Origin of the sequence: Flavonifractor sp. An82 (assembly GCF_002159265.1) — a bacterium.
GTDB lineage: Bacteria > Bacillota > Clostridia > Oscillospirales > Oscillospiraceae > Flavonifractor.
In genome coordinates, this window is record NZ_NFHG01000012.1 from 1 (window position 1) to 56551 (window position 56551).

Annotated in this window: 53 protein-coding genes and 1 riboswitch (1 of these 54 cut by a window edge); of the genes, 17 read left to right on the top strand and 36 right to left on the bottom strand. The window is 61.0% G+C overall.

The features are described 5' to 3' along the window. The coding region (locus tag B5G34_RS11980; RefSeq protein WP_162609478.1) for a DEAD/DEAH box helicase at nucleotides 1-607 on the bottom strand (607 nt) is incomplete at its 3' end. Between the two features lie 337 nt (nucleotides 608-944). Here B5G34_RS11980 and B5G34_RS11985 point away from each other — a divergent pair. Both B5G34_RS11985 and B5G34_RS11990 read left to right on the top strand, forming a co-directional pair. Continuing rightward, complete coding sequence (locus tag B5G34_RS11985; RefSeq protein ID WP_087337682.1) at nucleotides 945-2885, top strand: aryl-sulfate sulfotransferase; 1941 nt, start codon at nucleotides 945-947, stop codon at nucleotides 2883-2885. 158 nt (nucleotides 2886-3043) lie between these two features. Next, nucleotides 3044-3931: a LysR family transcriptional regulator gene (locus tag B5G34_RS11990; RefSeq protein ID WP_087337685.1), complete on the top strand. Its 888-nt coding sequence runs from the start codon at nucleotides 3044-3046 to the stop codon at nucleotides 3929-3931. A 151-nt stretch (nucleotides 3932-4082) separates the two neighbouring features. Here the strand turns inward: B5G34_RS11990 and B5G34_RS11995 are convergent, their stop codons facing one another. Next, entirely contained in the window at nucleotides 4083-5345 is a 1263-nt protein-coding gene (locus B5G34_RS11995; RefSeq protein ID WP_087337688.1) for a helix-turn-helix domain-containing protein, read from the bottom strand. Nucleotides 5346-5616: 271 nt separating this feature from the next. Between B5G34_RS11995 and B5G34_RS12000 the strand changes: the two genes are divergently transcribed. Genes B5G34_RS12000 through B5G34_RS12030 form a run of 7 tightly spaced genes read left to right on the top strand, consistent with a single transcriptional unit; the run spans nucleotide 5617 to nucleotide 11652 of the window. Then, nucleotides 5617-6630, top strand: coding sequence for a uroporphyrinogen decarboxylase family protein (locus B5G34_RS12000; RefSeq protein WP_242957022.1), 1014 nt, complete (start codon nucleotides 5617-5619; stop codon nucleotides 6628-6630). A gap of 16 nt (nucleotides 6631-6646) precedes the next feature. Continuing rightward, entirely contained in the window at nucleotides 6647-7279 is a 633-nt protein-coding gene (locus B5G34_RS12005; protein ID WP_087337960.1) for a corrinoid protein, read from the top strand. Between the two features lie 56 nt (nucleotides 7280-7335). Beyond that, nucleotides 7336-8445 carry a uroporphyrinogen decarboxylase family protein gene (locus B5G34_RS12010; RefSeq protein WP_087337691.1) on the top strand — a complete coding sequence of 370 codons (1110 nt, stop codon included), beginning with the start codon at nucleotides 7336-7338 and terminating at the stop codon, nucleotides 8443-8445. Between the two features lie 20 nt (nucleotides 8446-8465). Continuing rightward, nucleotides 8466-10031: an ASKHA domain-containing protein gene (locus tag B5G34_RS12015; protein ID WP_087337694.1), complete on the top strand. Its 1566-nt coding sequence runs from the start codon at nucleotides 8466-8468 to the stop codon at nucleotides 10029-10031. Nucleotides 10032-10047: 16 nt separating this feature from the next. Continuing rightward, nucleotides 10048-10584 carry a DUF2284 domain-containing protein gene (locus tag B5G34_RS12020; protein ID WP_087337698.1) on the top strand — a complete coding sequence of 179 codons (537 nt, stop codon included), beginning with the start codon at nucleotides 10048-10050 and terminating at the stop codon, nucleotides 10582-10584. 16 nt (nucleotides 10585-10600) lie between these two features. Beyond that, entirely contained in the window at nucleotides 10601-11218 is a 618-nt protein-coding gene (locus B5G34_RS12025; RefSeq protein WP_162609479.1) for a GTP-binding protein, read from the top strand. Continuing rightward, nucleotides 11215-11652, top strand: a complete 438-nt coding sequence (locus B5G34_RS12030; protein WP_087337704.1) for a hypothetical protein — start codon at nucleotides 11215-11217, stop codon at nucleotides 11650-11652. The genes B5G34_RS12025 and B5G34_RS12030 overlap by 4 nt, the downstream gene beginning before the upstream one ends. Before the next feature lie 267 nt (nucleotides 11653-11919). On the opposite strand, the gene B5G34_RS12035 is transcribed toward B5G34_RS12030, so the two are convergent. From B5G34_RS12035 to B5G34_RS12045, 3 genes are all read right to left on the bottom strand, one after another. Then, nucleotides 11920-13287, bottom strand: a complete 1368-nt coding sequence (locus B5G34_RS12035; RefSeq protein WP_087337707.1) for an NAD(P)H-dependent oxidoreductase — start codon at nucleotides 13285-13287, stop codon at nucleotides 11920-11922. A 145-nt stretch (nucleotides 13288-13432) separates the two neighbouring features. Continuing rightward, a complete protein-coding gene (locus tag B5G34_RS12040; RefSeq protein ID WP_087337710.1) occupies nucleotides 13433-13882 on the bottom strand; it encodes a hypothetical protein in 450 nt (149 codons plus the stop codon). Nucleotides 13883-13913: 31 nt separating this feature from the next. Continuing rightward, the gene (locus B5G34_RS12045; protein ID WP_087337713.1) at nucleotides 13914-14717 is read right to left on the bottom strand and encodes a phloretin hydrolase; all 804 of its coding nucleotides are present in this window, start codon (nucleotides 14715-14717) and stop codon (nucleotides 13914-13916) included. Between the two features lie 276 nt (nucleotides 14718-14993). On the opposite strand from B5G34_RS12045, the gene B5G34_RS12050 reads away from it, so the two are divergent. After that, nucleotides 14994-15563, top strand: a complete 570-nt coding sequence (locus tag B5G34_RS12050; protein WP_162609480.1) for a TetR/AcrR family transcriptional regulator — start codon at nucleotides 14994-14996, stop codon at nucleotides 15561-15563. Between the two features lie 65 nt (nucleotides 15564-15628). On the opposite strand, the gene B5G34_RS12055 is transcribed toward B5G34_RS12050, so the two are convergent. The 12 genes from B5G34_RS12055 to B5G34_RS12105 form a co-directional block, all read right to left on the bottom strand. Beyond that, entirely contained in the window at nucleotides 15629-16957 is a 1329-nt protein-coding gene (locus B5G34_RS12055; RefSeq protein WP_162609481.1) for a S1C family serine protease, read from the bottom strand. 28 nt (nucleotides 16958-16985) lie between these two features. Then, nucleotides 16986-17756, bottom strand: coding sequence for an HAD family phosphatase (locus B5G34_RS18795; protein WP_162609482.1), 771 nt, complete (start codon nucleotides 17754-17756; stop codon nucleotides 16986-16988). Between the two features lie 2 nt (nucleotides 17757-17758). Next, nucleotides 17759-18823, bottom strand: a complete 1065-nt coding sequence (locus tag B5G34_RS12060; RefSeq protein WP_087337722.1) for a cysteine protease StiP family protein — start codon at nucleotides 18821-18823, stop codon at nucleotides 17759-17761. After that, nucleotides 18807-19955: a phosphoribosyltransferase domain-containing protein gene (locus B5G34_RS12065; protein WP_087337724.1), complete on the bottom strand. Its 1149-nt coding sequence runs from the start codon at nucleotides 19953-19955 to the stop codon at nucleotides 18807-18809. The genes B5G34_RS12060 and B5G34_RS12065 overlap by 17 nt, the downstream gene beginning before the upstream one ends. A 24-nt stretch (nucleotides 19956-19979) precedes the next feature. Beyond that, nucleotides 19980-20543: a rhomboid family intramembrane serine protease gene (locus B5G34_RS12070; protein WP_087337727.1), complete on the bottom strand. Its 564-nt coding sequence runs from the start codon at nucleotides 20541-20543 to the stop codon at nucleotides 19980-19982. A gap of 63 nt (nucleotides 20544-20606) precedes the next feature. Further along, complete coding sequence (locus tag B5G34_RS12075) at nucleotides 20607-23258, bottom strand: calcium-translocating P-type ATPase, PMCA-type (protein WP_087337730.1); 2652 nt, start codon at nucleotides 23256-23258, stop codon at nucleotides 20607-20609. Between the two features lie 105 nt (nucleotides 23259-23363). Next, nucleotides 23364-23969, bottom strand: coding sequence for a TerD family protein (locus tag B5G34_RS12080; RefSeq protein WP_087337733.1), 606 nt, complete (start codon nucleotides 23967-23969; stop codon nucleotides 23364-23366). 14 nt (nucleotides 23970-23983) lie between these two features. After that, complete coding sequence (locus tag B5G34_RS12085; RefSeq protein WP_087337736.1) at nucleotides 23984-24589, bottom strand: TerD family protein; 606 nt, start codon at nucleotides 24587-24589, stop codon at nucleotides 23984-23986. 14 nt (nucleotides 24590-24603) lie between these two features. Continuing rightward, complete coding sequence (locus B5G34_RS12090) at nucleotides 24604-25185, bottom strand: TerD family protein (RefSeq protein ID WP_087337739.1); 582 nt, start codon at nucleotides 25183-25185, stop codon at nucleotides 24604-24606. A 17-nt stretch (nucleotides 25186-25202) separates the two neighbouring features. Continuing rightward, entirely contained in the window at nucleotides 25203-25784 is a 582-nt protein-coding gene (locus B5G34_RS12095; protein WP_087337741.1) for a TerD family protein, read from the bottom strand. A gap of 30 nt (nucleotides 25785-25814) precedes the next feature. Further along, nucleotides 25815-26969, bottom strand: a complete 1155-nt coding sequence (locus tag B5G34_RS12100; protein WP_343286571.1) for a toxic anion resistance protein — start codon at nucleotides 26967-26969, stop codon at nucleotides 25815-25817. Nucleotides 26970-26971: 2 nt separating this feature from the next. Beyond that, nucleotides 26972-29242 carry a YceG family protein gene (locus tag B5G34_RS12105; RefSeq protein ID WP_087337749.1) on the bottom strand — a complete coding sequence of 757 codons (2271 nt, stop codon included), beginning with the start codon at nucleotides 29240-29242 and terminating at the stop codon, nucleotides 26972-26974. 228 nt (nucleotides 29243-29470) lie between these two features. On the opposite strand from B5G34_RS12105, the gene B5G34_RS12110 reads away from it, so the two are divergent. Further along, complete coding sequence (locus B5G34_RS12110) at nucleotides 29471-30436, top strand: HpcH/HpaI aldolase/citrate lyase family protein (protein ID WP_087337752.1); 966 nt, start codon at nucleotides 29471-29473, stop codon at nucleotides 30434-30436. A gap of 67 nt (nucleotides 30437-30503) precedes the next feature. Here B5G34_RS12110 and B5G34_RS12115 read toward each other — a convergent pair whose 3' ends face one another. From B5G34_RS12115 to B5G34_RS12150, 8 genes are all read right to left on the bottom strand, one after another. After that, entirely contained in the window at nucleotides 30504-31328 is an 825-nt protein-coding gene (locus B5G34_RS12115; RefSeq protein ID WP_087337962.1) for a QueG-associated DUF1730 domain-containing protein, read from the bottom strand. Continuing rightward, the gene (gene murE, locus B5G34_RS12120) at nucleotides 31318-32844 is read right to left on the bottom strand and encodes a UDP-N-acetylmuramyl-tripeptide synthetase (protein ID WP_087337755.1); all 1527 of its coding nucleotides are present in this window, start codon (nucleotides 32842-32844) and stop codon (nucleotides 31318-31320) included. Before murE ends, B5G34_RS12115 begins: the two co-directional genes overlap by 11 nt. Nucleotides 32845-32917: 73 nt before the next feature. Beyond that, complete coding sequence (locus tag B5G34_RS12125) at nucleotides 32918-33622, bottom strand: amino acid racemase (RefSeq protein WP_087337758.1); 705 nt, start codon at nucleotides 33620-33622, stop codon at nucleotides 32918-32920. Next, nucleotides 33619-34830, bottom strand: a complete 1212-nt coding sequence (locus B5G34_RS12130) for an ATP-grasp domain-containing protein (protein ID WP_087337761.1) — start codon at nucleotides 34828-34830, stop codon at nucleotides 33619-33621. The genes B5G34_RS12125 and B5G34_RS12130 overlap by 4 nt, the downstream gene beginning before the upstream one ends. Beyond that, nucleotides 34817-35026, bottom strand: a complete 210-nt coding sequence (locus B5G34_RS12135) for a hypothetical protein (protein ID WP_087337764.1) — start codon at nucleotides 35024-35026, stop codon at nucleotides 34817-34819. Before B5G34_RS12135 ends, B5G34_RS12130 begins: the two co-directional genes overlap by 14 nt. 58 nt (nucleotides 35027-35084) lie before the next feature. After that, nucleotides 35085-37316 carry a bifunctional (p)ppGpp synthetase/guanosine-3',5'-bis(diphosphate) 3'-pyrophosphohydrolase gene (locus B5G34_RS12140; protein ID WP_087337768.1) on the bottom strand — a complete coding sequence of 744 codons (2232 nt, stop codon included), beginning with the start codon at nucleotides 37314-37316 and terminating at the stop codon, nucleotides 35085-35087. A 40-nt stretch (nucleotides 37317-37356) separates the two neighbouring features. Further along, nucleotides 37357-39423, bottom strand: a complete 2067-nt coding sequence (gene recJ, locus B5G34_RS12145; RefSeq protein WP_087337771.1) for a single-stranded-DNA-specific exonuclease RecJ — start codon at nucleotides 39421-39423, stop codon at nucleotides 37357-37359. Nucleotides 39424-39540: 117 nt separating this feature from the next. After that, entirely contained in the window at nucleotides 39541-40581 is a 1041-nt protein-coding gene (locus tag B5G34_RS12150) for a M42 family metallopeptidase (protein ID WP_087337774.1), read from the bottom strand. A 67-nt stretch (nucleotides 40582-40648) separates the two neighbouring features. Here B5G34_RS12150 and ybaK point away from each other — a divergent pair, with 67 nt between their 5' ends. The 3 genes from ybaK (at nucleotide 40649) to B5G34_RS12165 (ending at nucleotide 42616) form a co-directional block, all read left to right on the top strand. After that, entirely contained in the window at nucleotides 40649-41125 is a 477-nt protein-coding gene (gene ybaK / locus B5G34_RS12155) for a Cys-tRNA(Pro) deacylase (RefSeq protein ID WP_087337779.1), read from the top strand. An 81-nt stretch (nucleotides 41126-41206) separates the two neighbouring features. Next, nucleotides 41207-42046: a DUF4358 domain-containing protein gene (locus B5G34_RS12160; RefSeq protein ID WP_087337782.1), complete on the top strand. Its 840-nt coding sequence runs from the start codon at nucleotides 41207-41209 to the stop codon at nucleotides 42044-42046. Nucleotides 42047-42145: 99 nt separating this feature from the next. Further along, entirely contained in the window at nucleotides 42146-42616 is a 471-nt protein-coding gene (locus B5G34_RS12165; protein ID WP_087337785.1) for a hypothetical protein, read from the top strand. Between the two features lie 50 nt (nucleotides 42617-42666). On the opposite strand, the gene htpG is transcribed toward B5G34_RS12165, so the two are convergent. The 7 genes from htpG to thyA form a co-directional block, all read right to left on the bottom strand. After that, on the bottom strand, nucleotides 42667-44589 hold the full coding sequence (htpG, locus tag B5G34_RS12170) for a molecular chaperone HtpG (RefSeq protein WP_087337788.1): 1923 nt from the start codon (nucleotides 44587-44589) through the stop codon (nucleotides 42667-42669). A gap of 121 nt (nucleotides 44590-44710) precedes the next feature. Then, on the bottom strand, nucleotides 44711-46141 hold the full coding sequence (locus tag B5G34_RS12175; protein ID WP_087337791.1) for a hypothetical protein: 1431 nt from the start codon (nucleotides 46139-46141) through the stop codon (nucleotides 44711-44713). 1 nt (nucleotide 46142) lies between these two features. Further along, entirely contained in the window at nucleotides 46143-47195 is a 1053-nt protein-coding gene (locus B5G34_RS12180) for a hypothetical protein (RefSeq protein WP_242957024.1), read from the bottom strand. A gap of 154 nt (nucleotides 47196-47349) precedes the next feature. After that, entirely contained in the window at nucleotides 47350-48720 is a 1371-nt protein-coding gene (mnmE, locus tag B5G34_RS12185) for a tRNA uridine-5-carboxymethylaminomethyl(34) synthesis GTPase MnmE (RefSeq protein WP_087337794.1), read from the bottom strand. Nucleotides 48721-49105: 385 nt separating this feature from the next. Beyond that, the gene (locus B5G34_RS12190; RefSeq protein ID WP_087337797.1) at nucleotides 49106-49678 is read right to left on the bottom strand and encodes an NUDIX hydrolase; all 573 of its coding nucleotides are present in this window, start codon (nucleotides 49676-49678) and stop codon (nucleotides 49106-49108) included. Next, on the bottom strand, nucleotides 49678-50157 hold the full coding sequence (locus B5G34_RS12195) for a dihydrofolate reductase (RefSeq protein ID WP_087337800.1): 480 nt from the start codon (nucleotides 50155-50157) through the stop codon (nucleotides 49678-49680). The genes B5G34_RS12190 and B5G34_RS12195 overlap by 1 nt, the downstream gene beginning before the upstream one ends. Before the next feature lie 12 nt (nucleotides 50158-50169). Next, a complete protein-coding gene (gene thyA, locus B5G34_RS12200) occupies nucleotides 50170-51000 on the bottom strand; it encodes a thymidylate synthase (protein WP_087337802.1) in 831 nt (276 codons plus the stop codon). A gap of 101 nt (nucleotides 51001-51101) precedes the next feature. On the opposite strand from thyA, the gene B5G34_RS12205 reads away from it, so the two are divergent. Beyond that, nucleotides 51102-51668, top strand: a complete 567-nt coding sequence (locus B5G34_RS12205) for an aromatic acid exporter family protein (RefSeq protein ID WP_087337805.1) — start codon at nucleotides 51102-51104, stop codon at nucleotides 51666-51668. A gap of 45 nt (nucleotides 51669-51713) precedes the next feature. Here B5G34_RS12205 and B5G34_RS12210 read toward each other — a convergent pair whose 3' ends face one another. Together B5G34_RS12210 and mtaB are read right to left on the bottom strand one after the other, a co-directional pair. Next, nucleotides 51714-53117: a S41 family peptidase gene (locus B5G34_RS12210; RefSeq protein ID WP_087337808.1), complete on the bottom strand. Its 1404-nt coding sequence runs from the start codon at nucleotides 53115-53117 to the stop codon at nucleotides 51714-51716. A gap of 1 nt (nucleotide 53118) precedes the next feature. After that, the gene (gene mtaB / locus B5G34_RS12215) at nucleotides 53119-54402 is read right to left on the bottom strand and encodes a tRNA (N(6)-L-threonylcarbamoyladenosine(37)-C(2))-methylthiotransferase MtaB (RefSeq protein WP_087337811.1); all 1284 of its coding nucleotides are present in this window, start codon (nucleotides 54400-54402) and stop codon (nucleotides 53119-53121) included. Nucleotides 54403-54537: 135 nt separating this feature from the next. Here mtaB and B5G34_RS12220 point away from each other — a divergent pair, with 135 nt between their 5' ends. Continuing rightward, nucleotides 54538-54777 (top strand): HPr family phosphocarrier protein, encoded by a 240-nt coding sequence (locus tag B5G34_RS12220; RefSeq protein ID WP_087337814.1) that lies wholly within the window; start codon nucleotides 54538-54540, stop codon nucleotides 54775-54777. A gap of 42 nt (nucleotides 54778-54819) precedes the next feature. On the opposite strand, the gene B5G34_RS12225 is transcribed toward B5G34_RS12220, so the two are convergent. Beyond that, on the bottom strand, nucleotides 54820-55437 hold the full coding sequence (locus tag B5G34_RS12225) for a TatD family nuclease-associated radical SAM protein (protein WP_087337817.1): 618 nt from the start codon (nucleotides 55435-55437) through the stop codon (nucleotides 54820-54822). A gap of 42 nt (nucleotides 55438-55479) precedes the next feature. Further along, a complete protein-coding gene (locus tag B5G34_RS12230) occupies nucleotides 55480-56247 on the bottom strand; it encodes a TatD family hydrolase (protein ID WP_087337820.1) in 768 nt (255 codons plus the stop codon). An 86-nt stretch (nucleotides 56248-56333) separates the two neighbouring features. Continuing rightward, nucleotides 56334-56406, top strand: a riboswitch (Fluoride riboswitch). Nucleotides 56407-56461: 55 nt separating this feature from the next. Between B5G34_RS12230 and B5G34_RS12235 the strand changes: the two genes are divergently transcribed. Continuing rightward, nucleotides 56462-56551, top strand: the start of a protein-coding gene (locus B5G34_RS12235; protein WP_087337823.1) for a cation:proton antiporter. The gene runs 1089 nt beyond the window's last position; only the first 90 of its 1179 coding nucleotides appear in the window; the start codon lies at nucleotides 56462-56464; its stop codon lies off the right edge, out of view.

The window sequence follows — 56551 nt, forward strand, 5'->3', positions numbered from 1 at the left end:
CATCCATGCCCAGAAGGGAGCATATTTTTGAGCGGTAGGCTTCCGGTGCTGTAGCCGTAAAGGCGGCAACCACTGGGCGCTTTTTCAGGGTGGAGATCCATTTGCCGATTTTCAGGTAACTGGAGCGGAAGGTATAGCCCCAGTCCAGCACACAGTGGGCTTCATCCACCACCACTAGGCTAGGAGGATTCTCATTGATGCTTTTTTGAAATGCTTCGGACTGCAGGCGTTCCGGGGTGATGTAGAGGAATGGAGCACTGAGGTCCAGCGCACATACAGGTCCGTCCGTGGTCACCGTGATATGGCCGAAGTCCATGGGATGGTTGCCCGAGATCTGGTTTGCACGGATCCCTTTTGCGTTGAGTGCCTGCACCTGATCCTCCATCAGGGACAGAGTGGGCTCAATAACCAGGGTCCAGGTATAGTGCTTCTGGTGCATGACCAGGGCAGGTACCTGGAAGATGGCAGACTTGCCTGAACCGGTAGGTGCGATGACCAAAGTATCCCGTCTGTCCAGGATGCTGTTGATGGGCTGGATCTGGTGCTTGCGTAAGGTCTTGAGCTGAAGCGCATCCATAGCTTCTCTTATGTCATAGTTTATTTTCATAAAAAATACCCCCAATATGATTTGAGCTGTTCTGTGCAGCCCTATAATCATGTTGGGGGTATTTCAATTTATAATGGCTTTTGGTGGACTGTTCTGCGGATTCACTCGTCTGATGGAACTTAGCAAAAACCGCATGCAGGGACACTTTATCCATATTATTAAGGAAAATATGTATTCTAATAGGTACTAAATAGGCCTTCATACAAGTGATTCTATGCATCTATAACATTAGGTTATCCATCCATAGCCAGATAATAGTTCTCTTTTCTCTGTTCATTTCTTATAATGGCCTCACCCTATTCCGGCGAAAATTAGGCAAAAAGGAGAGAAAAGAGAAATGAATCAGAAAGTGATATCCTTGGCTGCTGCGGCAGCACTGGCTGTTACCCTGTGTACAGGATGCCAGGGACAGCCTGCTCAGAATTCCCCCGCACCCGGAACCGAGGCTCCCCAGACCAGTACACACAATCAAGTCGCCAGCGTAGCAGAACTGAACTACTCCAACGTAAACTTTGACTTTGCCGATGAGATCGCTGCGCTGAAAGAGCAAGTCCCCCTGGTTCCTCAGGCTGCCGATATCCCTCTCAGCGTCAGCGAGGCCGGCGGCGCCTCTGGCATGGTGCTGGTCCCCTCTGTGCAAGACGGCCATGAGCAGGACTACTATCTTAACGCCTATGTAGCGGGAAGCGAACTCACCTTCATCGGCTCTCAGGCCATTCAGAGTGCAGAGAGCAGTGTAACCGGCATCCTGGATGTGACCGGTGACTCCTTTACACTGACTCCCGCTGCCATCCAGGCGGAGAAGCCTGCAGACGAGGTCATCACCGTGACCATGGAGGACGGCAATGTCTACCGCATCCATACCGTACATGAGCTGATGCCTATTCTTACTATTCCCACGGCTCAGGTATCCGAGAGCAACAAGGGCGTATATGATTTTGCCGTGGACAAGTTCTTCCTGCGGGTTTCCACGGAGGGTGAGCTGATCTATTATCGGAACATGAATTGTGTGGGCGAGTCCATGGCAGAAAACTTTGCGTCTCAGGTCACGGACGATGGCACCTTCTTCACCGGTTTTGTGGAACTGCGGGTGGAGCTGCGCAACGTAAATGGCGGTTATTCCAGCGGCCTATATCTGGTCATGGACGACCACTATACCGACGTTGACACGCTGACCCTGCTGCCCAATCAGGAGGCCAACCATACCCATGGTGAGGGCTACCTGGACCAGCACGAGTTCCTGGTACTGGGCGAGAATCATTACCTGACCCTGAGCTATACTCCCCTGGAGGTAAATAACCTGCCCGACACGGTGACCGGTGTGGACGGCACCTCCACCGCCTATGTGTGGGCCGGCATCTTCCAGGAGGTGAAGGACGGTGAGGTCGTGGCTGAGATCAACACCACCGACTATCCCCTGCTGTATGAGACCGCCATCGAGAAGCGCAACTACGCCGGCAGCACTGACCAGGGTATTGACACTACCACCGGCCAGGGTGACCCGGTGTTCTCTCTGGCGGAGGGCTGGCAGGACTATGTCCATCCCAACAGTCTGGACTATACCCTGAAGGCCGATGGTTCTGTTGACAAGCTGCTGGTCTCCATGCGGGACCAGTGCGCAGTCTATCAGTTCGACATGGCCAGCGGCGCCATTGAGTGGATCCTGGGCGGAAAAGCCAGCACCTTTACCGGATACGAGGACTTTACCTCTACCCGCAAGGATGAGGAGGGCACCGAGTTTACCGCTCTGACTTACGGCCAGCACTTTGCCCGATATACTAACAAGAATGCCGACCATACCCTGGACGGAAATCCGGTCATCAGCGTCTTTGATAACCAGACCGGCGACGCCCCCTTCCTGATGCAGCCCCCCGCACCCACCATGGCTCCCACGCTTACCCGTACTTTTGTGGCGGAACTGGACCCCGCTGCCGGAACCGCGCAGATCATCGATGTGATCAACGGCACGGATCTCAACCATCTTTCCGATGGATATCACATTGCCTCTCACTGCGGCAGCGTACAGTATGACGACGACACCGCCGTAGTCATCGGCTGGGGTCTGCACAGCGTGGTAGATACCATCGGCGCACAGGCACCCCAGGGAACCATCTCTGATACGGGTTACGAGGATCTGCGGCAGGGCAGCCGTCCCATTTTTACCGAGTACGACATGACCACGGGTGAGATCACCTTTGAGCTGTATGCCGACCGCAACCCCCTGATCCAGACTCACGAGGCACTGTTCTCTTACCGTACTTACAAGACCGCCGGCTAAGTACAATACAATATTTTGGGAGAGGTCTGCAAACAGACCTCTCCCAGTTTTATATCGGTCCTGATTGAAAAACAACAGCCTATATGCTACCATATCAGTTACTCAAATTTCGCTTAAGCAATATCGCAAAGAAAACCATCTGAAAGGCGGAGCAAAAAGTGAAACTGACCCAAATGGAGTACTTTCTGGCAGTAGCCCACCATTTGAATTACACCGCTGCCGCCCGCGCTCTTTACCTTTCCCAGCCGGCACTAAGCAAACAAATCTCCTTGCTGGAGGATGAACTGGGCATCCAACTGTTTGAGCGCAGCAGCCGCAATGTTCGCTTGACCCCTGCCGGCACTCAGCTTCAAACAGATCTGACCCGGCTGATGGAAGAACTGGAGCTGGCCAAGGCACGCGCCATTCAAACCGCCATGGAGCAGAAACTTCACCTGCGCATCGGCTGTTTTGACGGTGCGGTGGTAGATAATTTTCTTCCCCAGTTTTTTCACTGCCTCCGCAATTATGCTCCCAATGTCTGCACTACGCTCTCCTGCGGAAATTTTCAAAAAAACCGCGAGGCGCTGGAGCGCGGACAGATTGATCTGCTTTTTACTTTATCGGCAGAATATGTTCCATGTGAAGGGTTTCAGTCTCAAGATATGGTGAGCCGCAGAAGCGCGCTGGTCTATTCCGAAAGCTCAGAACTGGCGCAGATCCCCCATCCAAACAAAGATGATTTTTGCACATATCCTTATCTGACTGTGGAAAAGGGCAATGCTCCCCGGGTATATGAGTACAGCATGCACAGCCTTGCGTGGATGGGCATTGAGCCCAAAAAGATTCTTGAACTGTCCAATTTTTCCACACTTATGGCGCATCTGGAAATGGGCCACGGCTATGCCATACTTGGAGAAAATGTTACAAACGCCATGCGGGGCATGAAAAAAGTTCTGCTGCCAGAAGCTCTGGATATAAAAGTCGTTGCGGTATGGCCCCAGCGGCAGCAGCTGGTAAATTACATCATGACTTTATGCCGTGACCAATTTGATGCGGCGCAATAATAAACCAAAAGGGTCCGATCCCATTCTTCAAGCAAGACTGATCCATAATGCCGATCTATCCCGGTATGGATACCATGTTTTTCTTGATGGATGGTGATTGGACCCTTTTTATCCGGGGAAGTGGGCTGCAGCTCCAAAATCCCCTTCTCACTTATCCCCCGTACTCCAGCTGAGCATCAATGCGTCTGCTCTGCTTGCGGTACTTATCCGGGGTTACCCCAATCAATTTCTTAAACACTTTGCAGTGGTAGCTGGGGTCCTCAAAGCCGCAGCGCTCACAGATCTCGGAAATGGACAGATTGCTGGAGAGCAAAAGCACACGGCTGCGCTCCACCCGAAGCTGGTTAAGGTATGCCCGGAACCCACAGCCCATCTCCTCCTTAAACACCTTGGAGAAATGGGACGGAGAATAGCCCACATAGTCTGCCACCTCAGCCAGCGGCAATGCTCTGGCACAGTGGGCGGACATATAGCCGATCGCCTCTCGGATCACATTTTTATGCTTGGTGCCCAACAACTCAAACACCAGATCCGCAAAACGGGTCAATGCACGGTTCAGACAGCTCGCCACCTCTTCTTGGGCAGTTAAACTCTTAATTTCCTGCAAATAGCGGTGACTGATCTCCATAGCCTGCTCAACTGCCACACCACCATTGATCGCTGCCCGGGAAAGCAGCACCACAAGCTCTGTAACATAGGTCTGAACAGCAGTAGCATCCCTGGAAAGAAAGAAAATGTGCCCCAACAGTTCGTTGAGCAATGCGGAGGCAGTAGTACTGTCTCCCTGGGAAACTGCGGCAAGCATAGCTTGTTCCGTCTCGATCGGATAGGTCACATCTCCCTGAAGGCCCTTGGCCTGCTGCACATATTCGCCTATATCACACTGCTGCCGGTAGCCGCTGTGATTGAGAAAGAAGGCATAGCTGCTGTCCGAGATATAGACCGCTGCAGCAAAAAGCTGGTTGGACAGGTGCCGCAGGCGGTCCGTAGCAACCTGGGGAATGCTGCTCAGAAAAAGATACAGCGCCCGAACCCTCTGTGCAGGCAAGTCCCACTGGAGAATGATATCATCCATGCAGTCCTCAATGTCGCTGATGATAACCGGTCCTGCCACAAGTCCGCCTGCAAAAACACCTTCCGTTAAAATGGGAGAGGAGCAATAGGCAAAACCGGCGGCACAGGAGTAGATATAACGCCCGCCGAAGCGCTGTGCCTCATGGAGCCCGTGGGCATGTAAATCCCGGCATACCGGGGCCTGCCCCGGCAAAGAACGCAGGTACGTACATTCGTCGTCCGTCAGTCCTGCCTGGCTGAGGATGTTGCCTTGATCGTCCAGCAAACGGCACCCTAACCCACTGGCAGCAGCAAACGATTCCACCATTTCTTTGGCAATATTGAGATCAAATCCGGGCATGGCGAACCACTCCTTTTTCTGTTCTCTTTTATCATGATATCACTTGCCCGTTCCCTCTGTCAAAGCGCTCTTGTAAAAAACCGTCTTATTTTTGGTAATTTATTTTGATTGAATGGCTTTCAGTCTGATATTTAATGGGAACTGGTGGAGAAAAGAAGAAACTCCCAAAAATGAAAGCATACAAAAATCATAAAATTCGCACAAAGTTCAATTTACACCCCAGGCAAAGTTCGCTACAATAACCCCAAATTGAAATAGGAGTTGAAGTCCATTGAGTAAACAGAACATGCGCCAGTGGATTGCACAAGTCATGGAGGCCAAGCAGAAGCAAGCCGTCCCTGTGCTGTCGTTTCCCTGCATACAGCTGTTGGGCGTGACTGTGGGTGACTTGGTCAACGACAGCGAAAAGCAGGCAGAAGGTATGGTCCGTGTTGCTCAGCGCTGTCCTACTGGAGCTGCGGTTTCCATGATGGATCTTTCGGTGGAAGCGGAGGCTTTTGGCGCAAAAATTTTCCTGAGCGAAGATGAAGTACCCACTGTCGTGGGCACGCTCCTTGTGGAACCGGAGGATGCAGAGTCCCTGGCAGTTCCGGAGGTGGGCGCAGGACGGACAGGAATTTACATCGATGCCATTCAGAAGGTCTGCCAGCGCATCACCGACCGGCCCGTGATTGCCGGAGTAATCGGCCCCTTCTCCCTGGCCGGTAGACTGATGGGTATGACCGAGATCATGATCAACTGCTATGAAGAGCCGGAGATGGTGGAAACCACCCTGAAAAAAGCCACCCAATTCATCATCGCTTACATTCAGGGCTTCAAAGAGGCTGGTGCAAACGGTGTCTGCATTGCTGAACCTGCCGCCGGTCTTCTTTCTCCCGACCTGATGGAAGAATTTGCAATCCCCTATGTCAAGAAGATCATTGAAGCTGTCCAGGACGATCACTTTATGGTACTGCTGCACAACTGCGGCAACTCTGTGATCCGTGCCCTGCCCCAATGGTACGGCTGCGGCGCCATGGCTTATCACTATGGCAACGCCGTGGATATGAAAGCAGTTATGGAAGCGTCGCCGTCCGACGTGCTGGTGATGGGCAATGTAGACCCCGCCGGGGAATTTCGCGGCGGCACACCGGAGAGCATCCGTGCCAAAACACTGGAGGTCATGAATGCCTGCTGCGGGTATGAAAACTTCGTAATTTCCTCCGGCTGTGATATTCCTCCGGCATCCAGTTGGGAGAATATTGACGCATTTTTTGCAGCAGTAAATGAATTTTATCATCAATAAGAAGGAGCGTGTCAACATGAGTATTCTGGCTGAAATTTCTGAGGCGCTGCAAAAAGGCAAGCGCAAGCAGGTAACGGCTCTGGTGCAGCAGGCACTGGATGAGGGTATCCCCGCTCCTCAGATCCTGAACGAGGGTCTGCTGGCCGGCATGGATGTGATTGGTGTTCGCTTCCGCGACAACGAGATTTTTGTTCCCGAAGTACTGGTGGCCGCCCGCGCCATGAACGCCGGTGCGGAACTTCTGAAGCCCCACCTGGCTGAGGCGGGCGCCGTGTCCAAGGGCAAGATCGCGCTGGGTACGGTAAAAGGCGATCTGCACGACATCGGCAAGAATCTGGTCCGCATGATGTTTGAAGGCAAGGGCTTTGAGGTCATCGACCTTGGCGTGGACGTGGCTCCCGAGGCCTTTGTGAAGGCCGTGCAGGAGCAGGACTGTGGAATTGTGGCCTGCTCAGCCCTGCTGACCACCACCATGCCGGTTATGGGTGAGGTGGTAAAGGCACTGGAAGCCGCCGGTCTGCGGGATAAGGTAAAGGTCATGGTAGGCGGCGCCCCTGTGAACCAGGAATTTGCCGCCAGCATCGGCGCCGACGCCTACACCGACGACGCTGCCAGCGCGGCGGACAAAGCGGCAGAACTGATTGGCTGAGATACTGTCAAATACCTATGGGAGAGCAAATAAGCTCTGATGAAGGAGGACTCTGAATGAACTCTTTTGAAAAAGTACAGCATTGTATGGACGTACTTCCCATCAAAGACCGTCATGATATTCCTGTCTACCCCATGATGCTCATCTACCCCGGCAGAGTGGCCGGGTTTACCCAGCAGGATATCTGCGAGGATACCGACAAGTGGCTGGAGGCCCTGGAGATCACCTTCCAGAAGGTGGGCTATCCCGACCTGTGCCAGGGCAATGGGCCCCAGGACGTGATTTTCCTCCACGGGCTGGAGGCCATGCGCCCCGGCCACGAGGTGGGCCCCGACGAGTCCTTCCAGCTCCATGAGACCTGCCGCATGGAAGTGGAGGACTATGAGGATATTGCGAAGAACGGCCGGCTCCAGTGGTACAACCGCTACCTCTGCACCATCCAGCATCCCCCCATGACCCCGGAGCAGCTGGGACAGCGCTGGATGCAGGTGGGCATGAACTCCGCCAAGATCGGCCAGTACCTGGGCTCCCACGGCGTGGTCCCCATTCACGGCTCCGCCAGCGCGCCTGTGTTTGACGCCCTCTCCATGACTCGCTCTTTCCAGGAGTTTGTGTACGATCTCTATGACGAGCCCGATCTGGTCAAAGCCGCAATTAAGCGGGGCACCTCTGAAGTGATTGGCCAGGTTCTGGGCAATCTGGAGCACTCCCCCATTAAGCGGGCCAGTCTTTTTGCCATGCGTTCTGACGCCAACTCCATCTCTCCGGAGATTTTCGAGGAGTTCTCCTGGCCTGCTCTGAAGGAGATGATCGAGTCCTTCCATAAGGCAGGTGTTCAGACAGTTCTCCACGCGGACGGAAACTGGCTGCCCATGCTGCCCAAACTGCTGGAACTGCCCAAGGGCAGTACCCTTGTGGAGCTGGACGGTGTGACTGACATCCACAAAGCCTATGACATTCTCAAAGGCTGGCTTGCCATTCGCGGTGATGTGCCTGCCACTCTGATGGCCTTTAGCACCCCCGATGAGGTCAGTGCCTACTGTGAGGATTTGATTCAGATGGCACTGAACGGCAGCGGCGGACTGGTGCTGGGTTCCGGCTGTGAGATCCCGCTGAACTGCAAGCTGGAAAACCTCCAGGCTATGATGGATTCCGTTCGTAAATAATTAGTGAGGATGAACGCAATATGGCAACTCTAAGCATCGTACAGGGCGACATGCGCAAATATGTAACTGTTACGCCCGGCATTACCGTGCTGGAGGGGCTGCGGACAGGGGGCTTCCTACATGTGGAAGCCCCCTGCGGAGGTTCCGGACGCTGCGGGCGCTGTTTGGCAAAAATCACCGGAGAAGTGTCGTCTGTGTCTCCCCGGGAACGGGCACTGCTCACCCCTGGGGATGAACGCCGGCTTATGTGTCTGACCGTCATCCAGGGGGACTGTACCGTAGAACTTGGCCTGGATAGCCTGACGGCCGCAGAGGAAGGGTTATCCCGGTTTGTTTCCCAGGGCGGAGGAACCGGACTGGGCGCTGCTGTGGACATCGGCACCACCACCGTGGTACTTCACCTATGCAGCCGGGCCACTGGGGAGACTCTGGCTACTGTCAGCGCAGGCAACGCCCAGCGTTCCTTTGGTGCAGACGTCATCGCCCGGGTGCAGCATGCCATGGAGCATCCTGACGGCCTGGCCGCTCAGACCGCAGCCATCAGGACTCAGCTGACTGAGCTGCTCGCCCGCGCATGCGCACAGGCAGACCGAAGTCCCTCTGAGGTAGAGGAAGTATATGTAGCCGGCAACACCGTTATGGAACATCTCTTTGCCGGACTGTCCCCGGCTGGAATTGCCGTGGCTCCCTTTACCCCCGCCTCTCTCTTTGGCAACACCGTTCCGGCCGAGACCTTCGGCCTGGGAACCGCTCCGGATGCAACCCTTACACTGGCCCCCTGTGTGTCGGGCTATGTAGGAGGAGACATTACCGCAGGCCTGATGGCGGTGGACGCAGCCCATGCTGAGCAGCCCGTATTGTTTGTAGACGTGGGAACCAACGGAGAAATGGCTCTTGGCGACCAAAACGGTCTGCTGTGCTGCTCCACCGCAGCAGGTCCGGCCTTTGAAGGCGCGTGCATTTCCTGCGGCATGGCTGCAGTTCCTGGTGCAATCGATAAGGTATGGTTGGAAAACGATCAGATCTGCTGTTCCGTGTTGGGCCGCGGTCAAGCTCTGGGACTGTGCGGCTCAGGGCTATTGGATGCTCTGGCTGTCCTTCTGAAGTTGGAAATCGTGGATGAAACCGGCCGACTGCTTCCTGCCGATGAAGCTCCCGCACAATTCGCCGATCGTCTGGAGGGAGAGGGGCGCTTTGTGCGGTTTCATCTAACAGAACACGTGTGGGTCTCTGCAGAAGATGTACGCCGGCTTCAGCTGGCCAAGGCCGCTATCGCTGCGGGTATTGAAACATTGATGGAGGAAAAAGGACTGACTGCCGCCGATATTTCCGTCTTCTATCTGGCGGGAGGCTTCGGCAGTTTTCTGCGTCCGGAGAGCGCCGCCGCAATCGGCCTGTTTCCGTCCGACTTACTCCCCAAGCTGCATGTAGTAGGCAACAGTGCGGGAGCAGGCGCTCGCGCAGCACTGTTGTCCAAAGAGGCCCGGCATGCCTTGACTGCCACCCAAGGCCTTTGCGAATACCTGGAGCTGTCCGGTCTTGCCCAGTTCAATGATGCTTATCTGGACCACATGATCTTTGAGTAAGCAGGAGGAAGCTACCATGACCTTGGAAGAATTGTTGACACTGGCCGCTGAAGTAGGCTTTTCCCATGCCGGTCCGCTGAATACAGATGCACTGCGCTTCCTGCCGGAAGTGCGGGAGATGTGTGCATCGGGTCGCTGTCATAATTACGGAAAATGCTGGACCTGTCCGCCCTACTGCGGAACTCTGGAGGAAATTGCAGCTCAAGCTGCCCGCTACCAATGCGGAATTCTGCTGCAGTCCACCGGAGAGATGGAAGACGACTTTGACGTTGAGTGCATGATGGAAACTGAGCAGCTTCAAAAACAGCGTTTTCAGGCTTTTGTGACGCAGGTGCGGGCAATTTGTCCTGATTGCTTGCCCATGGCATCCGGCGGCTGCACCGTCTGCCCGAAATGTACTTGTCCCGACACACCCTGCCGGTTCCCGGATCTGGCTACCCCCTCCATGGAGGCCTATGGTCTGGTGGTCAGCGATGTATGCCGGGATTCTGGCCTGCCCTACTACTATGGGCCAAAAACGATTACCTACACCGCCTGTATGCTGGTGAATTAAAGGGAGGGCGTTCAAATTGGAGCTGTTGCTTTGCGGAGGATTTTTGGGGTCTGGCAAGACCACATTGATCAATAAGCTGCTCCACGGTATAACAGAGCAAGGTCTGACTGTCGCACTGATTGAAAATGAAGCATGCCAGGAAGGCATTGACGCCGCCTTGACCGGTCAGGAGGGCATCAAAGTTGTACCTCTGTTCGGCGGATGTGTGTGCTGCCAGCTCTCCGGAAGCCTGCTGGAAACCGTGCAGAAGCTGGAGGCTGAGTTATCACCGGACTGGGTTGTGGTAGAGCTGACCGGCCTTGCCATGATGGACAACATCCGGGAGGTCTTCCGTATGTATGCCCCAAAAGACCTGACAGCCCGCCTGCATACCCTTGCGGTAGCCGATATGGCGCGCTGGGACAAGCTGGTTCTCCGCATGGAGCCAGTGATCCGGCGGCAGCTGGCCGGTGCGGATACAGTTGTGATCAATAAGGTAGATCTCCAGCCTCCTTCTCCGCAGACATTGGCACAAATCGAAGCACTTTCACCAGGAGCCGTTATCCTCTCCATGAGTGCAGCTTCACTCAGCCCCGCCGAGGTCTGGACACAGGTTTCAAAAGCCTTTGTCTCCGGAAAGGAGTGCACAGAATGAGCCACCATGACCATCATCACCATACGCCCGAGGAGCAGCTGCTGGAAGATGCACTGGCATTCAGCTACAGCTGCGAGGGTACGCATCCTTACGAAATCTCATTGGAAGATCTGAAAGCCAGCATTGTCCAGGGACTGCAGCAAATTGCCGCCCGCCTGGCAGAAGACGGCGTGCTTTATGGTCATGTAAAGGCCCTTCTTTCCTGGAAAGACTGCACAAATCAGAACGGCCGCCTCGCATTTTCTGTCACTCGCTTAGGCGAAACAGATCAAACCATTTTGGGCACCTCGCCCACTCCGAATCAGCTTATATATTGGAAAATGACAGTAAACGTTATCTCATTATGGAACACCACGGCGCTTCAGGAAGATGATCTCGAAAAATTTTTTCCTAAATTTTGTTCCATCCTTCCGCGGAATACCTCAGTCATCTGATTTTATCAATTTTCCCTTGTATTTTCCCTTTTCCCTTTAAACCAAATAGAACCATAACGGTACAAAATAGAATATATACACCTAATGCCTCCTTAAGAAGCCTTGTTTTTTAAAAAAGCAATATCCCTCATTAAAGAACACACCAACTTCAAGTCCTGTATCGTCCACCAGAAAAAACCGCTGTTTTCTTACGAAAACAGCGGTTTTTTGTTGTTGAGGCAGGCCGCCGGGATACCGGCGGCCTGCTTTTCTTTTGACGGACGCTTCTTACTGCCCGCTGGCTTTTCTTTTCTCCCCGGCCTGCTCCACTACCTTCTGGTAGGGTCCGATGATGTACTGGTTCATCTGGCCCTTCATCTTCTTCTGCACCGACGGAATGGCAACGAGCGCCCCCACCAGCTTCATCTGCAAAATGCGCTTCTTCTGCTTCTGGGGGAAATCGTAGATGCCGTGGGCCTTGTAGAACCTGTGGTCGGCCTTCATCAGGCCCTGCATGACATAGATGAGGTCCCGGAAGATCTTCATGCCGCCTACGCCGTAGAAGTTGGCCGGGCGGGACAGCTTTTTCTTCAATGCAAAGACCAGGCTGTCCGCCAGCGCCTGGATGTCGGCGGCGGTATCCCCCTCATCGGTGGCCACACCGCACAGGTAGTTGCCTCCCACCTCGCTGCGGCCCTCCACGATCATGCGCAGGTTGCTCTCATACCGGTAGTCGCCGCTGATGAGGTAGGCGATGGGGGTACCGTGGGTGACGGTGCGGTGGCCGTTGCAGAACTGCCGGTCGTCAAAGCACTTGAAGCTGGAATGGGTGTAGTGATCCGCGATGGTAAAGGCATAGACAAAGGCGTCGGCGGTCTGAATGGTATTGCGCAGGAACTGGTCAAAGCCGTCCTGATAGACGCACTTCCCGGTGACGGCGCAGCCAAAGCACCCCAGACACCCCCCGGCAAAGGGGAAGTCCCGCAGATTGACCACCCGACTCTCAAAGGGCAGGGCCGCCTGGAAATCGGCAATCATGTTGTGCAGATTCTGGTCCTCCGGGGCACAGTTGGTGACGATGACCACATCTTTGTCTTTGGTCTTGGCAACGTCGGGCAGCACCGGCTGGTAGATCTCCTTCTCCCGCCGGGGCGCCGGGGCGGGGGGCGTGACAAACAGGCCGTGGGCGCAGGAGAACATCAGCTGATCGAAAAAGTTCCGGGCCTCCCGGCGGCCCTCTTCGGTGAGCAGGTCGTCCATATCGGCGGACAGTCCCCGCACAACCTTCATCCCCAGGTCAAAGCAGTTCTCCTCCACATAGCGGTGGGCGGTCACGTCGTAAAAGTGCTTGGAGGTGGTGATCTGGGAAGCAAACTTGCCGGACAAATCCACGCCGTCTGCCTTGATGAGCTCAATCAGCCGGTGGAGCTGATAGGGTGCGATAAAGGTGTACACCGGGTAGCAGAAGAGCACCAGCTCAGCCTCCTCCAGCTGGGCGCGCAGGGGGGCAAAGTCCTTCTCATAGCGTTTGATCTGCTGGCCCACCGGCACAACGGTAAAGGTGTGCTCCGGGTGGAGGGCCTGCAAATAGAGGGCGGTGTGAACAGTGGTGGAGTTTTTCCCCTTGGGGCTGGCGTTCAAAACAAGGATCTTCATGGCTTTTCCTCCCATTCATGCAGCAGCCGGAACAGAAATATTGTAAGGTATCTCACCGGCGCTGTCAAATCCGACTGCCTCCTGAAACCAGCAAAGGGCCGGGCTGTGAACCAAAGTTCACAGCCCGGCCCTTCTGGACAGAGGCTCAGTCCCGCACGCACAGGGCCTTGGCCCCATTGATGCACACAGGGAAGAAGATCAGCGCGGTGACATAGGCCACCAGGAAGATGGCAGGCACCTTGGTGATCCAGAAGCCAAAGAATCCGGCCCCCAGCAGGAAGCCCACCTCGCAGAACATGAGGATGAAGCTCATCAGCAGCACCAGCAGCAGCACGATGAAAAAGATGCGCACAAAGTAGGCGGGGAGGCTCTCCATCTTCAGGCCGAACTTCTTGACGAAGAAGTTACCGAAGGCGGGCAGGTCGATGATGGTCTCCAGGGTCAGGTTCAGGCAGAAACCGTAGATCATGCTCACCACCAGGGCGGGCACATTCAGGTTGTTGTTTACCGCCAGGTTGAAGATGGTCACAGCCAGGGTGATGAAAAACGCCAGGAACACGTTCATGACCACGGGGAAATCTTTCTTTTTACACATAATACTCCTTCTCCTTTTCGGTCTGCTCCGCTTACCAGCGGTCCTTTTCCTCGGCGTAGAGGGAGGGCAGGATGGCGGCCAGGTGGCCGAACTCCTTCAGGTTGTGGGCAAACAGGCCCATGGGCACCACCGGGGGCACGCTGACGCCGTCGGGCAGCAGCTTGACCACCTGGCCGTCCACCAGGCCGTAGCCGATCCAGAAGCGGCTGCGCAGCTCGATGCCGCCCTCGATCTCCCGCACCATGTGGGTCATGATGGCCGCCACACCCTCGCCGGGCTTGGGGCCGTGGCCGTTGGCGCACATCATGGTGGCGCAGGCGGGGGTACCCACCTTGGACTCGTCATAGCCCAGCTCGTGAGGATAGCGGAAGTTCAGGATGAGCTCGTCGGGACCGGCGCCGATGTCCTCCAGCACATGGTGGACGGTGCCCCAGGTCTTCTCCCGCATGGGCACGCTGGGGTCCAGCACCTTGTCCGGCATCTGCTGGCGGGCGTAGAAGTGGTCCTCCGGGTCCCAGATCCGGTAGCGCATGTCGTTCAGGCCGTGCCAGGCAAACCACCACTCGAACATCTCGGGGGTGACGCCGGGCATCTCGGTGCGGTTGGCCAGGTAGCCGGTGCCATTGGGCATGACGCAGTAGCCGATCTCACCGGGCAGATAGCCGGGCAGGAACAGGTCGTTGCGCCGCTCGATGGGCAGGGCGTCCTTGGGGTCCATGGGACCGCCCTCCAGGATGGCGATCTTCTCGGCGGGAATGGGGGTGATGGGCAGGTCGTAGTATTTGGCGTAGGACAGCGCCCGCTCCTGGGCGTTGAGGACAGGTCTCTGGCTCATAAAAGCTCCTCCTTGTCTGTTTGTTTTGCTGAGGTGAGCATAGCATGACGGGGCCGTTGTTGTACGCATCACACAAAAAGCAGCCGTACAGTTACTGCACAAAAGAGGGCAAAGTGTCCGAATGGGGCGGATTTTGCTTGCATTTCACCATCTGGTCAAATATAATAATTATTTAGTCAAAGGCCCCGCTTTTTTACAGCATTTCAGCCAGAATCCTTTGTTCCTGCCGTTTTACCGTATGAAAGCGAGTTGATGGAAATGTCCCCCCGGGGAGCCTTGAATCGCCAGCGCACCATTCAGGACATCGAGTCCGCCTTTCTGACCCTCTATCAGCGGGACGGCATCGACGGCGTCAGCATCTCGGGCATCTGCCAGACCTGCGGCATTGCCCGCTCCACCTTCTACCTCTATTTTGAGGATAAGTTCGCCGTGCTTCAGGAGGTGGAGGACCGGCTGCTCTCCGCCCTGTGGGAGATCTGCCGCAACCTGCCCGACGTGATGGACCACACCAGCGGCACCGAGACCGCCCTGCGCACCATCGCCCACATCCGGGAGAACCTGGGCTGGTACCGGGCCCTGCTGAGCAACCGGGGCGACCCCATGTTTGTTTACCGGTGGAAAAAGGACATCGTCAAAAGCCTGCGCCGTAAGCTGGAACAGCGCAACGTCAATGAGCTGGACGCCGAGATCCAGGGTGTCATGTTCTCCTCCGCCCTTATCGGGCTGTACACCCATGTGACCATGGAGTGCCCCGACATCCCCGACCGTACCCTGTGCCGCTACATGGACGATCTGCTGGCCCGCTCCCTCAGGCAGCCCATCACCCCGGCCCAGCCTGCGCCATAAAAAGACCGACCCCCCGAATATGCCGTCAGCCGGCATATCCGGGGGGTCGTTTTTCTTTTGAGCCGTCACAGCAGGCCCCGGGCAAAGTCCAGGATGGTCCCGGCGTCCACTGCCAGGTTCAGGTTCTGGCCGTCGTCAAAGCCCGCCGTCAGGATGCCGATGAGTTCCCCGTACAGGTTCAGCAGGGCGCCGCCGCTGCTGCCGTGGGAGGTGGGGGCGGTAAACTGGATCATGGAGCGCTCCCCCACCGTCCGAAAGCCGGAGATGATGCCGTCGGAGACGGTGTTGAACAGGCCCAGGGGGCTGCCGATGGCCACCACCTTCTGGCCCCTCACCAGCTCCCCGCCCCCCCGCCACACGGGGATGGGCGGTCTTTGCTTCTCCATGCGCAGGATGGCCAGGTCCAGGTCCTGGTTGTACTTGATAAGCTCGTCGGTGTAGCACACATCCTGCTCTCCCTCCAGGAGCACCCCGAAATACCGGCCTCCCGCCACCACGTGGAAGTTGGTCAGGATGTAGCCGGTCTGGTTGATGATGACCCCCGACCCGGTCTTGAAGCACTGCTGCTCCCCGTCGTACACCTCCAGCATGACCACGGAAGAGGCCAGCCTGGCCAGCTCCACATAGTCCAGCTCCCGCCGCTCCGCCGGAGCGGGGGCAGGGGCAGTCCGGTACTCCGGAGGGGGCGCCGCCGGGGCCTGGGGCGCGGGGCGGGCTGTACTGACCTGGGACTGCCGGGGCGGGGCCGAGGCAGGAATCTGTTCCCGGACCAGGACCGACAGCTGGAGCAGCTGGTCGTCCTGCACCTGCACGTCCTGTTCCCCGCTTACATAGAGCACGTCGCAGCCCATGCGGAAGAGCAGGCAGAGGAAGAGATACTCCGGCAGCTTGACGGTACCGCTGCACACAAACTTGGGGGAGGCTCCGATCCGCCCGGTGTCCACAAAGAGCTTGGGGAAGCACCGGTCGATCCAGAAGAGCAGCTTCACCCCGAAATTGCGGACGATGGACTCCTCCGCCCTGCCCCGGCTCCTGCGGAACTGGTCCAGGGTCTCCCGGTAGTGGGCCCGGAAGGCCTCCTCCAGAATGGGGTTTTCAAAGGAGAAGGGCAGGCGGTCCGTTCCTCCGTCGTAGCGCTCCAGGTAGTCCTTCAGCTCCCCCTGGTCGGGCTGCTTGGGGAAGGCGGGCAGAAAGAGCCGGCCGCACTTCCCCTCCCCCTGCCAGGCCTGGAGCCGCTGTACCAGAGCGGGATACCCCTCCCCGCACAGGCAGCGGGCAAAGAAGGTCTCCTTCCGGAAGTTGGAGTAGCGCCCGTCCAGAGAGAAGAAGGCCTCTGTCAGATTGGGCGTGGACGGGCGGAGCACCGCCTGGAAATATGCGCTGTAGTTTGCCATGGTTCCCCCTCCTCGGACAGCTGGGTACTCAGCAGGCGGTCTCTCCGTCCACCTCCCAGAGGACCTGCTGCAACACAAAGGTGTAAAAGCGGCCGGAGCCGTCCCACTCCCGGCGGGCGGGGCCGCCCTGCTCCGGCAAAATTCCTCTGGGCGCAATGGCCACATCGGCCCGGCCCAGCATGGGGCCGTCGATGGGGCTGTCCCCGGCGCAGAGCACCCGTTCGGCGTCGAAGCGGCTGCGCAGGCGGTCCAGGGCCGCCCCCTTGTTGATGGGCGGCGGGAAGAAGTAGACCTTCCTCCCCGTTACCCCCATGTCCAGTGGAAATGCGTCCCTCATGGCCTCAGCCAGAGCCTGGGCCTCCTCCGGGGTGTCGCAGGCGGCAAAGGTGAACATCCCGTCCACGATGCGGCACCGCTTGGGGGCGGGCCAGGCCTCCAGAGCCCCCAGGGCCTCTTCCAGACGGGGCCGCCAGGGGGCTACCAGCTCCTCCGACTCCCTCGCCCACTGGGGGTCCGGCTTGCCGTCCACCAGCAGGAAGGCCCCGTTGGTGGTAAGGGCATAGCGGGGCCGGCAGGTCTGGGGAAAGGAGATGCGCAGGTACTGCTCCATGGACCGGCTGGTGACGGGCACAAAGAGGGCCTTTTTCATGACCCGGGCCAGCAGCTCCGGGGTCTCCCCGGTGAGATAGCCCTGAGCCTTCCCCTCCAGATACTCCACGCACAGGTCGCCGGGCCGGGCGTGTTTATGGGAGAAGAGCAGGGTATTATCCAGATCACTGGCGAAAATGGTCTTTTCCATAGTCAGTTGTCAGCGATGGACTGAATGAGCCCGCACGCCCGGTAGTGCACCAGGGGGTACTCCATCAGGGTCACGCCTTTCTCCTTTGCAAGCTGATAGATATGGCCCAGATGGTCCTCGTCGGACAGGCTGCGGACCAGGATCTTCCACGGCATCCGCCGCAGCAGCACCCGGGTGGCCTCTCCGATGCTGGGCTTGACCAGATTGCGGTCGGCGATGGAGAAATTGCGGCAGATCTGGTCCACCTCCTCCAGGGCGGTGAAGGGCTCCGTCCCCTCCTCCGCCGACAAACAGAGCTTCGCCGTCCCCCGGGCGGGGAAGTGGGCCTCCACCGCCTCGATAAAGGGGTAGGTCAGGTCCTGCTCCCGCAGCTGGGGATAGCAGGCCGCGCCGTGGAAGTCCTCCGGCCCGATCAGGTCCGGGCGGTAGAAGGTCCGGCTCAGCAGCCCCGACACCGTGGAGTTAAGGCAGGAGCTGGCAATGAGGAAGTCGTCGTGGGTCCCGCACTTCTCGGCCAGCCGGGCCGGGTCGGAGAGCACCGCCAGCCCGGCGCTGACGCCGGGGTAGTCCTCCATGGCCTGTTTCAGCTCCCGCTGGATGGCTCCCTTCCCCGTCCAGCCGTCCACAAACTGGATGTGCTCCGGCTTGTGGCGGACCAGGATATACTTCATGGCGTTGCGGTCGATCCCCCTGCCCCGGATGATGGAGATGGTGTAGTGCTTCACATCCACCCCATATTCCCGGGCCAGATACCGCTTGATGAGCACACCGATGGAGGTACCCGCCCGGGCCAGGGAGACCAGCACGGCCTCCGCCCCCTTGTCCTGCCAGATCTGTTGGGCTGCTGAGGCCACCGCCTGGGCGGTCATGGGGGCGTAGCGGGTCAGGGCGTCGTGGTAGGCGGCCAGATAGGCCGGGGAGGGCTCGTATTCCAGGGGCAGCATCTCGGAGTAGTGCACGCCGCTTTGAATGCGCTTCTCCCGCTCCTTGGTGGGCAGGGGCTCCACCAGGCCGGTGATGTCCTTCAGCAGGATCTCTACATCTTGGGGCTTATAGGTACCAAACATGCTGTCCTCCTTGGAGATAAACGACCTTGCGGGCCGGATTAGGTGGGAAGGCCGACAGCAGGGCGCTCAGCGCCCCGGTCCCCGGCTCCGGCGTATCGGATACCACCACGATGCAGTCATAGTCCGCCAGATCATAGAGGTAGGTGGTCCGGCCCTCTTCATAGAAGCTGGGCAGCTTTCTGCCCGAGGTGATGGGGTAGCCCTCCGCGGCGCAGATGCCGATAGGGCTGCGGGTGGTGGCGTGGCAGAACACCTGTCTCCCCTCCCCCAGCTCTTCCAGCGCTTCTCCCAGCACCAGGGCAGGGTACATGCACTCCTCCGTACCCAGCACCAGGGTGCGGCTGTCCGGCGGGAAGGCCGCCCCATTCTGAGCCAGAAAGGCCTCCGCCAGGGCGGCGCAGCCCTGCCGCCACTCCCCCACCGCCAGACCCAGCCGGGGGTCTGCCAGGGCGGGCAGAATCTGCTCTCCCTGACGCAGGGGCCACGGGCGGGCTTCCGCCTCCTCCGCCTCATGGATCTCCAGGGGGGCCACCAGGGCGGTGTAGTCCTCCAGGGGCAGCTTGACCAGATACTCGCTGCGGATGCCCGCCCCCTCCAGAAGGGCCTCATTTTCCGGGGAGACCCGGTTCAGGAGGGAGGCCGCCACAATGCGCTTCTCCCCCAGCACGGGGCAGCGCTTTTTCAGCTCTCCCACCATGTTGCGCAGAGTCTTGCCGGTGGAGATCTCGTCGTCCACCAGGATCACGGTGTCGGTTTCGGGCAGCCAGCGCTCCAGGGCGTCGCCGCTGAGCTTCTGCTCCACCGCGTGGCTGTGCTCCTCCTGGAACTCGATCCACCCCTCCGCCGCCGGGAAGGACTCCCGGGTGGTGTGGAGGTAGATGCAGTCAGGGGAGATCCGCCGGGCCACCGCGGCCCCGATGGCGGTGGCGGTCTCGGCAAAACCGATGACCAGCCGGGCGGTGGGATACCGCCGGGCCAGCTTGTCCCCCAGGGCATCCATCATCTCCAGGGCCCGGGTGGGGGACACCGGGATGTGCTTGGCCTGCAGGGGGTTGACCAGCAGATAGGCCCGCTTGCGGTTGTGGAAGCGCTTGGCAATGCGCAGGGTGTTTTCACGGGTGTACTCAGGCATATGCTGTTTCCTCGCTGTTTGAAATCAGGTTCTGTGGTTCCTGCCGGCCAGGAACCCGAAGGCGGTGCCGCAGACGCCGCCCACAATGTGCATCAGGTTGGCCACGTTGTCCTTCACAAAGAGGATGGAGTAGACCTCCTGCCCCAGGTAGAGGACCCCCACCAGAAGGAGGGTTAGGGGAATGGCCCCTCCCCTCATGCCGGCCAGGGAGGAGAGCATGATAAGCATGAACACGATGCCGCTGGCCCCCAGCAGGGCGGTATGAGGGAAGAGCATGAATTGCAGCACGCCGGAGATGAGGGCGGTAAAGAAGATGGCCAGCAGCAGGGCACGGCTGCCGTATTTCTCCTCCAGAGGGGGCCCCACCACCAGAAGCAGCAGCATATTCCCCAGAAAGTGGCTGAAATCGGCGTGGCCCAGCACATGGCCCACAAAGCGGAACAGAGCCAGGGGGCTCAGGGGCGCCCTGTACACCGAGAAGAGGGCGGTGGTGGTCCAGCCGTTGGTGGCCCTGCCCAGCAGGAGGGCCGCCAGGGACAGGAAAAAGAAGCTGAGGATCACCGGCGAATTGTACTGCAATTTCTTCATGGCTCCCAATCTCCCATTCTTGCAAAAAGGGGCGCCCCCGGCGGGGGCACCCCTTTTGACCTCTTATTTCTTGGGGGTAACCGCCTTGCGCAGCATGTCCACCGGGATCATGGTCACAGCCAGGATGCCCACCACCACCCAGCCGATGGGGGCGAAGGGCACACAGCTGAACATGCTGCTGATCCAGCCGCACACCGCCACAGGCACCAGACCGGCGTTGACGATCAGCGCCTGGATGATGATGATGGCCAAAAACACCTTCATAAAGCCGGTGTTCTCATTCAGGCCCTTGAAGATGGCAAAGCCGTCGTCACGGACATTGAAGCCGTTGAACAGGGCGCTCCAGATGAAGAGCACAAAGTAGGCGGTAAGCTTCTGCTCCGTGGTGGCAAAGAACTGGTCGAAGAAGGGGGCCTTCAGGAACACGAAGCTCAGCACGGTGAGCCACAGGCCCATGGTAAGGATCTGGACCATCATCTCCCGGCTGACGAGGCTCTCGTCCCGGCGGCGGGGGTTCTCGCTCATGTACCGCTCCTGGGCGGGCTCGTTGCCCAGCATAATGGCGCCCAGGCCGTCCATCACCAGGTTGACGAAGAGCAGGTGGGTCACCTTCAGGGGCTCCTCCACCCCGAAGAAGGGGGAGATGGCGCTCACCACCACGGCGGCCACGTTGATCACCAGCTGGAATTTACAGAATTTCAGAATGTTGTGGTAGATGGTGCGGCCGTACCAGATGGCGTCCTTGATGGACTTGAAGTTATCGTCCAGAATGACGATCTTGCCCGCCTCCTTGGCGGCCTCGGTACCGCTGCCCATGGCGAAGCCCACGTCGGCCCGCTTCAGAGCCGGAGAATCGTTGACGCCGTCGCCGGTCATACCCACCACCAGGTTCATCTCCTGGCACAGACGCACCATGCGGGACTTGTCGGTGGGCAGAGCCCGGGCGATGACCCGGATACGGGGGATGATCTCCTTGACCTCCTCGTCGCTGAGCTCATTGAGCTGGCCGGAGGTGAGAGCCACGTCATCCTCGGTCTTGAGCAGGCCGGCGTCCCGGGCGATGGCCACAGCGGTCTCCAGCCGGTCGCCGGTGATCATGACCACCTGGATGCCCGCATGCTGCACCGCCGCGATGGCCTCCCGGGCTTCGGGGCGCACGTCGTCCCGGATGCCCACAAAGCCCACGATGACGGTGTCGTCGTTGATACGGTTCTCGGTCATCTCCTGATTGGAGTAGCCGAAGGCCAGCACACGCATGGACTTGCTGGCCAGCTCGTCGATCTTGGCGTTGATCACGTCCATGGAGAGGGGCCGCTCCTCCCCGCTCATGCTCAGATAGGTGCGGGCACAGGCCAGCAGCCGCTCGGGCGCGCCCTTGTAGAAGGTCTTGCCCAGCTCGCCCAGGTAGGCCTGGCTGAACTTGTTAGCGGAGTTGAAGCTCTGGGCCTTGGTCACGGTACAGGAGTTCTCCAGGCTGTGGAAGGTCTCCGCGCCCAGGAACTTCATCAGGGCCTGGTCGGTGGCGTTGCCGCCGATGACGCCGCCCTGGGCGTCAAACATGGACTGGGTGTTCTTGCCGATGGCCAGGTCCACCAGGCCCTTGATCTTGCCGTGCTGGTTGATCTCGGCCAGGGGGATGGTGATGCCGTCGGCGGTGAAGAACTCCACCACCTCCAGCCGGCCCTTGGTGATGGTGCCGGTCTTGTCGCTGAAGAGAATGTTGAGGGAACCGGCGGTCTCAATGCCCTCGGCCTTGCGGACCAGCACGTTGTGGTCCAGCATCTTGCTGGTGTTCTGCATCAGCACCAGGGAGATCATCAGGGGCAGGCCCTCGGGGACGGCGCACACGATAATGACCACCGCCAGGGACACCGCCTCCACCAGGTCCTTGATGACCTGGGTGGCGCCCAGGGCGAAGTAGGGGCCGATGCCGCCGGCGGACAGGATGTAATAGCCGAAGTAGAGAGCGGCAATGACGATGGCGCCGATGTAGCCGAAGCGGGAGATCATATTGGCCAGGTTGGCCAGCTTGACCTTCAGGGGGGAGTCGGGCTCGTCCTCCTGCATCTCCTCGGCCATTTTGCCCATCATGGTGGACAGGCCCACCTTCTGCACGTCCAGCACGCCCTCGCCGTCGAAGAGGACCGCCCCCCGGAACAGGGAGTGCTTGTCCACAAAGGTATCGCCGGTGATCTCATCGGAGAGCTTGTAGCTCTCGTCGGCGGCCACCTTGGGGCACTCCTCCGCCTCGCCGTTGAGGGCGGAGTTGTCCACCTTGATACTGCCCCACACCAGAATGCCGTCGGCGGGGATCTTGTCGCCCGACTGGAGGAGCACCTTGTCCCCCACCACCACGTCGTCCATGTCGATGACGGTGATGACGCCGTTGCGGTAGACCTTACACTGGTCCTTTTTGGTGCTGTCCTTCAGCTGGCGGTACTTGGTGTCGCTGGCCACGCCGGTCTTGGCGGACACGAAGGCCACGATCAGAATGGCCACGATGGTGCCGATGGGCTCATAGATGTCGGCATAGCCGAAGATACACATGACGATCATCAGCGCCGCGATGGCCAGCAGAATGCGGATCATGGGGTCCCCAAAGGTCTCCTTGAATTCCGCCCAGAAGGTGGTAGGTTCCGAATCCGGGATCAGGTTGCTGCCGTATTTCTGTCGGGATTCGAGAACTTCTTTGTCTGAAAGTCCGTTATAGTGCATATCTCTTTCTCCTATAGACACAGGAAAAGAGAAGCAATGCAATGATTCGCTTCTCTTTCCTGGTCATGCGTTTCGTTGTCCAGGGTGTTTGCCCCGGTCAGAGGCTCAGTAGTAGCGCTTACACAGCTCAGGCAGGCCGGGGTCGGTGGTGGCCTGTCCCACGGCGTTGAACTTCCACTCGCCGTTGTTGCGGTACACCTCGCCGAAAATCATGGCGGTCATGCCGTCATAGTTCTCGGACAGGTTGTAGCGGCACAGCTCCTGGCCGTTGCGGCCGTCCACGATGCGGATGAAGGCGTTCTGGATCATGCCGAAGTTCTGGTGCCGCTGCACCGCCTGATAGATGTTGACCACCATCACGATGCGGTTGTACTCGGCGGGCACCCGCTCCAGTTCGATCATGATCTGCTCGTCGTCGCCCTCGCCGGCGCCGGTCAGGTTGTCGCCCATATGCATGACAGAGCCCGAGCGGTGCTTCAGGTTGCCGAAGTAGACCACATCCTTGCCGTCCACCAGATGTCCGTCCTTCAGCATGAGGGCGGACGCGTCACAGTCGATGGCCTGGGGCTTGGCGGCAAACAGGCCGCCCAAGAGGCCGCCCTTGGAGCGCTGGGCCTCGTCCCAGCCCAGTCCCACGATCACTTTGTTCAGGCCCTCCCGGCCCTCCTTGGTCAGGCTGACCTTCTGGCCTTTCTGCAAGCTGACAGACATCGTCTTTTACCTCCTTATTTTCGTCCTGCCGTCCAGCGCAGTCCCCAGTGGAACGCCTGGTCCAGCGCCTGATGTCCCGGATAGAACTGCACGATCTTCTCTACACTGAAGGTCTCGTCGTTCTGGTTCTCCAGCAGCACCAGGCCGCACATGATCTGTTTGGAATCATAGCTGTCCATTTTTACAATCAGGTCCTCGGCGCCGGGATATTTGATGGTCACCGTGGCGTCTGCCTGCTGCCAGTTGGCCACACCCTCATAGATAAAGGTGTACACCAGGATACGCCTGATCTCGGCGATCCGGTTGCCGTCGATACGCAGGTTCTCGCCGGTGGTTACCGCCCCCGTCCGGTCATCCCCGTCCAGGGAAATGTAGGGTTCCCGCTGCAAAGACCCAAAGGCGTTTCCCAGAGCCTGGACCGTGCCCTTTCTGCCGTTTTTCAGCTCGTACAGGCAGCCCAGATCCAGGTCAATGCCCCCCTTAGGGCCCATGAGGCTGGCAAAAAACCCCTGCTTGGCCGGCTTGGTGTTCCAGTTCAGGTTCACCAGGATCTCTCCCAGACCGGCATTCTGCTTCTTCTGCAGATTGACCTTCCTGCCTTTCTCAAGACTGATTGCCATAGCAGCCTCCTTTTTTACTCCACGTCGATGCCGTAGTTGGCGCACAGGGCCGCCAGGCCGCCCTGGTAGCCGCTGCCGATGGCGTTGAACTTCCACTCGCCGTTGTTCTTGTAGAGCTCGCCGAAGACCGCCGCCGTCTCAATGGAGAAGTCCTCCCCCAGGTCGTAGCGCAGCAGCTCCTGGCCGTTGGTCTCGTCATAGATGCGGATGAAGGCGTTGTTCACCTGGCCGAAATTCTGACGGCGCTCCTCCGCCTCATAGATGGTGACGGTAAAGGCCACCCGGGAGACGTTGGCGGGCACCCGGGTCAGATCCACCTTGATCTGCTCGTCGTCGCCGTCGCCCACACCGGTCAGGTTGTCGCCCAGATGCTCCACCGCGCCGGAGGGGTCCTTCAGGTTGCCGTAGAACACAAAGTCCTCGCTGCGGCCGGCCTTGCCGTTGTCCCCCAGCAGGAAGGCGGCGGCGTCCAGATCGAAGGCTCCGCCGGTATCAAAGGCGTTGACGTCCCAGCCCAGGCCCACCACCACGCGGGAGAGACCGGGGTTATCCTTGGTAAGACTGACCTTCTGGCCCTTTTTCAGACTGACAGGCATAGTGTTTTCCTCCTTTTTTACGCCACTTCGATGCCATAGTGGCCGCACAGAGCCGCCAGGCCGCCCTGGAAGCCGCTGCCGATGGCGTTGAACTTCCACTCGCCGTTGTGGCGGTACAGCTCGCCCACCACGATGGCGGTCTCGATGGAGAAGTCCTCCCCCAGGTCGTAGCGGATCAGATCGGCGCCGCTGGCCATGTCCTGGATGTGGATGTAGGCGTTGGAGACCTGGCCGAAATTCTGGTTGCGCACGTCGGCGTCATAGATAGTCACCGTGAAGGCAATACGCTCCACATTGGCGGGCACCTTGGACAGGTCCACCACGATCTGCTCGTCGTCGCCGTCGCCCTCGCCGGTCAGGTTGTCGCCCATGTGCTTGACGGAGCCGCTGACGTGCTCCAGATTGCCGTAAAACACGAACTCCTTCTCGGTGGGGCACTTGCCGGCGGCGTTGGTCATGAACGCAGCGGCGTCCAGGTCGAAGGCAGCGCCGGAGTCATAGGCGTTGACGTCCCAGCCCAGGCCTACCACGATCTTGGTCAGTCCGGGATTCCCCTTGGTCAGGTCTACTTTTTGTCCCTTGGTCAGATTGATGGGCATAACTGTGAACCTCCTCTTTTTGAATGGTGGTTATTTGCGGTCGGGTACGCTGTATCTGGCATTGAAATCTGCCTTGATGGTCTCCAGGCGCTTCTGGTCCTCAACACGCTGCTTGCGGGCATTCTCCTGGATCTGGCGGGTCTCGTCGATGCCGGAGACGATGGTCTGCCAGGTCTTCTCCAGGGTCTCGATCTTGATGGAGCTGCCCGAGGCCAGCCGGGCGGTCATCTTGGACTGCTCGGCGGTGTTCTGGGCGTTGCGCAGCAGCATCTCGTTGGTGCGCTCGTCCAGGGCGGACATGGCCTCGGCCTGGATGCGCTGGCGCTTGAGCATGATGGCCTGGGTCAGGGCCTGCTTGAACACGGGCAGGGTGATGATAAAGGCGGAATTGATCTTGCGCACCAGGTTCATGTTGCTGAACTGCATGGTCTTGATCATGGGGATGGCCTGCATGGCCACGTTCTCCGCCGTCCGCAGGTCCTGGGTGCGCTGCTCCAGCATCATCAGGGCCTGGTTCAGGGTGGTGATCTCAAACTGGATGGAGTTGTCGCCGCTGGCCTCCATGTCGGCCTGGCGCTGGGCGATATAGGCCTCCAGCTCCCGGCAGCCCTGCTCGCCGGCCAGGATGTACTTCACCAGCTCGTGATAGTAGTTCACGTTGGCCCGGAACATCTCCTCCAGCTTCCGGTTGGACTGCTTGATCTCCGACTCGTACTGCTTGAGCTGGACGTAGATCTTGTCCACCTCCTCGCCCATGGTGTGGTACTTGGCCAGGATCTTGTCCAGCTGCTTGCGCAGGTTGCCGAAGAGCTTGCCGAAGAAGCCGGGGTTCTCCTTGATCTCCTCAATGTCGAACTTGTCCATGATCTTGGCCAGAGTAACCAGCATGGCGCTGGACTCGTCCAGCTGGGACATGTTCATGCTGTTGAGCACCACATCGGAGCACTTGGAGATCTCCTCCGCCGCACCGGCGCCGAAGGAGACAATGGACTCCAGGTTGTATACCTCGATCTGGCTGGCCAGCCGATCCACCTCCGGGGAATTGGTCAGGCTCTGGTTCATCTGCTGGCGGTCGGCCACAATGTCATACTGCTGGTAGTTCTCCTGCTCCGCGGGCAGGGAAGCGCCCTGCTGGCTCTGAACCGGGGCCGGGCTGGCGGCGGGTCGTGTAAAATCCAATCCCATCTTCATAAGCTCCTTCCGAATAGTTTTCTAATGGAACTCAAGCCACCTTCCTGGAGAGTACGGAAATCGGGCACCGACAGGTCGTACAGGTACTCTCCGGTCTGAAGCTCGTTGACGTATCCCTGGGGGAAATATTTCTCCACACACTGGTAGCCGGTGGGCACGAAAAAGACGATGTCAAAGCCCACCAGGTTGAGGAAAGCCACCAGGATGCTGTCCTCCAGCGAGAGGATCTTCTCCGTGGTGTTGATCAGGATCAGCTTGGGATTTTTCTTGGTGAAGTCAAACTTCTGGATGCTGCGCAGCAGGTCCTTGCTCAGGTTGAGCACCGTGGCCAGCACGGTGTACTCCGTGCCGTTCTCATAGGTGCCGGCAATGATCCGCTGGTCCAGCATCAGCTGGACCTTGTCCAGCAGGTGCTCCTGCATCTCGGGCCGCAGGATGCTGTATGGATAGGCCTTGTGGGCCTTGATCTTGTTCTTCAAAACCCGCCCGTGCTGCAAAAACTGGGTGACAAAGGGCTTGATGGGGTTGGCGTCCAGCCCGGTCAGCCAGGGCAGGCCCCGCACCACCGTGGTATCCGGGGTGATGAGCTTCTTCAGCTCCTGCCAGTAGGGGCCGGTCTGCCCGTCCTTCACGCCGCATACCTTGGCCAGCAGCACCGGGATGGTGACGGTATCGTTGAGCACCGTGAAGCTGGGGCGGTACTTGACCTCCTGGTCCCACAGCAGGGCGATCTCCTCATACATGGTGCGCAGGGTCACGGTCTCGGCCCGCTGATACTGCTGGTTGCGGAACATACCGCTGTCCTGGTACATGAGGGTATCCAGGTCCCGCTCGGCCTGGTAGGCGGCTGTGCTCACCCGCACCTGAGAGGGCTCCCCCGGGAAGCGCTCCATGGGTAGGGAGTCCCCAAACTCCAGGGTCAGCAGGGTGGGGTCACTGAGGGTGCAGCCCTCGTTCCGGTTGGGGATGAGGAGCACCACATCCACCGGAAGCCGGGCCAGAAACCGCAGGAACAGGGCCTCGTTAGCAGAGGCGCACTTGCCGAAGAGGAGGAAGACGGCCACCTCCGGCATCTTCCACCGGCCGAAGAGCTCCTTCTGGTAGCGTCTGAGCCACACCAGCAGGTACACCGCCCGGTTGGTCAGCCGGGAGAGGGAGCCCTCACAGTGTTTGGACTCCTCCAGGATCAGGTCCACAAAGGCCTTGACCATGAGCCGCTGGAGGTCGGCGCTCTCGGGATACTGGATGTTGGGGACCAGCCCCGCCGCCAGCTGGTCGGCGTTCTGGTAGTTCTGCCGCCGGATGGCGGAGATCTCCTCCGGCGTGGGGGCCGGGATGCCGCCGTTGAGCAGGCACACCCTTCGTCCCTCGCTCTTGAGCTGCTGGTAGAAGGTAAACAGGTCGTTGGAGAAGAGCAGCTTGTCCTCCACGCCGTGTTGGAAGAGAAAGGCATTACAGAAAAAGCGGCTGTCCGTTCCCCGATCCCGGAAGGGCGTGAGCACCTCCCCCAGCTGGGGCTTTTTCATCCAGGCGTTGGTGCAGTTGGTCACGGCGGGAGGCGTGCCGTAGAGCCGCTGTCGGTTGGCCTGCTTCATCAGCTCCTGCTGGAGCCATTTCAGATTGAACTGCTCGGGGAAGGGGGTCATATCGGGAGTCTGCCAGAGGGTGGTCCAGGCGGACTGGCTGTCCAGCTGCAGGTAGGGGCCGTCCCCCGCCCGCTCCAGCAGCACGATGTCCGCCCCGGCCCGGGAGAGCACCAGCAGCAGCTGTAATTCGTAGTGGCTCACCGAGCCGTCATAGAGGATCTTGGGCAGGGTCTCGCTGCCCAGCTGGTTCACAATGCGCTCAAACTTGTAGTAGAGCCAGCACATGTATTTGATATATGCGTTGCGCAGCATGTTCTCGTTCTTGCCGCTGCGCTGCATGTCCTGTAACGTAGAATAAATGGCGGACACCACCGTCTCCCGCTGTCCCTGGGACATCCGGGGCAGCCACTTGGCCAGACGCTGGTCCAGAAAAGCGGGGGCCATCTGGAACTGAGCGCCCATCATTTCAGAGAAGTAAGCCAGCTGATTGGTGTCCGGGTTGGGGATCCTGCCGTCGATGATGACGCCGTTGCGCCGGGCGGCCTCGTAATACTGCTTCACAAAGGCCTCCACCTCGGGGCTGTACCCCGCAATGCGGCAGAAATACACACCCTTTTCCCGGCGGCCGGACAGGGGAAGGAAGAAGTCATTCAGTTGTCCCGGCTCCACACGTTTCAGCATCACGGCAAACTTCCCCAACCATTTCTTAAAATATGTTATATTATAGCATCTTCCTGATATTTTTCAACAGGCATGCCCTAGGATTTCTGTCAGGATTTGGTGACAGAATCCAAACACAGAGGCAGGACTGTCCATTTCCTTCCGCCGCGGTTTGTGGTAGAATATATAAGCTTGCCTGTATCCCTGCCGCCGGCGGGGAGGATTACGCTGCACAAAAGAGGGATATCAATGGTTCCACCCATCAGTGGTTACGACGTGGGCGCCCTGCTGTACTGCCCGGCCAACGCCCACCAGAGCATTGCCGACGCCCTGCGGGATGAGCGCTACCCCAAGCCCTTCTCCCTGGCCTTCTGCCTGGAGGACACGGTGGCGGAGGGGGCGGTGGAGGAGGCCGAGGAGGCGCTCTTCCACACCCTGGAGCAGATCAGCCGCTACAAGGCCCGGCAGGAATTTTACCTTCCCCTGATTTTTATCCGGGTGCGCAGCCCCCAGCAGCTGAAAAAGCTGGCGGAGCGCTACAGCCCCTTTGCCTCCGTTCTGCGGGGCTTTATCCTGCCCAAATTCTTTGTGGACAACTGCGCTGACTACATCCAGGCCATCCGGGAGATCTCCCTCCGGTGGCCGGAGTACCGGTACATGCCCATTTTTGAGGCCGCCGCCATGATCGACCTGTCCACCCGCTATCAGAACCTGGCCCGGGTGAAGGAACAGCTGGAGACGGTGTCCGACCGCATCCTCAACATCCGGGTGGGGGGCAACGACCTGTCCCACGCCTTCGGCCTGCGCAGGTCGGTCCGCGACACCATCTACGACGTCAGGCCGGTGGCCCACCTGCTCATCGACATCGTCACCACCTTCGCCACAGAGTATGTGGTCTCCGGCCCGGTGTGGGAGTACTTCGCCGGGGAGGGCTGGGAGGCCGGCCTGCGGCGGGAGCTGGCCCAGGACCTGCTCAGCGGTTTTGTGGGAAAGACGGTGATCCACCCCAATCAGATCCCCGTGGTCAACGACATGCTGAAGGTATCCTGCCGGGATTATGAGGACGCCTGCCACATCCTGGGCTGGGACCGGGACGCCGGCCTGCTGGTCTCCGCCAGCCCTGACGCCACCCGCATGGACGAGTTCAAGACCCACTCCAACTGGGCCAACCGCATCCTCCACCTGGCCCGGGCCTACGGCGTTCGGGAAGAATAACTCTTTGCATATAAAAATGCCCGGCTCCCCATGGGAGCCGGGCATTTTCATGTTATGAGGCCGGGAATCACTCCCCCCGTGCCTCCAGGTTGCGCCGCAGGGGGGCGGGGCCCCGCCAGGCAAAGGCCCGGTCGCCGTACCTCTCCCGAAAGGTCCGGTTGGTGAGCCCTTCCAGGTCGGCCCCCTCCAGAGCGTCCACCAGCCCTTCCCGGAACTCGGGCAGGGGGGACAGGGCGGGGGCAGCGTTGTAGGGGCACACCTGCTGGCAGGTGTCGCACCCCCAGATCAGGGGGTGGTTCTTCAGCAGGGCTCCCTGATCCGCCGTCAGCTCCCCCTTCCGCTGGGTCAGCTCGGACAGGCAGCGGTCCAGGTCCACCCCCGCCTCCTCCAGGGCGCCCCCGGGGCAGGCGATCAGACACTTGCCGCAGCCCACACAGTGGGCAGATGGGGTACGGGAGGGCAGGTCCACCTCTACGTCGGTGAGGATGGTCCCCAGGAACACATAGGAGCCGTAGGGGGGCAAAATCACCAGCCCGTTCTTCCCCCGCAGGCCAATGCCGCACCGCCAGGCCGCCTGCCGCTCGGGCAGAGGAGAGTTGTCGGCGGCGGGCAAAAACGCCCCATTCTGGTATTTCTCTTTCAAAAAATTACAGATCGTATTCAATCTTCCGGTGACCACCTGGTGATAATCCCGCCCCCGGGCATAGAGGGACAGGTTGCCCGGCCGCTCCCCGGCGTAGTAGGGGAAGGCGGCCACCAGCACCGTGCGGGGGCTGGGGCACAGCTCCTCCACCTTTACAATAGCCGCTGGGGGCATATCTTCCGCCAGTTCCGAAAACGGCAAGCCGCCCCAGGCGGCGGCGCCTGCGGCGGCAAAAGCCTCATTGAGCATGGTCACGGTCGTACTTGTCCAGGGCCTGCCGGGCCAGCACCCCGTCTGGGATGCAGGGCTCGGGGCCGTTCTTCCGCTTCTGGGCGGTCTCGCAGCCCTTGCCCGCCAGCAGCACCACAGCGGGACGTTGGGCCTCCAGGATGGCGGTCTCCACCGCCCGCTCCCGGTCGGGAATGACAGTGTAGTCCTTGTTCCACCGCTTGAGGAAGACGCCGATATCGGCGCAGATGTCCTCCACCTCCTCGGGGCCGGGATCGTCCTCGGTGAGGATGATGCGGTGGGCCCACTCACCGGCGGCGTTGCCCATACCCTCCCGGCGGTCGATGCCCTTGCCGCCGGTGCAGCCGAAGAGCACCGTCAGCTGCCGGTCGGGGTACTCCGCCCGCACCGAGCGCAGGGCGTTCTGCAGGCTCATGCCGTTGTGGGAGTAGTCCACGATGACCGAGATCTGGCCGTCGGCACTGACATAGTGCTCCATGCGGCCGGGGACGAAAGCCTTTACCAGGCCCTCCTTCACCGCCTCCTGAGGGATGCCGTAGGCGCAGGCCACCGCCACGGCGGCCAGGGCGTTCTCCACGTTGAACAGGCCGGGGGTGGAGATGGCCAGGTCCCCCTCATAGTCGGGGGTGCGGACATGGAAGGCGATCTGGTTGCCCTCCTTGCGGACGTTGGTACCGTACACCGTGGCGGCGGGGTCCTTCTGGGAGAAGGTGATCACCCGCTCACACCGGGCGGCGGCAGAGGCCACCTCAGCGGCGTGGTCGCAGTCCATGGAAATACAGGCGGTTTTCGCCTGCCGGAAAATGAGCAGCTTGGATTGGAGATAGTCTTCCAGATCGGGGTGCTCCACCGGGGAGATGTGGTCCTCCCCGATGTTGAGGAAGACGGCGCAGGACAGATCCACTCCAATGACACGGCCATACTTCAGGGCCTGGGAGGATACCTCCATGGTGAGGTAGTCCGCCCCGGCGGTGACGGCGTTGGACAGGTGGCGCTGGAGGTCCAGAGGCTCCGGGGTGGTGAGCTTGGCGGGCTTGCGTTCCAGGCCGTCGTCGGTGACGATGGTGGACAGCAGAGCGCTCTCCCGGTGGCCCTGAGAAGCCAGCCAGGTATCCACGATGGATTTGATATAGTAGGCCGTGGTGGTCTTGCCCTTGGTGCCGGTGATGCCGGTGATGGTCAGCTTGCCGGAGGGGTGGCCGTAGCTGAGGTCGGCCAGCAGGCCCATGGCCTGCCGGATATCGGTGACCTGCAGGCAGGGCAGGGGCACGTTGGGATAGGGGGTCTCGCTGACGTACACGAAGGCGCCCTTGTCCATGGCCTGGCGCAGGTAGTCCTCCTTGAATTTGGCCCCCTTGCACACGAAGAGGGTGTGGGGGATGACCACCTGGGAATCACAGGACACCAGGGCCACCGGCGCACTCAGGTCGGCGGGGATGGGGCCCTTCTGGACCAGCAGGTCATGGCGCAGCAGCAGCTGCACATAGTCGCCCAGGGGGCGGCGCAGATCGGTCATTTCAGTTCACCACCATGTGAAAGTAAGTTTTGCGCAAAGCGGGCGGCTGTCAGCCGCCCGCCCTTTTGTTGCCTCATACCATCCGCAGCTTGTAGCCGCAGGCGGTGATACACCGCTGGGCCAGCACGTCCATGGCGTCCAGATAGTAGTCGGGCAGGCCGTGGTAGGTACGGTAGACACTCAGCTCGGTACAGGCCAGAATGGCGCTGTCGCACCCGGCCTCCCGGAGCCAGCGGTCAATGACGGCGAATTTCTCCCGGGAGCCCTTTTCCCCCCGCTTGATCTCGTCGTAGATGATGCTCATGACCAGCTTCTGGATCTGCTCCGGAGGGGAGACTCCCAGCAGGCCCTGGGCGGCGCACTCCTTCTGGTACACCCCGGTCTGGACGGTGCCGTCGGTACCCAGTATACCCACCTTGCGCTTGCCCTCCGCCGTCAGCACACCCACGGTCTCCCGGGGCATGTGGACCAGGGGGATGGAGATATCCTCCTGGAGCCGGTCGGCAAAGTAGTGGGAGGTGTTGCAGGGAATGGCCAGCACGGTGCAGCCGCCCCCCTCCAGCAGCCGGGCTCCCGAGAGCAGCCGCCGGTAACAGCCCTCCGCGTCGCCCCCCAGAATGGCGGTGGTGCGGTCGGGCATGGAGGTGTCGCTCCAGATCAGGGTGGGCAGGTGCTCCTGGTCGCAGGAGGCGTCGGTCTTGTCCAGAATGCGCTGATAAAAGTCCTGGGTGGCCTGGGGGCCCATGCCGCCCAGGATACCCAATCTCTGTTCACTCATCTAACTTTCTCCATACAAGAGGCATACCAGCCCACATAACGGCGCTGGCCCTTCATGATGCGCAGAGTACGTACCAGGCCGTTGTCCGGCTTATAGAACAGGGGGTTGACCACGGCGCCCCGGGACTCCAGGGTGCGCATCTCCTCGTGATACTTGGGATTGACGTAGTCGTAGGCCACCTTGGGGGGAATGACCCACCACAGGTGCCGGTTCTTGGCGATGGTCAGCTTGCCCTCACGGCCCAGCACCCGGTCCTCCACCAGGCACTTGGCCAGGTTGTAGCCCGCGCCGGTGACGTAATAGTTGGACCGGCCCTGGCGGCAGTTAATCTCAAAGGCCTTGAACTTGCCGTCCCGCTGGTCGTACTTGATGTCGAAGTTGGAGAAGCCGGTAAACCGGATGGCCTCCAGGAAATTTTTCAGCTTTTCACACAGCTCAGGCTCGGGCTCGGTGATGATGACGGCGTGGTTGCCGATGGCGTGGGCGGTGTGCTCCTCCAGCAGCACGTGGCCCACGCACATGAGGCGCACCTTGCCGTCGGCGCCGGAGTAGTTGGTGACCACCCGCATGTAGCTGTCGTCGCCGGGGATGAAGTCCTGGATGATGAGGGAGTCCTCATAGCCGGCGTTGTAGATGTCGTCAATGACGGCGTCCACCTCTTCCCGGGTCTGGAGGACGTAGGCCTTCTTTTGGGTGGGGAAGGGATGCTTCCAGTAGGTGTCCGACTCGGCGGGCTTGACCACGAAGGGGCCCTCGAAGGGCAGGGTGAAGCCGTGGCCCTCCCCCTTGTGGTAGACATAGGTGGCGGGGCGGTCAATGCCGTACTGATCGCACAGCTCGTAGAACTTCTCCTTGTGGATCAGGGTCTCCAGCATGGACAGGTCCACATAGGGGGCGATGACGTTCTCCGGATAGTTGGGCAGGTTGGCGGAGATGGAGTTGAGGTAGTTGTCCCCGCAGCCCAGCACCAGGATCTTCTTGTCCGGGTGCTCCCGGGCCACCTCGGTGACGTTCTCCAGCACCTTGTCCACCCGGTCGTTGTTCTCCCGCACCCGGTAGTCAATGATCTTGCTGCCGGCGCACACGCTGGCGGGGTACATGCCGTACACCACCGACTTGACGCCGTAGGCCTCGTGGAAGGCCCGTGCCATGCTGTAGGCGTTGATGTCCGAGCCCAGCAGCACGGGCACAAAGTTAATTGCAGCCATTGTAAAATGCCTCCTGAAAGCTAATCTCATACCAATGCTCGCCCATGGGAATGACCTGGGCGCAGTAATGTCCCGCCACGTAGGCGGCCTGGGTCTCGGTGAGCCGCAGCTCCCGCCGCAGCACCTCGCCTCCGGCGAAGCACCGGGACAGCAGCCGGTCCAGCTCGGGGTCCGGCGCGGTAACAGGGATCGTCATAGTCTCTCTCCTTTATGACGCGGAAACGGGCCGTCGGGAACGGACCGCAGACGGCTTGTTATCCAGCGGCGCGCTTCACCTGATACACGCCCTGGATCTGGCCCAGCTTGTTGATGACGGCGGTGAGCTCGGTGTGGTCCTTCACCTCCAGCACAATGCTGACGGTGGCGTACCCGTCGGGCATGGAGCGGGCGGACAGGCTGGTGGTCTTGGCCTTCATGGTGGACAGGGCCATGGCCACATCCAGGGTGAGGCCGTCCCGGTCCTTGGCGGCGATCTCCAGGGAGGTGCGGTAGGTGGCCAGCTCCCCGGTGGCCCAGGACACCTTGATCCAGCGGCCTGCCTCCTCCGGCTTGCGCTTCTCTGGGGAGGCGTTGGGGCAGTCTGCCCGATGGACCGACACACCGAAGCCCCGGGTGATGAAGCCCACTACCGGGTCCCCGGGCACGGGGGTGCAGCACTTGGCGAACTTCACCAGGCAGTTGTCGATGCCCTCCACGATGATGCCGCTCTGGTCGTGCTTACCGGTCTTGACGGGCACGGGGGGCGGATTGCCGGTGGCGGGATAGATGGCATCGGCCTGCTGGGCCGTCTTTTCGGCGGCGGCCTGCTCGGCGTGGAGCCGGTTGAGCCGGGTCATCTCGTCCTTGACCCGCACCACCGCCTTCTGGGCGGACATGCCGCCGTAGCCGATGGCGGCGTACAGCTCATCCAGGGTGCCGAAGCGCACCTTCTTGAGAATGAAGGGGAGCACATCCTCGGCGGTGATGGCCGCCAGGGACAGGCCCACATGCTTGAGCTCCGACTCGAAGGAGGCCCGGCCGGTGGCGATGTTCTCCTCCCGGCGCTCCTTCTTGAACCACTGGCGGATCTTGTTGCGGGCCTCGTTGGACTTGCAGATCTTCATCCAGTCCCGGCTGGGGCCGTGGGCCGACTTGGAGGTGATGACCTCCACGATGTCGCCGTTTTTCAGGGGGGTGTCGAAGGTGACCATGCGGCCGTTGATCTTGGCCCCTGTCATGTGGTTGCCCACGGCGGAGTGGATGTTGTAGGCAAAGTCGATGGGGGTGGCCCCGGCGGGCAGGTTGATAACGTCGCCCCGGGGGGTGAACACAAAGACCTCGTCGGAGAACAGGTCCACCCGCATGGTGCGCACGAATTCCTCGGCGTCCACGTCCTGCTGGCTCTCCAGCAGCTTGCGCACCCACTCAAAGGCCTCCTCGGTACCCAGCTTGGCGTTGGCCATACCCTGCTTGTACTTCCAGTGGGCGGCGATGCCGTACTCGGCGGTGTGGTGCATCTCCCAGGTGCGGATCTGCACCTCGAAGGGGATGCCGTCCCGGCCGATGACGGTGGTGTGAAGGGACTGATAGCCGTTGGGCTTGGGGGTGCCGATGTAGTCCTTGAACCGGCCCAGCACCGGGTTGAACAGGTCGTGGATCACGCCCAGCACATTGTAGCACTCGGAGATGTCGTCCACAATGACCCGGAAGGCGTAGAGATCGAAAATCTCGTCCATGGTCTTGTTCTGGGTGTACATCTTGCGGTAGATGGAGTAGGCGTGCTTCACCCGGCCGTAGATGGTACAGTGGATGCCCTCGGCGTCCAGCCGCTCCTGGATGCGCCGCTGGACGGTGGCCAGGAACTCCTCGTGGGCGGCGGAACGGGCGGCCAGCTCATCGGAGATCTCCTTGTAGCCCACCGGGTCCAGGTAGCGCAGGGAGGTGTCCTCCAGCTCCCACTTGATGCGCTGCATACCTAAGCGGTGGGCGATAGGGGCGTAGATCTCCATGGTCTCCAGAGCCTTCTCCTTCTGCTTCTTGGGAGACTGGTACTCCATGGTGCGCATATTGTGGAGCCGGTCGCAGATCTTGATGAGGATCACCCGGATGTCCTTGGCCATGGCCATGAGCATCTTGCGCAGGTTCTCCATCTGCTCCTCTTCCTTGGAGGTATACTGTACCCTCGTCAGCTTGGTGACGCCCTCCACCAGGTCGGCCACCACCGCGCCGAAGAGCTTGGCGATCTCCTCATGGGTGGAGCCGGTATCCTCGATACAGTCGTGGAGCAGGGCGGCAATGATGGAGTCGGTGTCCAGCTCCAGCTCGGCCACGATCTCGGCCACCGCCAGGGGATGGGTGATATAGGGCGATCCGTCCTTGCGCAGCTGCCCGGAGTGGGCATTGTCCGCGTAGGTGAAGGCGCTGAACAGGCGCTGGGTGTCCAGCGCCGGGTTGTATGTTTTGATTTTGTCCTCGAGAGCCTGATAACGCTCCAGGATGGGGTCCATACAGGGCACCTCCTGTCGAAATTAAAAGATAAAGGGGCACTTAACCGCTCATGCCCCGTAGGCGGCGCATGATCCAGCTGTCGTCCAGATCCACCTTGCCCTCCACCGCCCGCAGGGCGATGTGCAGGTGGTCGGTGGTGTGCTCCAGCCGGATGAGTCCCCGCTCGTCAAAGACCTCCAGGCACACCAGGGTGCGCATGACAGTCTCCCGCCGTCCGGCGGAGCGGGCGATGTTGCGGGCCAGCCGGTGGGCCGTCTCCTCCAGGGGAGACTGTCCGGCGTGGCCCTTCAAATAGCGCCAGAGAACCACGAACTCCTCCCGGGTGGGCAGCAAAGCCGCCGCCTCCCGCTGGGTCAGTTCCTCTCCCCGGCGGAACTTTTCAAAGAGGGCCCGCTCGGCCTGGGCCCGGGTAAGGGCGGGGCGCAGGTCACACACCTGCAGCTGGACGGAACGCCACCCCCGGTACTCGTTGACCTGGGGGGTGAAGGCCACATCCACCCGGTCTCCCTGGGCCACCCCCATCTCGGCGGCGGTGGCGGAAAAGAAGATGGCGTCAAAGCTGCGGCCGCCGGCTGCCAGCTTGAGCTTCAGGTGCCGGCCGCCACCCACCTCGCTGAGGGCAGTGATAAGGCAGCCCTGGAGGTAAAAGACCGGCTTGGGATTACCGGCGCCGTAGGGCTCCAGCAGATCCAGGCCCTCCACCCCCTCCAGGGTAAGGATACCCACATCCTCCACCGCGCAGTCCACATCCAAAGCGGACACCATCTCGGCGCCGCCGGTGCACTGGCGGACGTAGTCGTTCATGGCGGCAGTAAAGGCGGGGATGTTCTCCTCCAGAATGGTGAAGCCCGCCGCCAGCTCATGGCCGCCGAAGCCCTCCAGCAGGGGGGCGCAGTGCTCCAGAGCGGCAAACAGATTGAAGCCGCCAAAGGACCGGCAGGAGCCCTTGCCCTTGCCGTCCTGAAGGCAGATCATGAAGGCGGGGCAGGAGTATTTCTCCGCCAGGCGGGAGGCCACGATGCCCACCACCCCCTGGTGCCAGTGCTCCCCGGCCAGTACCAGGGCGTACCGCTCCTCCTGGGGCAGGGCCTCCGCCAGGGCCTGACACTCCTGGCTGATCTGGGCCTCAATGGTCTGCCGCTCCCGGTTGAGCTCGCACAGGCGGGCAGCCAGTTCCTCCCCCCGGGCAGGGTCGGCGGTGAGCAGCAGCTCGGCGGCCAGGGCGGCGCACCCCATCCGGCCCGAGGCGTTGAGCCGGGGGGCCAGGGTGTAGCCGATGGCCACCGAATTGAGGGGCCGTTCCTCCAGGCCCGCCTGATGGAGCAGGGCCTTCAGGCCGGGGCGGCCCGTATTGCGCAGGGCCTCCAGACCCAGGCGCACAATGGTGCGGTTCTCCCCGGTGAGGCTCATGACATCGGCCACCGTACCGATGGCCGCCAGATCGGCGTACCGCTCCAGCAGCTCCGCCTGCCGGCCCGGCCCGCCCAGGGCCAGCACCAGCTTGAGGGCCACTCCCACGCCCGCCAGACACTTGAAGGGGTAGGGGCAGTCGGGCCGGTGGGGGTCCACCACCGCCAGGGCGTCGGGCAGCTGTTCCTTGCATTCGTGGTGGTCGGTGATCACCAGGTCCATGCCCAGCTCTCTGGCCCGGCGGGCCTCCTCCACGGCAGTGATGCCGCAGTCCACCGTTACCACCAGTGTAACGCCCGCCTGATGGAGGGTGTCCAGGGCGTCGGTGTTCAGGCCGTAGCCCTCCTCCATCCGGTCAGGAATATAGGGGATCACCGTTCCACCCTCCCGGCGGAGGAAGTCGGTGAGCAGGCTGGTGGAGGTGATGCCGTCCACGTCGTAGTCACCGTACACCGCGATGGTCTCCCCCTCTGCCAGGGCACGGGCCAGCCGGGCGGAGGCCCGGTCCATATCCCGCATCAGCAGGGGGTCCTGGAGCTGGCCCCGGCCGGCGTCCAGAAAGGCACGGGCCTTCTCCGGGGTGTCCAGCCCCCGGGCGCACAGTACCCTGGCGGCCAGCGGGGGCAGGCCGGCCTGCTCCATGGCTGCTACTCCGGCAGGATCGCTGGCCGCCAGATTCCATTGTTTATATTTCATGGGCGGCCACCGTCCTTTCCCATTAAAATTACCCTTAATTATATCAAATGCGTTCCGCTGTGACAAGGGGTTGGAAGAAAACGGCGGGCAGCCTCCATGGCCGCCCGCCTGCTTTTCTCAGCCCAGCTCCAGATACAGGCTCACCAGATCAATGGTGGCCTTCATACCGTCGAAATGGGTCCGCTCCATACCATGGGAGGCGTGTACGCCGGGGCCGATGAGGGCGCCCTTGGCGTCCATGCCGGTGTGCCAGGCCACCGCTACGTCGGAGCCGTAGTGGGGGTAGATATCCACCGCGTAGTCCACCCCGTTGTCCTTGGCCAGCTCCACCAGACGGCTCACCATCTCATAGTCGTAGGGGCCGTTGCTGTCCTTGGCGCAGATGGAAACCTGATACTCGGTGCAGCTTAGGTCGTCGCCCACACAGCCCATGTCCACCGCCAGCAGCTCGTCCACCGGAGGCAGGGTAGCGCCGCCGTGGCCCACCTCCTCATGGACGGTAAAGCACACATCGGTGTCGTAGCGGGGGCGCACCTTGGCAAAGTGCATCAGCCGCAGCAGGGTGAGCAGGATGGCGGCGCTGCCCTTGTCGTCGATGAACCGGGATTTCAAAAAGCCGCTCTCCGTGACGGTGGTCTTGGGATCAAAGCACACATAGTCCCCGGCGCAGATGCCCAGCTTCTCCACATCCTCCTTGCTCTTCACCTTCTCGTCGATGCGCACTGCCAGTTCCTTCTCCTCCCGGGGCCGGGTGGCGGCGTCGTCATAGACGTGGACGGCGGGGGACAGAGACAGAATGGTGCCGGTGTATACCTTGCCCTCTCGGGTATAGATCCGGCAGTACTCGCCGTCCAGGGTGGGCAGGATGGGGCCGCCCACCTTGGTGATTTTCAGCATGCCGTCGGCGGTGATGGAGCGCACCATCAGGCCCAGGGTATCCACATGGGCACACAGGCCGATCTTCTTGCCCTTCTCCCGGCCGGGCACCGACACGATCAGGTTGCCCTTATTGGTGCGCCGGGTGGCATAGCCGTGGTCCTGAGCGATCTGCTCCGCCTCCCGCACCACGTTCTGGGTAAATCCGCTGGGACTGTCGATGGCCAGCAGCCGCTTGGCAATGTCCATCATAATGCCCTGACAATTTTGTGTATCCAGCATTTGCGTCCTCTCCTTGATTGTAGTATGATGTCCCTATCTTATACCAAACCACGGGAGCGATGCAACCATGTCCGAAGAAAAGACCAATGTAATGCGGGTACTGGATCAAAAAAAGGTGCCCTACACCCCCCACCACTACGCCCACCCAGACGGGGCAGTGGACGGCGCCAGCGTGGCCGCCCTCATCGGCAAGGACCCGGCGGCGGTGTGCAAGACCCTGGTGACCCAGGGGGCCAGCAAGAAATACTATGTGTTCGTCATCCCAGTGCTGAAGGAGCTGGACCTGAAAGCCGCCGCCAAGGCGGTGAGAGAAAAGTCCATTGAGATGATCAAACAGGCCCAGCTGCTCCCCCTCACCGGCTACGTCCACGGGGGCTGCTCCCCGGTGGGCATGAAGAAGCAGTTCCCCACCGTCTTTGACCAGAGCGTGGAGGGACTGGACACCATCACCGTCAGCGCAGGCAAAATCGGCGCCCAGGTGGAGGTGGCCCCAGCGACCCTGGCCGGGCTGGTGCGGGGCTCCTTTGCTCCGGTGACAAAGTAAAAATTTTTCCTGTTTTGGGGAACCTTTTGCAGCCTTGTCCGTCTATCCCTGTGACAACAAACTTGCAAGGAGGACCCCACGATGAAGAAATTCGGTACCGCCGCCCTGGCTCTGACCCTGGCCGGCGCCCTGGCTGTTCCCGCCCTGGCCGCTGAGACCCCCGTGCTCATCTCCGCCAAGGTGGACGGCTACACCACTGCCATCACCCTCAACGGCGAGAAGCTGGACACCACCGGCATCCCCGCCGCCAGCCGGACCGACCTGGTGCCCCTGCGTCTGGTGGCCGAGGCCGACCACGGCTCCGCCTACTGGGATCAGGAGAACAACGAGTCCTGGTTCAACTTCGGCAAGGACAAGATCACCGTCCAGTTTGAGGCCAACACCATTCTGGTCAACGACGTGGCTGTCAACACCACCGCTGAGGTCCACGCCGGCGTGACCTATGTGCCCGTCTCCGTGCTGGAGGGCATGGAAGGCTTCGCCGTCACCTCCGATACCGAGACCGGCAGCGTGACCATCACCACCCCCAACAACGACCCCATGGTCAAGCTGGCCTACGCCATCATGGAGAGCAGCGCCATGTTCGGCAACCGCACCGATGTGACCACCCTCACCGACGCCTACAAGATCCCCGCCGATCAGTTCGAGCAGGTGGTGGCCTTCTTCCCCATGATCACCAGCCCCGACACCGTCATCGTGGGCAAGCTGGCTGAGGGCGCCGACGAGAAGGCGGTGACCGACGCTCTGGAGGCCTACCGTCAGAGCCAGGAGGACACCTTCTCCTGGTACCTCTCCCAGCACCTGCCCAAGGTGCAGGATGCCCGCACCGTGGTGGAGAACGGCTATCTGCTCTTCTTCATCGGCGAGAACGCCGACCAGGCTGAGGAGCTTTTCCACACCTATGTGGAGGCCCAGGGCTGATTTTCCCGTCTGCAATTCACAAGGTCCCGGCCCTCACAGGCCGGGACCTTGTTTTTTCCACGCTCAGCCGCTATAATGTGGAAAAAAGGAGGGATCTCCATGGATGAAACGCCGCGGGTCTCCGCCCGTCAAACTCTGGATGATATGCGGGCCGGCTACGACGCCTTTATACAGAAGCTGGAGCGCAGCCGCGCCACCAGCGTAGGGGAAATCATGGGCAATTTCTTCCGCTCCCAGGGCAACCCCCGGGTGACCTACGCGATGGAGGAGTTCAATCCCGTGCTCACCGCTCAGGTGGCCGCTCTTGCAGAACAGCTGGGAAATTATGCGTCGGAGGAGGCCGGAGCTCTGGCCGACCAGGCCCTGGAGCTGATGCTCTTTTATCCCCCCTCCAAGGACAGCACCATAGCCTCTTCTCTGACCGCCTTTGAGGGCCACGCCCTCCCCCTGGTCCCCTTTCTGGCCCCGGAGCGGCGGCAGGAGCTGGCCCGGCGCTACGCCAAGCGCAACTCTCCCCGGCTGATGTTCCCCAATCAGAAGAAGGTATGGAGCGCCCTCTCCATGCGATAACGGAAACAGGCCCCCGGTTCGTCATGAACCGGGGGCCTGTTTTGTATTCATTACTTCATGAGGGAGCACACAAGCTCGGTGTAGCCCGCGGGGTCGGCCAGGGGCAGGCCGGCGATGAGCTGAGCCTGGGCATACAGCAGCTGGGCGTACTTGGCCGCCAGGTCCTTGTCCTCGGCCACCGCCCGCTTCAGGGCCGCAAAGGCGTCGGAATCGGGGTTGAGCTCCAGCACCCGCTGGGCCTTCATATTGTCGGCGTTGTCCGGGTCCATCCGCTGGAAGTACTTCTCCATCTCCAGGGTGATGGGGCCGTCGGTGGTGAGGCACACGGCGCCGCTCTTGAGGATCCGGGACAGACGGGCCTCATGGATGTCCTCCCCCAGGGTCTCCTTCAGGAAGTCCAGCACCGGCTTGTTCTCCTCCGCCTTCTGCTCCAGGGCGGCCTTCTCCTCGTCGGTCTCGGGCAGAGCGTCGTCGTCGTCCACCGACTTGAAGGGCTTGCCATCCACCGCACCCAGCACGTTAACCACAAACTGGTCGGCCTCGGCGGTAAGGTAGAGGATCTCATATCCCTTATCCCGGATGCGCTCGGCCTGGGGCAGCTTGTCCAGCTTGGCGGCGTCCTCGCCGCAGGCAAAGTAGACGTACTGCTGGTCCTCAGGCATCCGCTCCTTGTACTCGGTCAGGGTGGTCAGCTTGCCGTCCTTGGAGGACCAGAAGAGCAGCAGGTCGCTGAGCAGGTCCTTGTGGACGCCGTAGTCGGCCACCACGCCCATCTTGATCTGGGGGCCGAAGGCCTTCCAGAAGGTCTCGTACTTCTCCCGGTCGTCCTTCTGGAGGCGGAGCAGCTCGCCCTTGATCTTCTTCTCCAGGTTGTTGGCAATGACCTTCAGCTGACGGGTGTGCTGCAGCATCTCGCGGGAAATGTTCAGGGAGAAGTCCTGGGAGTCCACCACGCCCTTGACAAAGCGGAAGTGCTCGGGCAAAAGGTCGGCGCACTTGTCCATGATGAGCACGCCGGAGGAGTAGAGCTGCAGGCCCTTCTCATATTCCCGGGTGTAGAAGTCGTAGGGGGCGTGGGAGGGGATGTAGAGCATGGCCTTGTACTCCACGGTGCCCTCGGCGGACACGTGGATCACGCTCAGCGGGTCCTCCCAGTCGCCGTACTTCTCCTTATAAAACTGGTTGTACTCCTCACTCTTGACCTCACTCTTGGGCCGCTGCCACAGGGGCACCATGGAGTTGAGGGTCTCCCACTGGTCGTAGTCCTCCCACTCCGGCTTATAGTCGTCGCCGGCGTCCTCCGGGCGGGGTTTCTGGCGGGACTTGTGCATAAGCATGACGATGGGGTAGTGGATGTAGTCGGAGTACTTTTTCACCAGATCGGCGATGCGGTACTGCTCCAGATACTCGTCGTAGTGGTCGTCGTCGGTGTTGGCCTTGATGTGGAGCACGATGTCGGTGCCCACCCCCTCCTTCTCACAGGGGGTAATGGTGTAGCCGTCGGCGCCGTCGGACTCCCAGCGGAAGGCCTCCTCAGCGCCGTAGGCCTTGGAGGTGACGGTGACATGGTCGGCCACCATGAAGGCGGAGTAGAAGCCCACGCCGAACTGGCCGATGATGTCGGTGGTGTCCCCCTCGGCCTTCTCCTGCTTGGCCATCTCCTCCTTGTACTGGAGGGAGCCGCTGCGGGCGATGGTGCCCAGGTTGCTCTCCAGCTCTTCCTTGGTCATGCCGATGCCGTTGTCGGAGATGGTGAGGGTGCGGGCGATCTGGTCGGGGGTGAGGGTGATCTTCAGGTCCGACCGGTCCAGGCCCACCTTGTCGTCGGTGAGGGCCTTGTAGGCCAGCTTGTCCATGGCGTCGCTGGCGTTGGAGATGATCTCCCGCAGGAAAATCTCCTTGTGGGTGTAGATGGAGTTGATCATCAGGTCCAGCAGGCGCTTGGACTCCGCTTTGAACTGTTTCTTTGCCATGGTGGATGCCTCCTGTATATCAAACTATATGTAATAACATAGCGTTAGCACTCAGTCATCTCGAGTGCTAACGCTATCATAATCCTTCGTATGAAAAATTGCAAGGGGGTTCAAGAAATGTTTACAATTCCTCTCCCGGCGTCCACAGGGCGGCCCGGAGGGCCTCCACGCTGTCAAAGTGGCTCAGGGGGCCTTCGTCCGTCGGCTCTTCCAGCCGGAGCACTCCGGCAGGCTGACCGCCGATGGTCACCAGATAGGTGGCCTGCCAGTCCAGGCCGAGGACCCGCAGCTGGCTGTCCACGTATGCGCCCCCGGCCAGCAGGTGGGGGGCCCGCTCCGGCGGATCGGTGCGGAAGGCCGCGCCGATGGTGTAGGCCTCGGCGTCCAGGGCGGGGGCCTGACCCGCCTCCCGGAAGCAGGTCAGTTCCCAGCTCACAAAGCCGCTCTCGCCGACCTGGGCCAGCCGGGCGTCGTAGTATGCGTCGGTCAGCTCCCGGCAAGCGGCGTAGGCCTCCTGGTCGATGTCGTCCGAGGTGTCGCAGCTGGTGCGGATGAGCTGGTAGAGAGCCTCGTCCTCCAGGTGGACCCTGCCCTGGGGCAAATTGCTCCCGCCGAAGACCTCCACCACGTTTTCCTCCAGCCCGACCTGGAGATGGAGCGCATCATCCTCAGAGTAGGCCCCCTGATTCTTTGGGGCCAGGTAGCAGTCCAGGGTCCATATGATGTCGGTGTCCGAACCGTTAAGGGTAAGATCGGAGTGGTCTGCCGGGTGGGCCGCCGCGGCCCGGATGAGGGCGGCCAGTTCCTCCGCCTCCGGAGGATCGTTGGGGCCATACCAGCTTACAGAGCCGATGTCTTTTCCGTCCAGGCCGGCCAGCAGCTCCAGCAGGGCGTCGTCGGCGGTGTTCCTGTGGGCGCGGATATGCCAGGCCTCCCCGTCCTTTTTCAGAGCCAATTCAATACGGGAACCGTCCTCCCGCTGGTCAGTCCACAGCAGGGCGGTGCCGGCGGCCTCATCCACCTGCCCTCCGGTGCACACAAAACAGCCGGGACCAAAGTCGCTGGTGAAGGTATACCAGGCGTCGTATCCCTCCAGATAGGGCACGGAGGAGGTGTCCAGATCGGCGGAGGTGATACCGGCGTACCGCTCCAGGGTCTGGTCCACCGAGGCGCGGGTAATGCGGTGGATGGGCACGGACTCCGGCGAGTTCCCCCAGGGGTAGCCGGGCAGGGCTTTCAGGGCGTTGGACTCCGCCTCATCCTCGGCGCTCAATGTGCCGTCGCCAGGGAAGTAGTACAAAAAGTCGGAAAAGTTTATATTTTTTACGTCGTCATAATAGCAGGTAAAAAAGCAGCTCACCGGGGCGGCGTAGGTCACGCCGTCTTGCTCCGCCAGGGGGGAGAAGGCCTCGTTGACCCGGTCAATTTCCTCCTGGGTGAGGGCCCGGGGCCTCTCCGCCGCCGGAGAGGGGGATACGGGAGGCGGTGTCTGGGCGGCACAGCCGCACAGGACAAGGGTCAGCAGCAGAGGCAGTGCCAAATATCGTTTCATATCAGTCCCACCCGTCTATGTTTGGATTTTTCTCCCGGAACACGATCCGGAAGGAGGGGATGTTATCAAAGCCCAGATTGGAGGTCTCCACTGTAAATCGCCAGGCCCGGTCGGTGAGAAGGGCGGACACCACCACGTCCTCCCCGTCCTCCCGGATGGTGACATTCTTCAAAAAGTGGCTGTCCCGGCCCAGGGAGCCCGCCGGGAAGGAGTAGGGGTACAGGTCCGGGGGATAGCCCAGCTCCACCAGGCCCTCGTTCCGGGCGGCTGACCCGCTCTCCAGGCAGGTGTCGAACAGGCGGAGGGTGAAGGTGCGGCTGTCCGGGTCGAAGCCGGTCTGGAAACTGGGGATGGCGGTGACCGCCGGGAAGAAGCCCAGGAAGAGCTCCCGGCTGTCCCCGTTGGGGATAAAGGAGAAGGAGAGCCCGTCGGCATCGATGCGGGCGTCGTACACCTGCTCGTGCCGGGCGTGCTCCTGCTCCTCCCGGGGGTAGACCGGGCCATTGGCCATGTCCCAGGCCCCCGCGTAGAAGGGCTCCGCCGGATCCAGCCAGGCGGGCTCCCGGTAGGACTGGATGGAGCTGAAGTCCAGGTCGGGGCCGAGCTGACCGTACTCATCCCCCTGGGCCCATACGGTCACGTCCTCCGGCAGCCATTTGTCCGGGGTGACGGCGGACAGCCCGTCGGTCAGGTAGTGGATCTTGGCGGGGGCGAGGATCTCATAGGACGCGAAGTCCTCCATGGCGGTGAGCTGTACCCGGCGGCCGGTTTCCCCGAACACCCAGTCCAGCAGGGAAAAGTTGGGGTCGTTCTCATAGCCGTACTCCACCAGCCAGTCCCCCTCGTAGGAGGTGAGTTTGCGCACCTCATAGCCCTCCCAGCCGTAGAGAGTACGGATGCTATCCTCCTGCACCGGCAAAACGGTAAAGTCATAGCCTGCCGCCGGGGTGGTCTCCGCCGCCGGAGGCGTGGTCTGTGCCTCAGGCGGCGTCTGGGCGGCGCAGCCGCACAGGGCGAAAGCCAGCAGCAGGGCCGGAAATACGTTCCGTCTCATGGCAGTACCTCCTTTTCATCTCCATCCTACCATGGGGATCGGTACAGAGGGTTACAGGCGCGGTGCCAATGTGGAGACAAGGGGTTACAAAGCGTGAAAAAAGGGCGGCAAAAGCCGCCCTTCTCAAATCATATTATGTTGAACCGCAGGGGCTTTACTTACCCACACAGAACCGCTCAAAAATGCGGGCGGTGATGTCCTCCCGGATATCGGCGCCGGTGAGCTCCCCCAGGGCGGACAGGGCCTCCTCCACATCGGTGAGGAGGGCGTCGGGGGTAACCCCCGCCGCCAGGCTGGCGGCGGCCCGGTCCACACTGTCCAGAGCACGCCGGGCAGCCTGGGCCTGCCGGGCGTTGGTGAGCAGCTCTCCCGCCGCCTCCCCTCCACCGGCAGGGAACTGAGCCGCCACCAGCTCTCCCAGCTTGTCCAGGCCCATGCCGGTTTTGGCGCTCACGTTCACCACCGGAGGCATCCGCTCCAGCCCCAGCACCGGCATGGGGGCCGAGGGCAGGTCCCCCTTGGTGCGCACCAGAATGACCGGCGCCCGGTCCATGGCGCTCTCCAGCAGGGCCACGTCCTCCTCGGTCACCGGGACGGAGCCGTCCCACAGCACCAGAATGAGGGCGGCCTCCTCCAGCGCGGCCTTACTGCGCTCCACGCCGATGCGCTCCACCGCGTCGTCGGTGTCCCGGATGCCGGCGGTGTCGATGAGCCGCAGCACCACATCCCCCATCCGGCAGCGGGCCTCCACCGTGTCCCGGGTGGTGCCGGGGATGTCGGTGACAATGGCCCGGTCATAGCCCACCAGGGCGTTGAGCAGGGAGGACTTGCCCGCGTTGGGCCGCCCCGCCAGCACGCAGGGCACACCCCCGGCGATGTATCTGCCCCGCCGGTAGGTGGCCAGCAGCTCCTCCAGGGCCTGTCTGGCCCCGGTCAATCCCGCCTGAATGGTCTCCGCCCGGAAGGGGTCAATGTCCTCGTCGGGGTAGTCCAGCACGGCGTGGAAGTGGGCCAGCAGGTCGGTGAGGCCGTCGTAGATGGCCCCCACCCGGCGGCTCAGGGCCCCGGAGAGCTGCCCGGCGGCCTGCCGCACAGCGGCGGGGGTCTCGGCGTCGATGAGGTCGGCCACCGCCTCGGCCTGGGTCAGGTCCAGCCGCCCGTTGAGGAAGGCCCGGCGGGTAAACTCCCCCGGCCCGGCCTGCCGCACTCCCTGGGCAAAGAGGGCCTCCAGCCCCAGGGAGAGCACCGCCGGGGAGCCGTGGCACTGCACCTCCGCCGTGTCCTCCCCGGTATAGCTGTGGGGGCCGTGGGAGATGGTGGCCAGGGCGTGGTCGATGACCTCCCCCTCAGGCCCCAGCAGCTCCCCCAGCACCAGACGCCGGTCCCCGTACTCCGTCAGGGCCTTGCCCCCCAGGGGGCGGAACACCGCGGAGACCGCCCCGATGGCCTCCGGCCCGCTGAGACGCAGGATGCCGATGGCACTGGGGGCGGCGGGTGTGGCAATGGCTGCGATGGTATCGGACATGGTCTTCCCTTCCTGTTTCCGACGGGGTCGGAAACTTTGGCGATTCTGCCGTGGATTTTCCCCTTGACTTTTCTTATGTCGACCAAAAGATGCATAACGGCTGTTTTCCACCCCTGTGGACAAGTGTGGAAAACCATGTGGATAATGTGGAAAACCCTGTGCAGGGAAGCGCTTCCCGTTTCCTTACCGTTTTTTTACATTGCATATCATTCTGTATACATCCTGTCAAAGGGAATGGACGTATCAGATTTTTTGTTAGGACGTCAAAAAATATGGACGGTTTTTGGGCAAGTCGGCACTTGCGCAGGAGGGACGGGCATGATACCATTACCTGGTGGTAACTGTCTGCCCCGGAGCGCCCCTGCGGCCCTGTGCGGCAGACCTTTTACTGCTCTCTGCCCACCAGCTGCCGGGCCCGTTCCAGCAGCTTGGTGTACACCTCGTCCATCTGCCATTCATTGGTGAGCTCCAGCAGCCGGTCCGCCGGCAGCCAGGCCACCCCCGTGTTCTCCCCCTCCCGATACTGGAGGGGGTCGCTTTCGTCTGCGGTGAGCAGGTAGGTCACGTTCAGGTGCTGGTGGGAGGGCACCCACTCCCCCCGCTTCACATGGCCCCACACCGGCAGGATCTCCAGGGAGGCCATGGCGGTGCTCAGGGGCCGGATGTGGACCACTCCCGTCTCCTCCCGGGCCTCCCGCAGGGCCACCGACAGCAGGTCTCCCTCCCCGTCGGCGTGGCCGCCGGTCCAGGCCCACACCTTGTACAGGTTGTGGTGGGCCATGAGCACACGGGTGGCGTCAGAATTGACCACAAAGCCGGAGGCGGTAAAGTGGGCGATTTTATTCTGACGAGTGAGGATATCGTCAGGGAACAGGCGCAGGTACTCCAGCATCATTTTCTTGTCCCCAACCTCCTGCTGGTTTTGGGGCACATAGGCCTGGATCTCCTCCCGGTACATCACTTCACCCTCTCATAGGTCACATAGCGGTAGGTCAGGCCCTCATGCTCCAAAGGCTCCCCCTCCTCGGTGACAGCCCAGGCCGGGTCGGCGTCCAGGTCGGGGAAGAAGGCGTCGGCGGGCCAGGCCTTGTGGATCTTGGTGATGTAGGCCTTGTCACAGTAGGGCAGCAGCGCCCGGTACACGCTCTCCCCGCCAATCACAAAGGCATCCGCCGGGGCGGCCTTCAGCAGGTCCTCCACACTGGAGAACACCTCCGCCCCCTCCGGGGCAAAGGCAGTATTGCGGGACAAGATCAGGTTGCGCCGGTTCTTCAGAGGACGGCCGCCGGGGAAGGTAGCCAAAGTCTTGCGGCCCAGGATCACGGCGTGGCCGGTGGTGAGCACCTGGAACCGCTTCAGGTCGGCGGGGATATAGCACAGCTGGTCCCCGTCCCTGCCGATGGCCCAGTTTTGGTCCACCGCTGCAATGAGATTCATTTCCCTTCCTCCTTACACCGCCACCGGAATGGGCTGGTCCAGGGTGTGGAACTGATAGCCCTCCAGCTTGAAGCTGTCCTTGGTAAAGGCATAGAAATCGGTGATCGTGGGGTCTATCCACAGCTTGGGCGCCTCATAGGGGGTGCGGGCGATGATCTCCTCCACCACCGGTACGTGGCGGTCGTAGATGTGGGCGTCGGCAATGACGTGGACCAGCTCCCCCGCCTCCAGGCCGGACACCTGAGCCATCATGTGGACCAGAGCGGCGTACTGCATCACGTTCCAGCCGTTGGCGGTAAGCATGTCCTGGCTCCGCTGGTTGAGGATGGCGTTGAGGGTCTTGCCGCTGACATTGAAGGTCATGGAGTAGGCGCAGGGGTAGAGGGCCATCTGGTGGAGGTCGTGGTGGTTGTACAGGTTGGTCATGATCCGGCGGGAGGCCGGGTTGTGCTTGAGATCGTAGAGCACCCGGTCCACCTGGTCGAACATGCCCTCGGCGTACTGGTGTTTCACCCCCAGCTGATAGCCGTAGGCCTTGCCGATGGAGCCGCTCTCGTCGGCCCAGGCGTCCCAGATATGGCTGTTCAGGTCGTGGATGTTGTTGGACTTCTTCTGCCAGATCCACAAAAGCTCGTCCACCGCGCTCTTGAAGGCCATTTTCCGGATGGTCTGGACGGGAAACTCCTCCCGCAGGTCGTAGCGGTTGACGATACAGAATTTCTTCACGGTGTGAGCTGGGGTACCATCCTCCCACCGGGGGCGCACCTGCTGATCGGTGTCCCACACCCCGTGGGCCAGAATATCTTTGCAATTTTCAATAAACAATTCGTCCGCGCGGCTCATGGCGTACCTCCATTTTTCATTGCATGGCAGTTCTCTGTTGTTCCGGGGGAGGGGTCCCCCTTTATTTCTAAAAATCAATCATCAGGAGTGTGACCGACACCATGAAAGACGTCCCCGCCTCAGGTTCCGCCACCACATCCCATTCCCTTCACATCCACATCGGCCTGCGCAACATCAAGACCGCCATCTCGGCGGCCCTGTGCGCCCTCATCTACTTCGTCTTCCTGGACAACCGCAACCCCACCTTCGCCTGTATCGGCGCCATCTTCGGCATGGGGGCCAACATGGACCACTCCAAGCTCCACGGCGGCAACCGTCTCTTCGGCACCATCATCGGCGGCTTTCTGGGGATGGGTCTGTTCCGCATCTATCTGATCTTCTACCCCGACGGGGAGAACCGGCTGCTGCTGGTGCCCCTGCTGTTCGTGGGGGTGATCATCCTCATTCTGCTGGCCCAGTTCTTCTGGGTGGGAGCGGTGCAGCCCGGCGGCGTGGTGCTGTGCATCGTGCTCTTCAACACCCCGGTGGACACCTACGTGTCCTACGCCCTTAACCGCATGTTTGACACCGGCGTGGGCGTGGCCATGTCCCTGCTCATCAACTACCTGCTGCCCCGGGAGCGGCTGGAGCCCTGGGTGGACAAAGTCAAGGCAAAGTTTCAGCGGTAAGATCGTTCCGCCGGGCGGCCAGAGGCCGCCCGGTTTTTTTGTCCGTTACTTCAGGCCGTAGTAGTCGCACAGGCGGGCCGCCGCGTCCAGGGCGTCCGGCGGGTTGACCCACAGGTCGGGCAGGAAGCCAGTGCCGTCCCGGTTTTCCATGGTCTCATGAAAGGCCAGCCCCGTTCCAAAATACACATACAGGCCGGTATTGGGGAGGTAAAACCCGCTGTTATTGGGCACCAGAGCGCAACCGCTGGTGGGGGCGCCCACCGCCAGCACATTTTCCATGGAGCGGAAGAACTCCACCACCGTCTCTCCGGAGGATGCGGTGCCCTTATCTGCCAGCAGGAGCGTCACAGTTTCGCTGGGTGTCCATGTCCCCTGGTCCTCCGATACCATCCAGGTCCCCAAATCGTTCTCGGGGTCAAAATCAAAGGCCCGGCAAAACATCTGGCTGTACCGGGCGCTAAATACCCGTTTAGGCTGGGCCGGCTGGCCGGTAAAGCCCTCAAACCAGTTCATGATCCATCTGTCACTGCCGCCGGGGTTGGCCCGCACATCAAAGATCAGCACCGGCTCACCGGCATACTCCCCGCCGCAGGCGGCAAAGCGCTCCAGCTGGGCCTCCTGCTCCGGCGTGTTGGCGTACATCTGAGTGGATTGCAGCACAGGGATATCCTGATAGGAATATTCCGAAAATACCTTACTTCCACGGGTTGACCGCTCCGCCTGGGTCCAGTCCAGGTCATAGCCTCCCAGGGTGTGGGGCAGGTCGGTCCCATCCTGGCTCAGGGCATAGAAGCCGTAGCAGATCTGTCCCTCCGGGCCAATGGTGGGCTTCACATAGTCCGAGTCCAGCCCATCCACATCAGAGAGGTACAGGTCGGGTACATAGTACAGATAGACCCGATGCAGTTCGATGAGAGACTGTCCACCGATGGCGAAATGCCCGTCCCGGACAGCCGGGGAGAGGACGTCCACCAGAATATCCTGTACGGTCCTGCTCAGCAGAATTTTCCCATCCTCCGCTTCCTGCTGGATCTGTGCCAGCGCCTGCTCCTCCAGCGGGCCGAACACCTCATCGCCGCCGAAATATTCATAGGCACCGTAGGTGGTGCGCAGGAGGGTGAAGAAAGCCTCGATATCCTCCTGGGCAGTTTCTATGGTCAGCGGCTCCGTCAGGTCGTGGGGCGTCAGGAGAATATCCATTTCCTCCTCCGTATAGGTATCGTTCTGGTCGGTGAAGTCGGACGTCCATTGGCCAATATCCAGAGCAGCCTCCGTCTCAATGACCGCCTTGCGGCGGGTGTTGACCTCCTCCAGAAAGGCGTCAAAGTCCATCCCGGCCACCGGAGTGGGGTCGGGCTCCGGGGCAGTCGAAGGGGAAGGCTCCGGCGGCGGCGTGCAGCCGGCCAGCAGGGCCAGAGTCAGCACCAGGGGAAGCAGGCGTCCTTTCATCTTATACCCTTCCTTTCAGGCTCTCTCCATAAACTTCCGTTATTTTTACATCTCTGATTACGTTGTGCAGTTCTTCGCCGGGGGCGAATACCTCGGTGTAGTTGGGGGCGTGGCCCCGCCACAGGCCCTCCTTCTCCTCCTCAAAGAGGACGGGCAGGGTATGGCCCACCCAGCTCTCCAGCCAGGTCTGGTGGAGCTGCCGGGCCACCTCCCCGGCCCGGTGGGCCCGGTCCTCCTTCACCGCGTTGGAGCACTGACCGGCCATGGCGGCCGCCGGGGTGCCGGTGCGGCGGGAGTAGGGGAAGATGTGCATGGCGGAGAAGGCACACTTCTGCACAAACTCCAGGGTCTGGGCAAACTCCTCCTCGGTCTCTCCGGGGAAGCCCACAATAAGATCGGTGGTAATGCCGGGGCGGTCAAAGTATTCCCTGAGTAATCTGACGCTCTCATAATACCGCTCGGTATCATATTTCCGGTTCATCCGCTGCAAAACGCTGTCACAGCCCGACTGCATGGACAGGTGGAAGTGGGGACACAGGTTGGGAATGGCCGCCCCACGGCGGCAGAAGTCCTCCGTGATGGTGCGGGGCTCCAGGGAGCCCAGCCGCACCCGGCAGTTGGGTGCGGCGGCGCACACCGCCTCGATGAGGTCCATCAGTTCCGGCCTGCCGGGCAGATCCCGGCCCCAGGAGGAGATCTCGATGCCGGTGAGCACCAGCTCCTTGTAACCCTCGTCCGCCAGCTTGGCGGCCTGGGCGGCGGCCTCATCCGCAGGCAGGGAACGGATGGGTCCCCGGGCGTAGGGGATGATGCAGTAGGTGCAGAAGTTGACGCAGCCGTCCTCCACCTTGAGCATGGCCCGGGTGCGGCCCTCCAGTCCGCCGGCGGGAAGCCGCTCAAATGTGCGGCGACGGAGGGCGTCGTCCACGTCCACCACCTGGCCCCCGTCGGAGCTCAGGGCCTCCAGCCGATCCAGAAAGCCCATGCGGTCGTTGGTGCCCATGACCAGGTCTACCTCCAGCTCCTCCACCGCCTGGGGGTCGGTCTGGGCATAGCAGCCGCACACCGCCACGATGGCATGGGGGGAGCGCTTGCGGGCCTGCCGGATCATCTGGCGGGACTTCTTGTCGCTCACCGCCGTGACGGTGCAGGTGTTGATGATATAGGCGTCGGCCTCCCCATCAAAGGGCACCAGGGTGTGGCCCCGCCGGGTGAGCTCGGCCTCCATGGCCTGGGTCTCGTACTGGTTCACCTTGCAGCCCAGGGTGTAGATCGCTGTACGCATACGCTTTCCTCTCTTTGCAGGTGGGATTTTGGTTGAAAATCCATGGTCGCCTGTTTATAATAGAATTCAGAACGATTGGTTCTATTATAAAGACTCGCCCCGCTGTTTGGCAAGTACTCATTCAGGAGGTGCCCCATGTCTGAATTTCAGGTCTCTCTGGCCTCTATCGAGGAGGTCCGCCAGTTCGTCAACGCCGCCACCCGCTCGTCCTGTGAGGTGGACGTGCTCTCCGGCCGCTATGTGGTGGATGGCAAGTCCATTATGGGGCTGTTCTCCCTGGATCTGTCCCATCCGGTGACCATCCGCCTCCACGGCAACGACGGCGATCAGGCCGCCTTCCGCCAGGCGGTGGCCGCCTTTATTCCGGCAGAATAACAGACAAGCGGGGCGCTGCTGATGCAGCGCCCCGTCTGTTTTTTAATCCTCGATATAGGCCCGGATGCGGAGGGTGACGCCCAGATCTTCGGTGATCTTGCGGCAGCGCTCGATCTCCTCGGGGGTCTTGTCCTTGTCCACGATGGTCATGACCACATGGGGCACATGCTCCCTGGCCTTTTTGGCAAAGTCCAGCATGGCCTCCCAGGCCTTTACGCCGTCCCTGGGCTGGGTGACGGCACAGTACTCCTCCGGCGTGGAGCCGTTGAGGGAGATGGACACGGTGTCGATGCGCCCCTTTAGTTCCGGGGTCACGTCCCGCCCCAGGATCAGATTGGCGTGTCCGTTGGTGTTGATGCGGATGGGGGGCAGGTTGGGCACCTGCTCCTTCAGCTGATCCACCAGCCACAGGATGTCGTCGGTGCGGTACATGGGCTCACCGAAGCCGCAGAACACCAGTTCCCGGTACTTTGCATAGTCCCGGGCCAGCAGGTCGTCCAGGGCCTCCTGCCGGGTGGGCTCGTGGTCCAGCCACAGATCGTCGGCGTAGATGGAGCCCTTGTGGCCGTTGTGCCGCAGGCAGAACACACACCGGCAGTCGCACCGGTTGGTCAGGTTCACATAGAGGGCGCCTTCATACTCGTAGGAAATGGTCATCATAGGACATTACCTCCATATCAATGGGCGGCCTGCGGGCCGTCCTTATGCGATTCCAAAAAAGCGCTTTCCGTTCTCCAGCGTGATGGCCAGCACTTCCTCGGTGGTCAGCCCTTTGAGCTGGGCCACCGTCTGGGCCATCAGGGGGATCAGGCTGGAGTCGCACCGGCGGCCCCGGTAGGGCTCGGGGGCCATGTAGGGGGCGTCGGTCTCCAGCATGAGCCGGTCCATGGGCATCCAGCCAATCACCTCGGGAGCCCGGCGGGCGTTCTTAAAGGTGATGTTGCCGGTGAAGGAGAGCATCCAGCCCCAGTCCACCGCCCGCTTGGCGTCCTCCGGCCCCAGGGCGCAGCAGTGAAACACACCCCGGGCCTTGGGATGGGCCTTAACAATATCCATGCAGTCCTTGTGGGCGTCCCGGTCGTGGACGATGACGGGCAGGTCCAGTTCCTCCGCCAGGGAGAGCTGGGCGTCAAAGAAGTCCCGGGAATCGGCCCGGTCCTCGGGGGTCTTGACCCAGTAGTAGTCCAGGCCCACCTCACCCACCGCCACACATTTTTTGTGGGCACACAGGGCGCGGATCTGGTCCAGCTGGTCCAGGGTCACTCCCTCCAGGTTCTCCGGATGGAAGCCGGCGGCAAAGTAGAGATAGTCGTATCGCTCGGCCAGGGCCATGGACTGCTGGCAGGACTCCAGGTCACAGCCGGGGCACACCACCAGGTCCACCCCCTTGCTGGGCAGGCCGGCCAGCAGAGCGTCCCGGTCGGCGTCAAAGGCGTCGTCATAATAATGGGCATGGGTGTCGAAGATCATAATTGCCTCCCTATGGTCATTCTCTGTTTCATCTTACTCCCTTTTCCCACAGTTGACAAGGGGAACAGCCTGTGGTATACTTCCACCGAAATACCGGGGATGAGGTCCGCCCGGGGCATATGCCCGAACCGCCGTTTGGCTGATGACTTCTGCAAATATTGCAGGGGGCATTGGCTTTTTTTGTTGCCCTCTGGGAAAGAAGGTATACATTGTTATGTTAACAAGCTTAGGTTTCGTGCTGCTGTTGGGCCTGGTGCTGGGCACCCTGGCTGCCAAATTGCGGCTGCCCTCCCTGGTGGGCATG

Coding starts and splice junctions, on each gene's coding strand:
- B5G34_RS12220 (WP_087337814.1), top strand. CDS start 54,538: ATGTCTGAATTTCAGGTCTCTCTGGCCTCTATCGAGGAGGTCCGCCAG.
- B5G34_RS12055 (WP_162609481.1), bottom strand. CDS start 16,957: ATGGCAAACTACAGCGCATATTTCCAGGCGGTGCTCCGCCCGTCCACG.
- B5G34_RS12100 (WP_343286571.1), bottom strand. CDS start 26,969: ATGGGATTGGATTTTACACGACCCGCCGCCAGCCCGGCCCCGGTTCAG.
- recJ (WP_087337771.1), bottom strand. CDS start 39,423: ATGAAATATAAACAATGGAATCTGGCGGCCAGCGATCCTGCCGGAGTA.
- B5G34_RS12190 (WP_087337797.1), bottom strand. CDS start 49,678: ATGTACCGGGAGGAGATCCAGGCCTATGTGCCCCAAAACCAGCAGGAG.
- B5G34_RS12210 (WP_087337808.1), bottom strand. CDS start 53,117: ATGAAAGGACGCCTGCTTCCCCTGGTGCTGACTCTGGCCCTGCTGGCC.
- B5G34_RS12125 (WP_087337758.1), bottom strand. CDS start 33,622: ATGAGTGAACAGAGATTGGGTATCCTGGGCGGCATGGGCCCCCAGGCC.
- B5G34_RS12115 (WP_087337962.1), bottom strand. CDS start 31,328: ATGCTCAATGAGGCTTTTGCCGCCGCAGGCGCCGCCGCCTGGGGCGGC.
- B5G34_RS12080 (WP_087337733.1), bottom strand. CDS start 23,969: ATGTCTGTCAGCTTGCAGAAAGGCCAGAAGGTCAGCCTGACCAAGGAG.
- B5G34_RS12035 (WP_087337707.1), bottom strand. CDS start 13,287: ATGAAGATCCTTGTTTTGAACGCCAGCCCCAAGGGGAAAAACTCCACC.
- B5G34_RS12105 (WP_087337749.1), bottom strand. CDS start 29,242: ATGCTGAAACGTGTGGAGCCGGGACAACTGAATGACTTCTTCCTTCCC.
- B5G34_RS12140 (WP_087337768.1), bottom strand. CDS start 37,316: ATGGACCCCATCCTGGAGCGTTATCAGGCTCTCGAGGACAAAATCAAA.
- B5G34_RS12090 (WP_087337739.1), bottom strand. CDS start 25,185: ATGCCTGTCAGTCTGAAAAAGGGCCAGAAGGTCAGTCTTACCAAGGAT.
- B5G34_RS12230 (WP_087337820.1), bottom strand. CDS start 56,247: ATGATCTTCGACACCCATGCCCATTATTATGACGACGCCTTTGACGCC.
- B5G34_RS12195 (WP_087337800.1), bottom strand. CDS start 50,157: ATGAATCTCATTGCAGCGGTGGACCAAAACTGGGCCATCGGCAGGGAC.
- B5G34_RS12165 (WP_087337785.1), top strand. CDS start 42,146: ATGGATGAAACGCCGCGGGTCTCCGCCCGTCAAACTCTGGATGATATG.
- B5G34_RS12205 (WP_087337805.1), top strand. CDS start 51,102: ATGAAAGACGTCCCCGCCTCAGGTTCCGCCACCACATCCCATTCCCTT.
- B5G34_RS12075 (WP_087337730.1), bottom strand. CDS start 23,258: ATGCACTATAACGGACTTTCAGACAAAGAAGTTCTCGAATCCCGACAG.
- B5G34_RS12085 (WP_087337736.1), bottom strand. CDS start 24,589: ATGGCAATCAGTCTTGAGAAAGGCAGGAAGGTCAATCTGCAGAAGAAG.
- B5G34_RS12065 (WP_087337724.1), bottom strand. CDS start 19,955: ATGCCTGAGTACACCCGTGAAAACACCCTGCGCATTGCCAAGCGCTTC.
- B5G34_RS12015 (WP_087337694.1), top strand. CDS start 8,466: ATGGCAACTCTAAGCATCGTACAGGGCGACATGCGCAAATATGTAACT.
- mnmE (WP_087337794.1), bottom strand. CDS start 48,720: ATGTCCGATACCATCGCAGCCATTGCCACACCCGCCGCCCCCAGTGCC.
- B5G34_RS12135 (WP_087337764.1), bottom strand. CDS start 35,026: ATGACGATCCCTGTTACCGCGCCGGACCCCGAGCTGGACCGGCTGCTG.
- B5G34_RS12070 (WP_087337727.1), bottom strand. CDS start 20,543: ATGAAGAAATTGCAGTACAATTCGCCGGTGATCCTCAGCTTCTTTTTC.
- B5G34_RS12040 (WP_087337710.1), bottom strand. CDS start 13,882: ATGTGTAAAAAGAAAGATTTCCCCGTGGTCATGAACGTGTTCCTGGCG.
- mtaB (WP_087337811.1), bottom strand. CDS start 54,402: ATGCGTACAGCGATCTACACCCTGGGCTGCAAGGTGAACCAGTACGAG.
- B5G34_RS12130 (WP_087337761.1), bottom strand. CDS start 34,830: ATGGCTGCAATTAACTTTGTGCCCGTGCTGCTGGGCTCGGACATCAAC.
- B5G34_RS12045 (WP_087337713.1), bottom strand. CDS start 14,717: ATGAGCCAGAGACCTGTCCTCAACGCCCAGGAGCGGGCGCTGTCCTAC.
- B5G34_RS12225 (WP_087337817.1), bottom strand. CDS start 55,437: ATGATGACCATTTCCTACGAGTATGAAGGCGCCCTCTATGTGAACCTG.
- ybaK (WP_087337779.1), top strand. CDS start 40,649: ATGTCCGAAGAAAAGACCAATGTAATGCGGGTACTGGATCAAAAAAAG.
- htpG (WP_087337788.1), bottom strand. CDS start 44,589: ATGGCAAAGAAACAGTTCAAAGCGGAGTCCAAGCGCCTGCTGGACCTG.
- B5G34_RS18795 (WP_162609482.1), bottom strand. CDS start 17,756: ATGGAAAAGACCATTTTCGCCAGTGATCTGGATAATACCCTGCTCTTC.
- B5G34_RS12020 (WP_087337698.1), top strand. CDS start 10,048: ATGACCTTGGAAGAATTGTTGACACTGGCCGCTGAAGTAGGCTTTTCC.
- B5G34_RS12180 (WP_242957024.1), bottom strand. CDS start 47,195: ATGAGACGGAACGTATTTCCGGCCCTGCTGCTGGCTTTCGCCCTGTGC.
- thyA (WP_087337802.1), bottom strand. CDS start 51,000: ATGAGCCGCGCGGACGAATTGTTTATTGAAAATTGCAAAGATATTCTG.
- B5G34_RS12095 (WP_087337741.1), bottom strand. CDS start 25,784: ATGCCCATCAATCTGACCAAGGGACAAAAAGTAGACCTGACCAAGGGG.
- B5G34_RS12160 (WP_087337782.1), top strand. CDS start 41,207: ATGAAGAAATTCGGTACCGCCGCCCTGGCTCTGACCCTGGCCGGCGCC.
- murE (WP_087337755.1), bottom strand. CDS start 32,844: ATGACCGATCTGCGCCGCCCCCTGGGCGACTATGTGCAGCTGCTGCTG.
- B5G34_RS12030 (WP_087337704.1), top strand. CDS start 11,215: ATGAGCCACCATGACCATCATCACCATACGCCCGAGGAGCAGCTGCTG.
- B5G34_RS12110 (WP_087337752.1), top strand. CDS start 29,471: ATGGTTCCACCCATCAGTGGTTACGACGTGGGCGCCCTGCTGTACTGC.
- B5G34_RS11985 (WP_087337682.1), top strand. CDS start 945: ATGAATCAGAAAGTGATATCCTTGGCTGCTGCGGCAGCACTGGCTGTT.
- B5G34_RS11995 (WP_087337688.1), bottom strand. CDS start 5,345: ATGCCCGGATTTGATCTCAATATTGCCAAAGAAATGGTGGAATCGTTT.
- B5G34_RS12150 (WP_087337774.1), bottom strand. CDS start 40,581: ATGCTGGATACACAAAATTGTCAGGGCATTATGATGGACATTGCCAAG.
- B5G34_RS12010 (WP_087337691.1), top strand. CDS start 7,336: ATGAACTCTTTTGAAAAAGTACAGCATTGTATGGACGTACTTCCCATC.
- B5G34_RS12005 (WP_087337960.1), top strand. CDS start 6,647: ATGAGTATTCTGGCTGAAATTTCTGAGGCGCTGCAAAAAGGCAAGCGC.
- B5G34_RS12175 (WP_087337791.1), bottom strand. CDS start 46,141: ATGAAACGATATTTGGCACTGCCTCTGCTGCTGACCCTTGTCCTGTGC.
- B5G34_RS12060 (WP_087337722.1), bottom strand. CDS start 18,823: ATGTTTGGTACCTATAAGCCCCAAGATGTAGAGATCCTGCTGAAGGAC.